This is a genomic window from candidate division Zixibacteria bacterium HGW-Zixibacteria-1 (genome assembly GCA_002838945.1).
Lineage (GTDB): Bacteria > Zixibacteria > MSB-5A5 > GN15 > PGXB01 > PGXB01.
In genome coordinates this window covers 57,672-115,342 of sequence record PGXB01000003.1, presented here as the reverse complement: position 1 = coordinate 115,342, position 57,671 = coordinate 57,672, and the positions used below count along the sequence as shown (strand labels likewise).

General features: G+C 48.2%; 48 protein-coding genes (2 of these 48 cut by a window edge). 18 read left to right on the top strand and 30 right to left on the bottom strand.

The genetic code is table 11. The features are described from left to right. The 3 genes in view from CVT49_02455 to CVT49_02445 are tightly spaced (at most 10 nt apart) and all read right to left on the bottom strand, a layout consistent with a single transcriptional unit that may run on beyond the window. Window positions 1-538 carry the 5' portion of a hypothetical protein gene (locus CVT49_02455; protein ID PKK84705.1) on the bottom strand. The gene continues 1,937 nt to the left of window position 1, outside the view, so the window shows 538 of its 2,475 coding nt (coding positions 1-538); it begins with the start codon at window positions 536-538; the stop codon falls past the left edge of the window. Window positions 539-548: 10 nt separating this feature from the next. Beyond that, window positions 549-1,277: a metallophosphoesterase gene (locus tag CVT49_02450; GenBank protein ID PKK84704.1), complete on the bottom strand. Its 729-nt coding sequence runs from the start codon at window positions 1,275-1,277 to the stop codon at window positions 549-551. 3 nt (window positions 1,278-1,280) lie between these two features. Further along, window positions 1,281-1,970 carry a hypothetical protein gene (locus tag CVT49_02445; GenBank protein PKK84703.1) on the bottom strand — a complete coding sequence of 230 codons (690 nt, stop codon included), beginning with the start codon at window positions 1,968-1,970 and terminating at the stop codon, window positions 1,281-1,283. 119 nt (window positions 1,971-2,089) lie between these two features. Between CVT49_02445 and CVT49_02440 the strand changes: the two genes are divergently transcribed. Both CVT49_02440 and CVT49_02435 read left to right on the top strand, forming a co-directional pair. After that, entirely contained in the window at window positions 2,090-3,073 is a 984-nt protein-coding gene (locus CVT49_02440; GenBank protein PKK84702.1) for a tRNA dihydrouridine synthase DusB, read from the top strand. A 136-nt stretch (window positions 3,074-3,209) separates the two neighbouring features. Continuing rightward, on the top strand, window positions 3,210-4,175 hold the full coding sequence (locus tag CVT49_02435) for an electron transfer flavoprotein subunit alpha (protein PKK84701.1): 966 nt from the start codon (window positions 3,210-3,212) through the stop codon (window positions 4,173-4,175). Between the two features lie 62 nt (window positions 4,176-4,237). Here the strand turns inward: CVT49_02435 and CVT49_02430 are convergent, their stop codons facing one another. Beyond that, entirely contained in the window at window positions 4,238-5,317 is a 1,080-nt protein-coding gene (locus tag CVT49_02430) for a hypothetical protein (protein ID PKK84700.1), read from the bottom strand. Window positions 5,318-5,736: 419 nt separating this feature from the next. On the opposite strand from CVT49_02430, the gene CVT49_02425 reads away from it, so the two are divergent. From CVT49_02425 to CVT49_02405, 5 genes are all read left to right on the top strand, one after another. Continuing rightward, window positions 5,737-8,283 (top strand): hypothetical protein, encoded by a 2,547-nt coding sequence (locus CVT49_02425; GenBank protein PKK84699.1) that lies wholly within the window; start codon window positions 5,737-5,739, stop codon window positions 8,281-8,283. Next, entirely contained in the window at window positions 8,256-9,311 is a 1,056-nt protein-coding gene (locus tag CVT49_02420) for a hypothetical protein (GenBank protein ID PKK84698.1), read from the top strand. The genes CVT49_02425 and CVT49_02420 overlap by 28 nt, the downstream gene beginning before the upstream one ends. 1 nt (window position 9,312) lies before the next feature. After that, a complete protein-coding gene (locus CVT49_02415) occupies window positions 9,313-10,191 on the top strand; it encodes a hypothetical protein (protein PKK84697.1) in 879 nt (292 codons plus the stop codon). 20 nt (window positions 10,192-10,211) lie between these two features. Continuing rightward, window positions 10,212-11,330, top strand: a complete 1,119-nt coding sequence (locus CVT49_02410) for a 3-isopropylmalate dehydrogenase (protein PKK84696.1) — start codon at window positions 10,212-10,214, stop codon at window positions 11,328-11,330. Window positions 11,331-11,595: 265 nt separating this feature from the next. Then, entirely contained in the window at window positions 11,596-12,732 is a 1,137-nt protein-coding gene (locus tag CVT49_02405; protein ID PKK84695.1) for a hypothetical protein, read from the top strand. Between the two features lie 95 nt (window positions 12,733-12,827). Here CVT49_02405 and CVT49_02400 read toward each other — a convergent pair whose 3' ends face one another. The 11 genes from CVT49_02400 to CVT49_02350 all read right to left on the bottom strand — a co-directional run bounded on the left by CVT49_02400 (window position 12,828) and on the right by CVT49_02350 (window position 24,963). Continuing rightward, the gene (locus tag CVT49_02400; GenBank protein ID PKK84694.1) at window positions 12,828-13,415 is read right to left on the bottom strand and encodes a hypothetical protein; all 588 of its coding nucleotides are present in this window, start codon (window positions 13,413-13,415) and stop codon (window positions 12,828-12,830) included. Between the two features lie 160 nt (window positions 13,416-13,575). Further along, complete coding sequence (locus CVT49_02395) at window positions 13,576-15,585, bottom strand: DNA ligase (NAD(+)) LigA (protein ID PKK84693.1); 2,010 nt, start codon at window positions 15,583-15,585, stop codon at window positions 13,576-13,578. A 37-nt stretch (window positions 15,586-15,622) separates the two neighbouring features. Then, window positions 15,623-18,715, bottom strand: coding sequence for a hypothetical protein (locus CVT49_02390; protein PKK84692.1), 3,093 nt, complete (start codon window positions 18,713-18,715; stop codon window positions 15,623-15,625). Continuing rightward, a complete protein-coding gene (locus CVT49_02385) occupies window positions 18,537-19,751 on the bottom strand; it encodes a DNA polymerase IV (protein PKK84691.1) in 1,215 nt (404 codons plus the stop codon). The genes CVT49_02390 and CVT49_02385 overlap by 179 nt, the downstream gene beginning before the upstream one ends. A gap of 56 nt (window positions 19,752-19,807) precedes the next feature. Further along, complete coding sequence (locus CVT49_02380; protein ID PKK84690.1) at window positions 19,808-20,365, bottom strand: hypothetical protein; 558 nt, start codon at window positions 20,363-20,365, stop codon at window positions 19,808-19,810. 9 nt (window positions 20,366-20,374) lie between these two features. Beyond that, on the bottom strand, window positions 20,375-21,139 hold the full coding sequence (gene ygbF, locus CVT49_02375) for a tol-pal system protein YbgF (protein ID PKK84689.1): 765 nt from the start codon (window positions 21,137-21,139) through the stop codon (window positions 20,375-20,377). 9 nt (window positions 21,140-21,148) lie between these two features. After that, a complete protein-coding gene (gene pal, locus CVT49_02370; protein PKK84688.1) occupies window positions 21,149-21,667 on the bottom strand; it encodes a peptidoglycan-associated lipoprotein in 519 nt (172 codons plus the stop codon). Between the two features lie 125 nt (window positions 21,668-21,792). Beyond that, entirely contained in the window at window positions 21,793-23,112 is a 1,320-nt protein-coding gene (gene tolB / locus CVT49_02365) for a Tol-Pal system beta propeller repeat protein TolB (protein ID PKK84687.1), read from the bottom strand. A 5-nt stretch (window positions 23,113-23,117) separates the two neighbouring features. Then, window positions 23,118-23,825, bottom strand: coding sequence for a hypothetical protein (locus tag CVT49_02360; protein PKK84686.1), 708 nt, complete (start codon window positions 23,823-23,825; stop codon window positions 23,118-23,120). Continuing rightward, window positions 23,822-24,241 (bottom strand): protein TolR, encoded by a 420-nt coding sequence (locus CVT49_02355; GenBank protein ID PKK84685.1) that lies wholly within the window; start codon window positions 24,239-24,241, stop codon window positions 23,822-23,824. The genes CVT49_02360 and CVT49_02355 overlap by 4 nt, the downstream gene beginning before the upstream one ends. Further along, window positions 24,238-24,963, bottom strand: a complete 726-nt coding sequence (locus CVT49_02350; protein PKK84684.1) for a Tol-Pal system subunit TolQ — start codon at window positions 24,961-24,963, stop codon at window positions 24,238-24,240. The genes CVT49_02355 and CVT49_02350 overlap by 4 nt, the downstream gene beginning before the upstream one ends. Before the next feature lie 220 nt (window positions 24,964-25,183). On the opposite strand from CVT49_02350, the gene CVT49_02345 reads away from it, so the two are divergent. Then, complete coding sequence (locus CVT49_02345) at window positions 25,184-25,393, top strand: hypothetical protein (GenBank protein PKK84683.1); 210 nt, start codon at window positions 25,184-25,186, stop codon at window positions 25,391-25,393. Window positions 25,394-25,522: 129 nt separating this feature from the next. Here CVT49_02345 and CVT49_02340 read toward each other — a convergent pair whose 3' ends face one another. From CVT49_02340 to CVT49_02325, 4 genes are all read right to left on the bottom strand, one after another. After that, window positions 25,523-26,650 carry a hypothetical protein gene (locus tag CVT49_02340; protein PKK84682.1) on the bottom strand — a complete coding sequence of 376 codons (1,128 nt, stop codon included), beginning with the start codon at window positions 26,648-26,650 and terminating at the stop codon, window positions 25,523-25,525. Window positions 26,651-26,679: 29 nt separating this feature from the next. Further along, on the bottom strand, window positions 26,680-27,465 hold the full coding sequence (locus CVT49_02335; protein PKK84681.1) for a hypothetical protein: 786 nt from the start codon (window positions 27,463-27,465) through the stop codon (window positions 26,680-26,682). 17 nt (window positions 27,466-27,482) lie between these two features. Further along, window positions 27,483-29,348: a methylaspartate mutase gene (locus tag CVT49_02330; GenBank protein PKK84680.1), complete on the bottom strand. Its 1,866-nt coding sequence runs from the start codon at window positions 29,346-29,348 to the stop codon at window positions 27,483-27,485. Between the two features lie 176 nt (window positions 29,349-29,524). Then, window positions 29,525-30,673 (bottom strand): FAD-binding oxidoreductase, encoded by a 1,149-nt coding sequence (locus CVT49_02325; protein ID PKK84679.1) that lies wholly within the window; start codon window positions 30,671-30,673, stop codon window positions 29,525-29,527. Window positions 30,674-31,117: 444 nt separating this feature from the next. Between CVT49_02325 and CVT49_02320 the strand changes: the two genes are divergently transcribed. The 4 genes from CVT49_02320 (at window position 31,118) to CVT49_02305 (ending at window position 38,206) form a co-directional block, all read left to right on the top strand. Continuing rightward, window positions 31,118-33,442, top strand: a complete 2,325-nt coding sequence (locus tag CVT49_02320; protein PKK84678.1) for a hypothetical protein — start codon at window positions 31,118-31,120, stop codon at window positions 33,440-33,442. A gap of 312 nt (window positions 33,443-33,754) precedes the next feature. Next, window positions 33,755-35,995, top strand: a complete 2,241-nt coding sequence (locus tag CVT49_02315; GenBank protein PKK84677.1) for a hypothetical protein — start codon at window positions 33,755-33,757, stop codon at window positions 35,993-35,995. Between the two features lie 45 nt (window positions 35,996-36,040). Further along, complete coding sequence (locus CVT49_02310; GenBank protein ID PKK84676.1) at window positions 36,041-37,858, top strand: chloride channel protein; 1,818 nt, start codon at window positions 36,041-36,043, stop codon at window positions 37,856-37,858. 48 nt (window positions 37,859-37,906) lie between these two features. After that, window positions 37,907-38,206 (top strand): hypothetical protein, encoded by a 300-nt coding sequence (locus CVT49_02305; protein ID PKK84675.1) that lies wholly within the window; start codon window positions 37,907-37,909, stop codon window positions 38,204-38,206. Window positions 38,207-38,409: 203 nt separating this feature from the next. On the opposite strand, the gene CVT49_02300 is transcribed toward CVT49_02305, so the two are convergent. The 7 genes from CVT49_02300 to CVT49_02270 form a co-directional block, all read right to left on the bottom strand. After that, on the bottom strand, window positions 38,410-41,457 hold the full coding sequence (locus CVT49_02300) for a hypothetical protein (protein ID PKK84674.1): 3,048 nt from the start codon (window positions 41,455-41,457) through the stop codon (window positions 38,410-38,412). Then, window positions 41,458-43,284 carry a hypothetical protein gene (locus CVT49_02295; protein PKK84673.1) on the bottom strand — a complete coding sequence of 609 codons (1,827 nt, stop codon included), beginning with the start codon at window positions 43,282-43,284 and terminating at the stop codon, window positions 41,458-41,460. A gap of 192 nt (window positions 43,285-43,476) precedes the next feature. Beyond that, window positions 43,477-45,222: a hypothetical protein gene (locus CVT49_02290; GenBank protein PKK84672.1), complete on the bottom strand. Its 1,746-nt coding sequence runs from the start codon at window positions 45,220-45,222 to the stop codon at window positions 43,477-43,479. 66 nt (window positions 45,223-45,288) lie between these two features. Continuing rightward, window positions 45,289-45,837 (bottom strand): NUDIX hydrolase, encoded by a 549-nt coding sequence (locus CVT49_02285; GenBank protein PKK84671.1) that lies wholly within the window; start codon window positions 45,835-45,837, stop codon window positions 45,289-45,291. Beyond that, window positions 45,830-48,097: a hypothetical protein gene (locus CVT49_02280; GenBank protein PKK84670.1), complete on the bottom strand. Its 2,268-nt coding sequence runs from the start codon at window positions 48,095-48,097 to the stop codon at window positions 45,830-45,832. Before CVT49_02280 ends, CVT49_02285 begins: the two co-directional genes overlap by 8 nt. Window positions 48,098-48,119: 22 nt before the next feature. Beyond that, on the bottom strand, window positions 48,120-48,542 hold the full coding sequence (locus tag CVT49_02275) for an ATP-binding protein (protein PKK84669.1): 423 nt from the start codon (window positions 48,540-48,542) through the stop codon (window positions 48,120-48,122). 83 nt (window positions 48,543-48,625) lie between these two features. Continuing rightward, window positions 48,626-48,961, bottom strand: a complete 336-nt coding sequence (locus CVT49_02270) for an anti-sigma factor antagonist (protein ID PKK84668.1) — start codon at window positions 48,959-48,961, stop codon at window positions 48,626-48,628. Between the two features lie 588 nt (window positions 48,962-49,549). Between CVT49_02270 and thyX the strand changes: the two genes are divergently transcribed. From thyX to CVT49_02240, 6 genes are all read left to right on the top strand, one after another. Next, on the top strand, window positions 49,550-50,242 hold the full coding sequence (thyX, locus tag CVT49_02265; GenBank protein PKK84667.1) for a thymidylate synthase (FAD): 693 nt from the start codon (window positions 49,550-49,552) through the stop codon (window positions 50,240-50,242). A gap of 2 nt (window positions 50,243-50,244) precedes the next feature. Next, complete coding sequence (locus tag CVT49_02260) at window positions 50,245-52,518, top strand: ribonucleoside-diphosphate reductase, adenosylcobalamin-dependent (protein PKK84666.1); 2,274 nt, start codon at window positions 50,245-50,247, stop codon at window positions 52,516-52,518. A 61-nt stretch (window positions 52,519-52,579) separates the two neighbouring features. Then, window positions 52,580-53,206, top strand: coding sequence for a hypothetical protein (locus tag CVT49_02255; GenBank protein ID PKK84665.1), 627 nt, complete (start codon window positions 52,580-52,582; stop codon window positions 53,204-53,206). A 334-nt stretch (window positions 53,207-53,540) separates the two neighbouring features. Further along, entirely contained in the window at window positions 53,541-53,912 is a 372-nt protein-coding gene (acpS, locus tag CVT49_02250; GenBank protein ID PKK84664.1) for a holo-[acyl-carrier-protein] synthase, read from the top strand. A 1-nt stretch (window position 53,913) separates the two neighbouring features. Next, on the top strand, window positions 53,914-54,492 hold the full coding sequence (locus tag CVT49_02245) for an orotate phosphoribosyltransferase (protein PKK84663.1): 579 nt from the start codon (window positions 53,914-53,916) through the stop codon (window positions 54,490-54,492). Between the two features lie 67 nt (window positions 54,493-54,559). After that, window positions 54,560-55,723 (top strand): hypothetical protein, encoded by a 1,164-nt coding sequence (locus tag CVT49_02240; protein PKK84662.1) that lies wholly within the window; start codon window positions 54,560-54,562, stop codon window positions 55,721-55,723. Here CVT49_02240 and CVT49_02235 read toward each other — a convergent pair. From CVT49_02235 to rfaE1, 4 genes are all read right to left on the bottom strand, one after another. Beyond that, window positions 55,714-55,917 carry a DUF1858 domain-containing protein gene (locus tag CVT49_02235; GenBank protein PKK84661.1) on the bottom strand — a complete coding sequence of 68 codons (204 nt, stop codon included), beginning with the start codon at window positions 55,915-55,917 and terminating at the stop codon, window positions 55,714-55,716. The genes CVT49_02240 and CVT49_02235 overlap by 10 nt on opposite strands. Before the next feature lie 2 nt (window positions 55,918-55,919). Continuing rightward, complete coding sequence (gene rfaE2 / locus CVT49_02230; GenBank protein ID PKK84660.1) at window positions 55,920-56,411, bottom strand: D-glycero-beta-D-manno-heptose 1-phosphate adenylyltransferase; 492 nt, start codon at window positions 56,409-56,411, stop codon at window positions 55,920-55,922. Between the two features lie 110 nt (window positions 56,412-56,521). Then, on the bottom strand, window positions 56,522-56,962 hold the full coding sequence (locus CVT49_02225) for a hypothetical protein (protein PKK84659.1): 441 nt from the start codon (window positions 56,960-56,962) through the stop codon (window positions 56,522-56,524). A gap of 5 nt (window positions 56,963-56,967) precedes the next feature. Then, a protein-coding gene (gene rfaE1, locus CVT49_02220) for a D-glycero-beta-D-manno-heptose-7-phosphate kinase (GenBank protein PKK84658.1) crosses the window boundary here: on the bottom strand, window positions 56,968-57,671 show its 3' portion. Its footprint extends 310 nt past the window's final position; 704 of the gene's 1,014 nt are visible here — the last part of the coding sequence; its start codon lies off the right edge, out of view; its stop codon occupies window positions 56,968-56,970.

Here is a 57,671-nt window from a genome sequence, read left to right as displayed (position 1 = left end):
CATATTCACATATCGGATCGGGCGGAAGAAATATCTTGTGTGTCAGGAGGCTGGCGTTTTCATCCAATATGCCCAGGTCCGAGGTGACCTGCATGGCCGAATTATATAAATACTTGGGGGTTGATATCTTATTCTTCATGATTTCCGACGGGCTCAATTCATAAGGAACTACGACATTCTTTATCCATGACATCTGGCCGGCCAGAATTTCGGTATGTCCGGAAGTGTCCTCGTTAATATCGGGGGCAAAATACATATCCAGTAAAATGGTTTTCGGCTCACCGCTTCCCACTGCTGCGAGAAGGTCGGCGATTTTATCCCTGCCCCAGGGCCAGTCGCCGTAAGCATTCAGGGTCCTGTCATCGATGTCGATGAGAACAATATTTGTAGAAAAATTGTCCTCGCCCCTGAATGTATATAGCATATCCTGTATCTTCCACTCAAGCCTTACGAGAGGGGAGAAATTATTGGTAAAAAGGGCCACAACAAATAATGACACCAGAAAACAGAGTATATATGATGAGTACTTCTTAAGCATCGTTACTCCCTCAAGCTCCTACCGCCAGCCTTTCAATTAGAAAATCGGGGAGCTTTGCCTTTCGCATCTTTTCCTGTGTTTTAAGAATATCGTATTCTATCCGCCTGTAACATATTCCCTTGTTATCGGTGTCCACAATGACGTAACATGCGCGCGGATCATTGTCGCGTGGTTGTCCGACGGACCCAATATTGATTATATATCTGTACCCTTCGTTAAACTTCATCTCCGGTTTGAAATGCTGCGTAATCTGACCCTCACGGTCCTTTTCGAAGAAGGTCGGGCTGTGTGAATGTCCGACAAAACAAAAAGCCTGGGAAAAATTCTCAAAATGGATTCGGGATTGATCAATATTAAGAATATAGCGCCATTTTTCCGGCTCTGTCGGTGACGAATGAACCAGATAATAATCCAGAAAGACAGCTTCCATTTCAAAATCAGCCAGGATACTGATTGATTTTGATTTGAGCATGGTCTGGGTCCAGTTCATCGACGCCTTCGCCAGCTGATTGAAGTTCTCGGTCGATTCCAGTCCCATGGCGGCATAATCATGGTTGCCCAGCAATCTTATATCGCAATGTCTGTCGATCAGCTTGACGCATTCATTAGGATTGCATCCGTATCCGACAGCATCGCCGAGAAAATGAATTTTCTCCGCGCCCTGTTTTTCTATGTCGCGAAGGACCATTTCCAATGCTTCCAGGTTACCGTGAACGTCCGATATTAAAGCGATTTTCATTGGTTATCGTCCTTCTACAAAAGTATAGACAGATTTCCCAACCTGAATAAGATCTCCGTTTTTAAGGCTCTGGCGGCTGATCGGTTCGCCGTTTACCTTTGTTTTTCCCTTACGGCCCAGATTTACGATCGCATACTGCTCCTGTTCCTTGACGATCTTGGCCTGAATGCCCGACAGCATAAATCCCTTGGCATGAACATGAACGAATTTCGCCTTGCCGATGGTCGTGACATTTTGATCAATCTGGTACTCGGAAAAATCAGTATTCTCTTCGCCGAGCAAGACCGACCCGCCCATCTGCTGAACAAGTTCCTTCTCGTACTGGTCGCGTTTTATCAGTTCCTTATGTTTCTTGGTCTTCAAAACCATGGTTCCGTCAAGATGCGCGCCCGTATCTTCTCTCTGGACCTGACTCTGATATGTCAGAGTGTATTTGCCGATGGTAATATCATCGCCGTCGCGAAGAATTTCCTCGCCGACCTTGCGGTTATTGACAAAGGTCCCGTTTAAAGATTCATTATCGATAATAACGGCAGCGTTGTCATTGAACTCGATTTGTGCATGTTTTCGCGAGACTCCGCGGTTGTCCAGGACAATATCATTGTCGGGGGTGCGCCCGATGCTGATCCGCTTTTTTTCCGAGACCACCCTCTCAATTATCTTGTCCTCGTACTTGACTATAATCTCCGGCATACGGGACTCCTTTCAAGAACCTATAATTTCCTTATATAAAATATCAACCTTATAGACAAATAAAACTCAATATAATCTCTCAGCTTGCCATTGCATTTTGGCTTAATTATATTGTCGGCATGCAGATTGGAAACTTGACCATAAAGGGCCGGTTGTTTTTGGCGCCTCTGGCCGGTATTTCCAACCGCCCCTTCAGGTTGCTGGCCCGGCGATATGGCGCTTCCCTGACTTATACGGAAATGATTTCCGCCGACGCAATTTATATGAACCAGGAAAAAACGTTCAATATGATTGATATCGCCCCTGATGAACACCCGGTTGGCATTCAACTTTTTGGCTCCAAACCGGAATATATGGCGGCAGCCGTTAAAAAAGTGGCCGCCTTCAAGCCGGATTTAGTCGATCTTAACCTGGGTTGCCCGGTCAAAAAAGTGGTCAGGAAAAACGGAGGGGCCGCCATATTAAAGGATATTGGCCTCGCCGGAGAGCTGATGCGGGCCGCGGTAGAAAATTCCGCTATACCGGTAACCATAAAGATGAGAACAGGTTGGGATGCCATATCGGATGTATTTCTTGAGGTCGGGCAGATGGCCGAAAAAATCGGCGTCGCCGCGATAACCCTTCACCCCCGGAGCCGGTCCCAGAATTACGGTGATCAGCCCGACTGGTCAAAAATAAAACAGCTTAAATCTGCAATTAATATTCCGGTTATTGGAAACGGCGATGTTAATATTCCTCAGGATGCCGAGCGTATGTTCGAAGAGACCGGCTGCGATGCCATTATGATCGGGCGGGCCGCCATGCGGGACCCAACCATTTTCGGCCGCATCAATAAATATCTTGAAGAGAAAGAGTTATTGCCCGATCTGACCATCGAAGAAAAAATTGTCCTGGCCCTCGAACATTCGCGAATGCTGGTGGAGAAATTCGGCGAAAGACATGGCGCCATGATGATGCGCAAACATCTGGCCTGGTACTCCAAGGGTTTTCAGGGCGGCGCCGACTTGCGACGAATGCTGAAAACGGTGAACTCACTTCATGACATTAAAACTCTGTTTGATGATTATCTGGCCGGAAACATCGGCCGGGGGCCTTATGCCTGATGCCCTTCTCACCGGTTTATGCCGTCAAAAAAAGATTGAAACAATTGACCGGCCTTATTATATTTATTGAAATTTTGATTGAGCTATTTGCTGATGTGAAAGTTGTATAATTTTATTGAATAGAAAGGGAGATGTGATGGCCATAAAAGTCCTGACCGTTGCAGAACAAAAGGATGGTAAACTATCTAATATAAGCTTTGAACTGATTTCGGTCGCCAAAAAAGTCGGTGGTGAAATTATGACCGCCTGTTTGGGCGATGCCGCCGAAACTCTGGCCGGAACTCTGGTTTCGCATGGGGGAGGGAAGGTCCTGACCGTTTCGAACCCGGCCCTGAAATATTATAATGATGAAATCTACGCCAGGGTCATTACGGCCATGATAAAGAAATATCAGCCCCAGCTTGTCATCGGACCGGCGACTTTTTACGGCAAGGCTCTGCTGGCCCGCCTGGCGGCCCTCAATGACGGCGCCATGGCTTCGGATATAACAGCTATCAGGGCCGAAGGTGACGTCATCACTGTGACCCGTCCCGCTTACGGCGGCAATGTCATTGTTGATCTGGCCAAAAATGCGGACGGTAAGGCATTTTTTATCACCGTGCGTCCGAAGGTCTTTGAAGAATCAAAAGAGGGCGACGGAGAAGTTGTCGCCGAGACAATCGACGCCGGCCTGTTTCAGTCAAAAGTTACGGTAAAGGAGATGATCGCCGAAACCGGGACATCGGTTAATCTGAATGAGGCCGATATAATTGTCTCGGTCGGTCGCGGTATCCGCGGGCATGAAAATCTTCCAATAATAAAAAAGCTGGCCGATTCACTCGGCGCGGCCGTTGGCGCTTCACGCGCCATTGTCGATGCCGGATGGATAGAGTATCGCTACCAGGTGGGGCAGACCGGTAAGACAGTCAATCCCAAACTCTATTTTGCAGTCGGTATCTCAGGGGCAATACAGCATCTGGTCGGAATGCAAACCTCAAAGACAATCGTCGCTATCAACCGGGATAAGGATGCGCCGATCTTCAATATTGCCAGTTTCGGTATTGTCGGCGACTTGTTTGAGATTATTCCGGCTCTGACGGCAAAATTCGCCGCTAATAAATAAGATATTGTTTATGGACAAAAAAAAGCCGCCGGATTCGGCGGCTTTTTTATATGGCTCATTTTTTACTTGCCCAGAGTGCCGTCAAGGAAGTTGATCGAACTTGTAAGCAAATCCCTTGCGTATTTCATATTATGCATTCCGCGGCTGCGGTCGGCGGTCAGGTAGAGGTAATTATAAAGGGCCCCCGCCGAATCGGAATTAAAAATTACGGTATAGCTGGAGGGGGGGAGAAGCGTGGTCGAATCAAGAAGACCGGCTGTAAGCAATTTGGATTGCAAGGCCCGCAGTTGGAATAGATGCAGGACGTTTTGCCCGCCGACTATTCTGCTGTCGCTGTATTCATCTCCCGAATGACATCCCAAACGATTGCATTCCTCGACCAGCGCATTGCCGTTGCCGTCGCGAATATTCAAACTGTGACCGCCCAAAGTGAATCCCTGATCATAATCCTGATGACATCCAAGGCATCCCTGAATAACATTTTCATGACTGTTCGCATACGTGTACCCGGCATATTCATAGCCGCCGGCACCCATGAGCATATCCGCTTCCTGCGCCGCATGCCGCACTTTCCTCAGCCAGTTGTCATCAATGAGGATACCAACCGCAACCTGATTAATTACATTATAGGTCAGGCGATGGCAGCGGGCACAGATATTCGAGCGCCCGTTCGCCCCATAGCTGAAGACTTCCCCGGTCGCCAGTGTCACATCGCTGGTCGTCCTTAAAGAGAAATCCCAGGTTGAATCCGGTCCCTGGGCGGTATGCGGCCGGTGACAGGTATAACACCATAACTCAAAAGGATATCCGCTGGTATCGGGATTATTGCTGAGGGCAGAAACAAAACCATCCATGGTATGACATTGAGGACCGCAATATAATCCGGTCTGGCCGTAGAGAGTGTCATCGTAAAACATCGTATCGGAATGGCCGGAATGCTCCCATTGACGCAGGGCCGCCATGACCTCAAAGTTGTTATCCGAGTGACAGTACTCCACACAACTGCTGTCCCTGACAATCAGGGTGATCGTGGTGCTGTCCCTGATCTCGTTCGTTACCAGCTCATCACAGCCGGGCATGATCCCGATAGCGGCAATCCCTGCCGCAAAGGCAATAAATATCAGCGCTTTTAATCTTTTCATATCCTGCTTTCCCCGTATTTGTCGTTTGATCTATAAGAAACGCCCTCAGCCATGTTTTGTCAAATCCTTTTACCCCGGGCCGTTGTATATGGACCAAAATAAGTGTCAGAAGAATAAATTTGACGGTAATGGTTTGGTCGGCGTCTGTAGAATATGAGGAGTTTTGCAATCAGGCTCGAGATGCGGCGATTTATGGAACCGGCCTGATGTTAAATTGTTAAAGGAATTGAGGATATAATATTTTGCATTTATACTTGACTTTGCTCAAAAATATGATATTTTTCGGGTTTTGGAGGTGTCGCGTAGAGAAAGAAAGATAAAGATAAAGTGAACTTTATACTATAATTTTTGAATGAATTTTAGTTTTATTAGTAGCCATGCTTGCCCAAGCTTAAGGCTATTTTTTTTAGGAGCGGGATGTGAAAAAAATATTGATTATTGCCTTTATTTTGACTTTGCCGGCATCCTTATCGGCCCTGATAATGATGTCGTTTGACGAGCCCAATGTTCTCCGGGGATTATCTCATAATTCCATAACAGACATCGTCGAGCACAATGGCGCGGTCTGGATGTCGACCGGGGCGGGATTGTCCTTTCTCTATTTTGACTCCACCTTCTGGAACCAGTATGACAGTTCCAACGGATTAACCAGCGATGCCGTCTCAGCTATGTATTCGGCCGGAGAAACGCTGTGGGTGGCCGGCAATTATTTTGATTCTGTCGGCAATGATGAATATACTATTGCCGATGGTTTGTTTTATACCTCTGATGATGGCCAAACCTGGGATACTTTAAAACCGGAAAATACCAAAGGGGTTTATAAAGTCCTTTATGATATTACCGGTATAGACAACCTGATATTTTGCGCTTCCTGGATCGGTGGCCTGATAGGAAGTTTCGACGGGGGGCAAACGTGGAAGAATATATACTTCAGCGCCAATGATTCCATTACTGCGACCAGTCCCAGCTACCTTGTGGAAGACACTGCTATCTGGTCGAACATGTATTTCTCGGCGGCTGCGGATACGACGCATCGGGATACATTGATTTTATGGGCCGGCTCAGTAGCCGGGCTGCGGCGCTTTGTTTACAGCGCCGCCTATTTAAAACCAAATTCCCGATATATCCTTGACTATGTAGCCGGCGATAGTTTTGTATATGTCTGCGGCGACCGCGGTCTGACCCGTATCGCTTTTGACAGCACCGAAGCCGATACCCTGGCGACCTTCTTCCACTCATCATTTGAATCCGACGGACTCCCGGGTCCGACGGTGACCACCGCTTATGAATTCGGCGGCATGCTGTTTGTGGGAACGGCCGACACCATTGATGGCAACGGCACCGGAGTGGCTGTTTCCGATGATGACGGCATATCATTCAGCGCCGGTTTAGCCGGTCTGGAGGATGTTGTCGGCCCCGGAAAATATGCGGTGGAATTTGTATCCGTCGGAAGCCATCTGTTCATGGCGGCTCTTGAGGCGGGATTATATGTCTCATCAGATACCGGCGGCAACTGGCAGAAAATATATCTCGATCCCGCGGATTCAACATTGACCAACAGCAGGAATATTATTCACTCGGTCGCGGCCGATTCCAATAATCTTTGGATCGGCACCGATTCCGGGGTGGTTCTGGCTTATATCAGCGACTTGGGCACGGTTGATTCGACCAAGTATTCTGTTTTCGATGATGCCGCCAACAGCGGCGCCCGCAGCCATAAGGTGGCAGTGCAAAAAATCGGGCCTTCGTCGGATGTCGTCGATTCGACCATCATCTGGTCGCTCAATCACCCTCTGGATACTTCTGTCGGCGATTATACAGTGTTTTATTCCAATGACAATGGGACCACCTGGAAAACAGATAATCTGAATCTGGTGGGGACCAAATATAATGATATCGCTTTCATAAATCATTTAATTTATCTGGTTGGAAAAAATGTCTTTAATCAGTCGCCCAACCGTATTTTCTGGTATCCTACACCCGGCTCGCTCATAAAAGACAGCCAGGTGGGGACCATTACGTTTTCGGGCCTTGACCTGACATCTATATATATCAGGAGTGATACTATTTTCCTTGGTTCGGAAAATGGTTTCGCCATTTCTCCTCCGGGCGGGGGCGCCAATATTGTCTGGCGCATCTATCGGGCCAATTTGAATCCGACCGCCTTTGATAAGGTCAACACTTACACGATTCCATACTTATCGGGAAATTTTGTCAATGTCCTGGATGTTCAGCCATTGAATAACGGCCAGAGTCGAATCTGGGCCTCAACCCGGCCGGCCGCTGCCGGCCAAACCAGTGCCATTTCCACTTCGACCGTCAATGGTCTTAACTGGAACATCTTGCTTGATGGCACGGAGATTTGGAATTTCGCATTCAATGGCCCCGAAGTCTTCGCGGCCACTTCCAATGGCCTCCAATATTCTCCCGACACCGGCTATACCTGGCAGACGATTACCATCGATGGCGTTCTGGCTCCACCGGCTTCTCCTGCTGGTCCAGACACAGCGGCAAATTTGGTTCCCTTTTCTTTGGATTCCAACACTTTCGTAACCGCTGTGACCATTATAGGCGATACACTCTGGGTGGGAACACTTGAAAATGGCGCCGCCCGCATTGCCCTGGCTGATTTCGGCACCGATAACTGGGAAATATTCCGATTCTATGATGATCGGCAGGATGTCTATGCCTATCCGGTTCCCTTTTCAATGAATGGGAATGAATATTTGTACTTTCATTATCCGGTCAAGAAGGAAGGTTATGTAACCATCAAGGTCTTTGATTTTAATATGGACCTGGTGGCAACTGCGATTGATAACCAATACCGAACGCCGGATATTTATTTTACCGATCGCTGGGACGGCCGGCTTGAAGCCGGGGGGCCGGTGGCGGTCGGCATTTACTATTTCAAGGTTTCAGTCTCATCGGGCGAAACATATTGGGGAAAACTGGCCATAATACCATAGGAAATATCGATATGAAAAAAATTGTACTTTTTATTTCGCTACTCATATTAATCGTACCGGCCGTGTCCAGGGCCGAGTCGCAGGGTGGTTTTGCCGGTTCCTTCCTTAATATGCCGGTCAACGCCCGGACAGCAGCCATGGGGGGCGCTTTTAACGCCGTTTCGAATGACGGAGCGGCAATGTTGTATAATCCGGCCGGACTCCAGACCATGACCGATAAGGTCTTCACCAGTTCCTATCGGGCCATGAAGCTCGATCGAATGCTCGGCTTTATTTCTTTTATTCTGCCCACTCATCGGGAATCATCGCTGGGTTTCAGCTGGGTTTATGCCGGATATGGTGATGTCGAAAGACGCAATATCAGCGGCCAGTTGACCGGCGAGACTATATCTGCCAATGAGCACGATTTCGCCGTGTCATTCGCCAAAAGATTTATGCCTTACCTGGCGGTTGGCACCAGGTTAAATTACTATACAAAAAATATGGCTGATCTCAGGGCCAGTTCGGTCGGAATTAATATCGGAAGTATATTATATATCGATTCCCTGTTCCGTTATGGCGAAATGGACAGCAAAGTCATCACGGATATTACCGCGGGTCTGGTCATAAAGAATTTTGCAGCTAAGTACCCATGGGAGTCAAAAGGTGTCGGACTTTCCGCCACTCAGACCGACAAATTTCCTCTTTCGGTCGGGATCGGATCCTCGTTCAAGGCCTTAAGAAGAAAACTGCTGGTTGCCTCCGACCTTGAGTTACAAGTCAAAACGGTTGAATGGGACGAGAGCACCGGGGACGGGACAGTAACCCAAAAGGAAACCTATACCGACAGTTATTTCCGGATCGGCGGCGAGTATAATGCCATCGATAATTTACTGCTCAGGGCCGGTTTGAATAACGGTGTCCTGACAGCCGGAGCCGGTTTTGTATTTAACTTCAATTTCGGCTCGCTGCAGTTCGATTACGCTTTCTCCGGAGACAAGGTAGATGAGGGTGAGGATCATGTTGTCACCCTCGGAATAAGATTCTAGTGTGGTATTTATGAAGAAAACAATTTTACTGGTAATGTTGCTGTCAATGATTTGCGCCGGGCAGGGCCGAGCCCAGGTTGGTCTGAAGTTGCTGACGGCCGAAGCCGGGGCCCGCGCCGTTGGTATGGGCGGCGCTTTCAGCGCCGTGCCCGCCGATCCATATTCGGCTGCTTATAATCCGGCGGCAACCTGGGGAATTAATACAGTCGAAGGTTCATTTGGCCATAATACATACTGGGAAAACATCCGAATTGAGACCGGATACATGAGTTTTTATAAGCGCGCCACTGTCGTCACGGCCGGTGTGCAATTCGCTTCGATAGACAATATCGAGGGCCGTATCGCACCGACCGAAGACTTTTATGAATTTGCGGCGCATGATGTGTCCATTAAAGTCGGGGCCGCTTTCGAATTGGAGCCGAAATATATTCTTGGTTTTTCGCTCGGCTGGATGTATGAGAAGATTGACGTCGATGCCGGGTCGGCCTTTAACTTCGATCTCGGCCTTCTCATGCAGCCTTCTCCGGATCTTAATATCGGGCTGGCGGTGCAGAATTTTGGCTCTACGATGAAGCTGAGAGACGAGTCCTATGACATACCGACCACATATCGGGGAGGCATATCCTACATTTACCATGATTTTATGCCTTCGCTCGATGTCGTCTTACTCGATAGTGATTACTATTTCCATTTTGGCGGCGAGTATAATTTAAATGATAAATTCTTCCTTCGGGCCGGTTATCGGGTCGGTTATGACACCAAGGATATTTCGGCCGGAGCCGGCTTTGTCCGGAGAAATTTCAGAATTGACTATGCTTATCTTCCGTTTAAAAGCGGATTGACAGATTCGCATCTTATCAATTTAACTTTTGAGATTTAGAAAGGAGCGGCATTTCAAAGATGGCTAAGTATAAGATTGCCTGGATGCCCGGCGATGGGGTCGGCGTCGATGTGATGGACGCGGCCAAGATTGTTCTCGACAAGATTGGACTTGATGCCGAATATATTCATGCTGACATCGGCTGGGACTTCTGGTGTAAGGAAGCCAATCCACTGCCGGATCGCACCATCACAATACTCAAAAACACCGACTGCGCCCTGTTTGGGGCCATTACTTCAAAACCTAAAGAGGAAGCGGAAGCCGAGTTGATTCCCGGGTTGCGGGGTAAGGGGCTGATCTATTCCTCGCCGATTGTCCGCCTTCGGCAGGAATTTAATTTGCGCACCAATCTGCGGCCATGCAAGGGTTACCCCGGCAATCCCTTGAATTATAAAGAAGGCATTGATATTGTCGTCTTTCGTGAAAACACCGAAGATCTTTACTCCGGCGTCGAATTTTTCCCGTTACCGGACGAGGTTCGGAATGTTATAAAAGCGCATAATCCCAAGATGAAGAAATTCGACAAGCATCCCGCGAACGAAGTCGCCGTTTCACTGCGAATTAATACCAAGACCGGCTGCCGCAATATCATAACCGATGCTTTCGAATATGCCAAAAAGACCGGTCGCAAAACGGTCACGGTGGTCGAAAAGCCCAATGTCATTCGCGAAACTTCCGGCTTGATGATTCGCACGGCGCGTGAAGTCGCCAAAAATTATCCCGGAATCCAGTTGTGGGAGACCAATATCGACGCCATGTGCATGTGGCTGATCAAAAACCCGCATGATTATTCGGTGCTGGCTACCTCTAACATGTTCGGCGATATTATCTCCGATCTTTGCGCCCAACTGGTTGGCGGGCTAGGCTTTGCTTCATCGGGCAATATTGGTGATGACTATGCCGTATTCGAGCCGACCCATGGTTCGGCGCCGAAATATGCCGGGCAATACAAGGTCAATCCGATGGCGATGCTCCTGACTGCCCGGATGATGCTGGAATATTTGAATGAAAATGAAAAGGCCGAGGCTGTCGAAAATGCTATCGCCGAGGTGATAAAAGAGGGTAAGGTAAGAACCTACGATATGGGCGGATCTTCATCCACGCTGGATGTCGCCAAAGCCGTAGCTTCGAAATTATAATTAAATATCCTTCGTTTGTTATATGTAGATAAAAAGGCCGGGCAAATGCGCCGGCCTTTGTTTTTTTGTAAGAATCATGTATCAAAAGGGAAATCTGGAGCGTCATTTATATGGGTTGATAAAATCGGGCAGAATGGCGATCAAAATGCCGGATAATATAGATGTGCATTTCTTTCAATAATTATACTTGACAGAATGTGGATATAACGCGATATTATTGTCAGGCAACGGGATTTTTAACCACGGATCAGGGAGGAGATAAAATATGAAAAGGTCATTTATTCTTTTGCTGGTGCTGTCGGTGGCCGCAAGCTTTGCCGTCGGCAATGCCTATGAATGTGGTGATCTGAACAATGACGGCAGCATCAATGTCCTGGATATTGTTTATCTGATTAATTATCTTTACAAAGGCGGACCTGCTCCGGCTTTTCCATATCTGGCCGATGTCAACGGTTCGCACACGATAAACATTCTCGATGTTACCGCTCTTATCGGGTACCTCTACCGCGGCGGTCCGGCACCGGCCTGTTCCACTGTCGTGGTTGATCCGATTATAGTCGTCGAAGGTCACTCGGGCTGTAAAAGCCCTACGCCGGAGAAAGCCGAACTGCTCACCCCTCCTGACCAGGATTGCATACAATACAGCTATGAAGGAACCACGGGTATTCTGTCCTTGGTGCATGTGAATGCCGGGTTCAACTGTTGCCCCGAGCAATTTCTTGCCGATATTACATTTGGCAATGACACCATTACCATTACCGAAAACGAAAGCTATGGAGAATGGGGCGCCTGTTTGTGTCTCTGCTTATTTGATGTCAGTTACTCGATTATCAATCTTCCTCCGGGTCAGTACACCATTAAAGTGATCGGCCTGGAATTATACGGGGATGATGAATATCTTGAGTTTACGGCCGATCTCGGGGCCGCTCCGGTCGGCGAATATTGCCTTACCAGGAATCATTATCCTTGGGGAGAAATGCTTTCGCCGGTGGGAACGATTATCGGTGAGCCGGTCTGCAAGAATTATCAACTTAAGATCGATACGACCTATGAAGATGATTGCATCATATATGATTATGACGGTGCCGGCACGCTTGATCTGACTCATGTCAATGATATGTTCAACTGCTGTCCTGAATCGCTTTATATTGTCGTAACTTTGACGGATAATGTGATCAGACTGAATGAGTACGAGACTGAAGGATTGTGCGACTGTATTTGTCTGTTCGACATGGATTATCAGATAATTAATCTGCTGCCCGCTGTTTACACCCTTATTGTTGATAATGTAAACTACTACAATGAGTACTCGGGCGGGCCGATAGAATTCGAGATTGATTTGACGGCCCCAACATCCGGTGTTTTCTGTGTTGACAGGCCGTATCTGCCTTGGGTCAAATAGTTCTTGTGGAGACAAAATAATAAATAGAAATGCCGGGACATCATGTCCCGGCATTTTGTTCAATTGGGAACTTATAAAGAAAGGAGATAATTTTATTACCAATCCAATTCGCCCAGCTCCGGAATACTTTGAGACAAATCATCAGCGATTTCTTCAAGCTCGTCAGCCATATCTTCAATTTCGTTGGCCTGTACTTCAAGCTTTTCCGCCTGAGCCTCGAGTTTTGCGGCTTCCTTTTCCAGTTCTCTTTCGAGGTCATCTGAATCGTAATCATCATCCAGAAGCTTGAATACGGAGCCTAATGCTTTAAGCCCGAGGCCGGCGCCCTTAACACCTATTTTGGCTCCCTGTATGCCGACTGATTCAGCCCGATCGACTAATACCAGTGTCTTAGCGTGGAACTTGCCCAAGAGCTTCTTCTGCTCGTCATTAGTTTTGATGCGTTTGCCGTTGACAAAAAGCTCATAATCCGCGGTAATTTCGACGACATCGGCGTCACGGTCATTTAGCGTGATAATTACCGTGCCATCTTCGACATCAATCTCATAATTGCCGTAAGCATGGCTTTCATATGAGTTGCAGTCATATTTCACTTTGGAGGAATGATTCTTATGTTCGTCATATCCCATGGCCGAGCCGACTGTAAAGACGATAAGAACCAATGTTAATACGAAATATCTCATATTGCTCTCCGGGTTTTGAAATTGCTACTCTTTACATGATTTGACGGAGAACCAAAATATAAGTTTCAGGAAATTGTTCGGCGGTTGTTAAAAAATTGCTTAAAGATAGACTGAATTGTTATAATTTCTTAAAGGATAATTGTGATTTTCGATCTGCGATTTAGATTAGTTGCCCAAGCGCCTCTTCGTCAATGACTTTGACGCCCAGCTTTTCGGCCTTTTCCAGTTTGCTGCCGGCTTTTTCGCCGGCCAGAAGGTAATCGGTTTTGGCGGAGACCGATCCGGCCACTTTACCGCCGGCCATTTCAATCAGTTTCTTGAAATGGTCGCGAGGCTGAGATAATGTTCCGGTAATCACAAATGTCTTGCCGGATAAGGGTTTGTCGCCGGAATCAGCCGTGCCGTAAGATGGAAATACAACACCGGCCGCTTTCAATTTTCGGATCATTTCCTGATTACCCGGATTGGCAAAAAAGTCAATAATCGATTGGGCGATAATCGGGCCGATACCTTCGACAGACACCAGTTCCTCAAATGAAGCACTCCGAATGGCGTCGAAATCACGAAAATGTGAGGCAAGCTGCCGGGCCGCCGTTTCGCCGACTCCGAAAATGCCGAGGGCGACAATAATATTCGGTAATTCTCTGCTCTTGGAAACTTCTACGGCATCCAGAAGATTCTGCGCCCGTTTGTCGGCCATGAGTTCCAGCGGCAAAAGTTTTTCCCTGGTGAGATAATATATATCGGATGGATCATGAACCAGCTTTTTTTCCACAAGCTGCGTGGCCAGCTTCCCGCCCAGTCCCTCTACATCCATGGCATCCTTGGAAGCAAAATGAAAGACTCTCTCGATAACCTGGGCCGGGCAGGCGGCATTGAAACATCGATGAGCCGCTTCTCCTTCGGGGCGGTGTACTTCCGAGCCGCATGACGGGCAAGTTGTCGGCATGGTGACCGCCCGCTCGGAGCCGTCGCGTCGTTCTGTGATAACCGCGACAACATCGGGGATAACATCGCCGGCCCGCTTGATTATGACCGTGTCGCCGATTCTTATATCCAGGGTCTTTATTTCATCTTCATTATGCAGGGAAGCATTGGAAACGGTTACACCCGATACCCGAACCGGTTTCAATTTGGCCACCGGCGTGATTATCCCGGTTCGGCCTACTGAAAAGATGATATCTTCGACAATTGTTTCCGCCTCTTCCGCGCTGAATTTCCAGGCTATCGCCCATCGGGGTGCGCGCGATATCTCACCCAGCCGGTCCTGGCTTTTGAAATCATTTACTTTCACCACCATACCGTCGATTTCATAATCCAGCTCCGGTCGGGCCGTCTCGAGCCTCTCGAATTTTTCCCTGACCTGCTCGATGCCGACGACCTTTTCCATATATTCATTAATGCGGAATCCTTCGCTCTTCAGAAATTGCATGGCCGTAAACTGATCCGGGAGTCCGGGCAAATTAATATCCGAGATACCATAGGCATAGAAGACCAGCGGCCGGGTCGCCGTTATTTTTGAATCAAGCTGGCGCAATGATCCGGCGGCCGCATTTCGCGGGTTGGCAAAGGGAGCCGAGCCGTTTTTCTCCATGGCCCTATTGAGCCTTTCGAAAGCTCCTTTATGAATAATAACTTCGCCTCGCACTTCCAACCGCTTGTATTTTGCCGCCGCCTCTTCCGACAACCGAAGCGGGATACTCCGAATGGTGCGTATATTGGGCGTAACATTTTCGCCTCGAGTCCCGTCGCCCCGTGTCGAACCGACCGTCAGAATACCCTTCTCATAAACCAGCTCGACCGCCAATCCATCCAGTTTCGGTTCGATCACATACTCCACCGGCTCCGCTGTCTCCAATCCTTCATGAACGCGGCGGTCGAAATCGGCGAACTCCTCAGGGGTGGTCACTTTTTGGAGCGATAACATCCTGACACGATGAGTGTGTGTCTCAAATGAGGGAAGCGGCGCGGCGCCGACCCGCTGCGACGGCGATTCCGGCGTGATCAGCCCCGGATATTCCTTTTCGATCTGAAGCAGTCGATCATAGAACCGATCATATTCGGCATCGGATATTTCCGGCCGGTCATGGACATAGTACAACCGGTTATGATATTCGATTTTTTCTACCAGTCGGGAGTATTCTTCCTTTATTTTTTCCGGTATCGGCATGGCTTAAATTAATCCTGACGTCATCCGCCTGTCAACCTTAAACATAGGGCATTTCTTTCAGTCCGGTCGGGGAGGGGTAAATCTTCTCGGCAATAACGGCCGTATTGCCCTCATCGATATTGATATAGCCGTCAACCGTCAGATAACGATATTTCCTGACAGTCTCATTACATTGATTGTATATGTCGGGGAAAAGCACCACCTCGAAAGTATCATCGAGGCTGTCGAATGTCAGAAAAACCATCGACTTTCCGTCGCGGGTCTTGATTCGTTTGCGGTCGGCCAGCCAGCCCGAAAGCGTTACCGGGCTTCTGTCCTTGAACCTGCCGATCTGTTCCATACTGACCGGCTTATAGGCGGCGAAGAGAGAAAGCGGATGGAATGACGCCGCCACATCCAGTATATTTCTTTCGGCCTTGAAAACCTCGAGGCGGCTGAAGGGAACAAGATCGGGCATCGATTTCATTTCCGGCGTCACCACTCTGCCGCCAAAGAGATCGCCGCCGCCGGATTTTTTGTTTCGGCCCAGAAGTCGATATTGCCAGAGAAGGCGTGGGCGCGACGTGTCGATCGAATCGAAAAAACCCACCCGAATGAGATTTTCCATCTCATTTTCCGACAAATCCACACCGGTCATGAAATCAGCCAGTGAGCGGAACGGCCGGTTTTGTTCTATCTGTTTGAGCGTGTTACTCGAAATATCCCGGACGCGTTCGACGCCGAGAAATATCCGGTCCAATTTCCAGCTATCTCTCGATTCCGAGAAATTAACATCGGGCGGACGAATCCCGACGCCCAGCCGCCGGGCCTCGGCCACATATACGGCCGACGGGTAATACCCGCCGCCGTTTCGAAGGACCGCCGACATAAACAGCCCCGGATAATGCGCCTTAAAATAAGCCGATTGATAGGCCAGGTAGCCATAGGTGGCGGCGTGCGCCTTGCAGAAACCAAATGATGCGAATTGCCGCAGTTGAGCGTAGATTTTCTGTGCCGTCTCGGTATCGACGCCATTCTTCCGGGCGCCGTCAAGAAAACGCCGGCCCAGTCGGTCGCGGTCGGTTTTTTTACGGCCCTTGGTGATGGCGCGGCGGAGAAGATCGGATGCGGCCAGATTGAATCCGGCGATCTTCTGCCCGGCCAGGAGGACCTGCTCCTGATAGATAAAAACCCCATAAGTTTCCTTCAGCACATCTTCGAGGTTTTTATGAGGATAGATGGTCGGTATCTTGCCGTGGAAACGGTCGAGAAAAATCCTTTTCATGCCGGATTCCGATGCCCCGGGGCGTATCAGCGATAAGGCCAGGGTGATATCATTCAGTTCCCTCGGTTTGAGATCACGAAGCATCGCCCGCATGCCCGGCGATTCGATCTGAAAGGCCCCGATGGTCCGGCCCGCCCTGAGCATCTCATAGGTGGCGGGATCATCTTCCGGAATCCGAAAATTCTCTCCTTCTGTTTCTCGCACCGCCTTATAGCAATCGGCGATGACGGCCAGGCCCCGCTGACCGAGGATGTCGATCTTGACCAGACCGATTTTCTCGGCCTGATACATATCGCACTGGGTTACATTGATTCCCTTGGTGGCCCGCTCTAGGGGGATATAATCGGTTATCGGCTCCGGCGTGATAACAATGCCGCCGGCATGTATTCCCAGATGCCGCGGCAATCCGTAAATCGAGCGGGCCGCTTCAAGAACCGGCTTATGTCGTTCCCATTCGGCGCGGTTTCTGGCCGGAGGTTTTTCCGAAAAATCATTTCGCTCAAGCGGATGAGTCGAGATTCGCCCCGCGTAGCGTTCGATCTCGTCAGGCGAAAGACCGAGCGCCTTGGCGCTCTCCCGAATCGCCAGTCTTGGCTGGAAATGAATATATGAAGCCATCATGGCCACATGTTCCGCCCCATATGTGCGATAAACAAAATCAAGGACTTCATCACGCCGGCGCCAGTCGATATCGAGATCGACATCGGGACAATCAAAACGGGCCTCATTGAGGAACCGCTCGAAATACAGTTTCTCTTTGATGGGATCGACCTCGGTAATGCCAAGGCTGTATGACACCAGCGACCCGGCGGCCGAACCGCGCCCGACCGCCGCGATACCTTCGCGGCGGCAGAAAGCGATGATTTGCCCGACAATCAGAAAATAATCGACAAATCCGGTTTTCCGTATAACCGACAACTCGTATTCAAGGCGCGCCAGGTATGGGCCCGACAAGTCGGGCCGCCGCCGATTTAAGCCCTCCAGCGTGTCGCACTTCAATCGCTCCGCATGATCGCCGTCGATAATGATATCCGGATTGCATCTTTCGATAAGCATCCGGTTGTTATTAATCGCTTCCGGGAATACCCCGAAAAAATGCTCATACCGATCAGGAGCCTGAAAATACTCATCGGGATGAGCGCAGACATTTTCAGGGAGATTGTTCAGAAGATAGCCGCCATCGATGGCCCGCAGAAGACGGTGCCGGTTGTAATCGTTTGCATCGAGAAAGGTGACCAGCGGGCAGGCAAGGGTCTTCAGATTATGCTGCCGGGCCTGCCGCTCGGTTCTTGAGGGATTATTCCGGGTTAATCCGACATAAAGGTTGTTTTCATAGATTTCTTTTAATGCTGCAGGTTCGGAAACGCTGCCGGCAATGCAAACCAGATTGTCTCGATATTGTGACAGTTCATTTACATCCGGTTTGCCATGGAGCTGATACTGAGTAATCAGGCGCGAGAGATTTTTGTACCCTTCATGATTTTCGCAGACGAGAATAATATCTCCAATGCTTGTCGTCAGTTCGACGGCGATGATCGGCCTGATACCCCGCTCGCGGGCCGCGAAATAGAAATCATAACAGCCATACAGATTGTTCCGGTCGGCCAGCATTAGGGCGGCGTAATCATACCCGGCGGCTGTTTTTATCAGGTCCTCCGGGCTGATTGTGCCGTACAACAGGGAAAAATTACTGTGACAGACTGGGAGTACGAAGCTCATAACCGGTATCACCACGTTTATATCTCGATGCCAGCGACAGTGTCCGGCCGGTTGTGACGGCAAAGAAGCCGGCCTTATCGCGGGCAAAATCCAGTCCCTGCAGCAACCGTCGGTCCTTTTCGATTCTGTCATCGAGAAAAGTCGCATTGTCGATGTAATTTTTCAGCCCGCTCAAGGTCACCCCGACCAGCCGGATACCCTGCCGCCGCGTGAAGGTCCTGACAAACATATTTTGGATTATCGGGAAAATGCTGTTTTGGTCATTGGATGCCGGGTGGATGCGGCTCGATGCTTCGACTGTCTGAAAATCGGCATAGCGGAACTTGATTCTCACCGTCCCGCTTTTTTTCGACAATTGCCGCAATTTTGATGCGGCTCGCTCCAGCAGATAATAAAAGTGTGAGAGGAGAACATTGCGGTCGGTGATATCATCGGCAAAACCGGTCTCGCGGCTGACCGATCTGATCGCCTTATAATCACGAAGCGGGATGCCGTCCTCGCCGCGGCTGTAGGCGGCTATTTTGAGGCCATTGATGCCGAAGACCGTTTTCAGGTAATGCTCCGGGACAGCCGCCAGCTGCCCGGCCGTTCGGATACCCATCTCATGAAGAATCTTTTCGGTGGTATGACCCACGCCCGGAATCTTGCGTATCGGCAGTCCGACAAAGAACTCATTTATATTCTCCGGTTCCAGGATGGTCAATCCCATCGGCTTCTTGTATTCGGAGGCGATCTTGGATGCCACCCGGCTGGGGGCGACACCGATCGAGGTGGAGAGGGCCAGTTCTCTCCATATATCATTCTGCAATTCCCCGGCCAGCTGCCGGGCGCCGCCGAAAGCGCGGATCGCGCCGGCTATATCAAGGCAGGCTTCATCCTGTGAAATGCGCTGTAATTCAGGACTATACCGGTTGAGTATTTCGTAAAAACGTTCGGAATAGTATTGATAGCGATGGAAATCGCCCCTGAGAAAGACCCCGTCGGGGATCCGTCGTGCGGCTTCATACAGCGGCGTCCCGGTCCGCACCCCACGGGCGCGCGCCTCATAGCTGGGGCAGGCGACTACGCCGCGTTCATGTTTGAGCCCGCCGACCATCACCGGCCGGCCGATCAGCGACCGGTTGATGGACTGCTCGACCGAAGCGAAAAAGGCGTCAACATCGATATATAAAAATATTCCCATTCAATTCCTCCGCCTTTAATAACGGAAGAATTCCGGGGAAAGAAATCACAAGTAAATCACATTTTGATGGAGCGAGCCAGATGCGGCGGCCAGGCCACCGGTTCGCCGTGAACTTCCTTGCGCCAGGAATAAATCTCCCGGCCGGCAACATCATCGACAATATCGGAAACCCAGAGGGCCACCAGCCGATAGGAAGTATTCAACTGGGCGATAAGGTTTTGGGCAAGAAAATAATTATTTACCGCCGGGCCGCGGCTGAACCGAATCATCAGATTCTGACGAGTGCGGTCGCAGAAAACAACCGGCCGCTCGAAAGGACTCCGAAAATCAAGAAATCTCAAATCAGCTGATTCGGCCCTTTCCGGGATTATCAAATTTTCCTTTACCAGCCACCGACGGCGGGGAAGAAGCAGTTCAATAAATATCAGCCGCCCTTCGCGATCAAGATGAAACGATAAGGTGTCGGATTCGAGATAGGAAAAAAAGCTCGGACGCTCGCCCGGATATTCCACGGCCAGATACAGCTCTTCTTCTTCGAGCTGATAAAAACCCCGACCGGAGGGTATAACACCGGTCGGGGCGCTGACATGAATCTTGGGAGCCTTTACCGGCATAACAACCAACTAAAGCTCTTTGAGTTTCTCCTTGGCCTGCTCGGCTTCAAGAGTTCCGGAGAAATTGTCAACCAGTTTCTGAAAAGTCGCCCTGGCATCGCTTTTCTGCCCCAGTTCCTCATAGGACCGCGCCATTTTGTAATAAGCGCTGGCCTGTTTTTCCGAATTGGGGTAGTCTTTCAGAAGCTTCCGGAATTCACCAATAGCGGCCTGATAATTCTCCATCGAATAATAAGCCTCGCCGATCCAGAACCGGGCATTATCGGCCATGTCCTGAGTTCCGCAATATTTGAGATACTCGGTGAATCCCTGAATCGCTCCCTCATACTGTCCGCGGCGGATATTGATAAACGACTCATCATACAGCTCCTGACAATTGATGCCCGGAGCGGTCTGGGCCGCCGCGGTCGTATCGCCTGCCTTAACCGGGGCAACCGGCTGAGTTCTGATCGGAACCCCGCCGGAACTTCGCTCCGTCATATAATTGACCTTGTCCTGCAGATCATTCATATTGGCCTGCATCATCTGAAACTGGTCTCTGATGTCGCCGAGCGAACTGCGGATCTCCGCCCGCAGTTTGACTGATTCTTCGGCGTCGGAATAGAACAGCGAATCCAGACGATTCAGCGATTCTTTCATCTGCTGCTGATCGGCGCGCATGTTGTTGATTTTGGCGTCGACAACCTGAATATCGCGCTTCATGCAACAGCCTGAAAAAACAACCGCCACCATTATGGCCAGCAGGACAATTGCTGTCTTGTTTCTTATCAGCATCACGTCTTTCTATTGTGAGACGATTCTAAACTCATCGCGGCGATTTTTGGCCCACGAGGCTTCATTGCTCTGCGGGTTAATCGGACGCGATTTACCATAGCTGATGATGGACAGTCTTTTTTCGGCAATTCCCAGTCCCTTCAGGTAATCCATCGCCGCCTTGGCCCTCTTCTCACCCAGTGAAAGGTTATATTCAACCGTGCCGCGTTCGTCGCAATGCCCTTCGATCTTGATAACTACATTCATGTTGTCTTTAAGAATCCTGGCATTGTATTCCAGAGCGGTTTTCGCCGAGTCAATCAGATTGTACTTGTCAAAATCAAAATAAACTTTTTTGAAATCGGCTTCGCTGATTTTCTTTATTTCCGGCTCTGGGGTTACCGGCGGTTCCACTTTCTTTTCTTCGACCGGCGGTTTCGGCTGCTCGATAACCGGCTGTTCCGGTTCCGGCGGCGGCGGTCCACCACAGCCGATTGCAAGAATCAATGGCAGTGACAACAGCAGCAGGGGTAGAATGAACTTCTTCATTTTTGCCTCCTAAAAATTTTTAGTTTTCAAGTTATTTGTCTTCAAGCTAAGGAAAATTAAAATTGCGGTCAACCAAAAAAATCAAAAACCACCCTTTAACACATCCCTCCTTTGGAATTAAGATATTACTTTATATACGGCGACCAGGCTGGATTGGAGCAACCCCCGCCGCTGGATATTTTACGCTGATTCTGGCCAAAAATGTCCATTGTATAAATATCTTTTACGCCCATCCGGTTCGACGCGAAAACGATATGGTTTCCATCCGGAGAAAACTCCGGGTTCTCATTATCGCCGAAATCGGCTAAAACCCGGAAATCCCGGCCCATCACATCGACCGAAACAATTTGAAACCGCCCATCCCGGCTGGTAAAAATTATCCTGTCCCCGCGCGGCGACCAGCAGGGAGAATCATTGTAATTGCCCTGATAGGATAACCTTCTGATATTCAACCCTTCCTTGTCCATAACATAAATCTGCGGCGAGCCGGTGCGGTCCGACGTGAAGGCTATCTCCTTGCCGTCCGGCGACCAGGTCGGGGCCGTCTCGATCGACCAGCTATTGGTCAGCCGTTTCTTGATTTTGCCGTTTCGTTCAAGCAGATAAATCTCCGAATTGCCGTCTTTCGTAAGAACGCAGGCAATCAATTTGCCGTCGGGAGAAACCGCCGGGGCGGTATTTAATCCGGCGTAGGAAGAAATCAAATCCACGGCATTGGTTTTGAGGTTGAGCATATAAATGCGCGCCTCATCCTCCATATAGCTGGTGAAATAAATATATTGCCCGTCAGGGCTGAATGTCGGCAGGATATTCAGGGAACCATTATTGGTTATTTGCCGCTCATTATGGCCGTCAAAATCGGCAATAAATAATTCGGTGGCGTCTCCCAGCTTTTTCGAATAGACCACCTTGGTTCGATATATGCCTTCATCGCCCAGAAGCGCCTTGATGATATCGTTGGCGACTTCATGCACCGCCGCGCGGTAATCGGACTTGGCCGTTTCAAAACGCTCTTTTCTGATTTCCCGTTCTGCTTCGGTCGAGAAAAGACGGTAACGGATCGTGATATTATTCCGGGGAAACTCCATCTCCAGCCTGACCACATACTGCGCGGCCAACTGCTTCCAGCCCAGAAGGGTCATTCGATCCAGCTCCATATGCCGCATGAAAAATGAATCGAGCGGCACATTTTCAAAATAAGGAGAGAAATCAAGATCATTTTGGAGGATAATTCCGCAATTCCGCATAATTACCGAATCGGCGGCCGTTATATAGTCTATTCCCACATAATGGGCCTCTTCAACGGCGATTTTAGTCGGTTCAAAAGTCCGTCTTTCATCCAGCCGGCCGGTGTAATCCCTGACACTCAGGCCGGATTGCCCCCATGTCGAAGCGCACATAATCAGCGTAATGGTAGTGAATACTATTCTTTTAAGACTTTTCATATTAATTATCCCGGTGAATATGGAAATTCCAGATGAATACCTATTATTTCATCGGTGAATTCATTGGGGAGCGGGGGGAGAGGCTGCGACAACTTGACCGCTCTCTCACAGGCGGAGTCAAAAGCATCGACGCCCGATGACTTCTCGACCTCGGTTTTTATAATTCGTCCCGATCGAATCACCTGAAAATATATTATACAACTTATCGGTTTATTGGCATAGACGGGGTTGGTCCAATTGCGTTCAATCTTGCTGAAAGCCTGGACAAACCAATACGGATAATCAAACGAAGCATTGTCGATGGCGGCTCCGCCGAACTTCGAACCCACCCCCAGGTTACCGCTGACATCTTTTTGACCGTTTTCCGCGCCGGCTTTGTTTTCGGTTCCGGTTTCCGCCTTGGGTTTGTAAGCATTGTCTTTCGGTTTTTCCTTCGGCTTCGGTTTGGGTTTTTCAACAGGCTTGGCTTTTGTAACCGATTTGGTCTCGGTCACCACTGCAACCGGTTCGTCGGCGACAATCGGTTTCGGGATATTTATCGGCTCCAATTTTTCCGGCTCGGTCTGCTGCTGCGCGGCCGGCATTGCGGCCAGCCGGACATTGATGACATCATTCAGGTCTATTTTGTATTTTGGCGTGAACGGTGTCAATACTACCAGCATCAGGATGGCCAAAAAATGAAGCAGAAATGATAATGCCAGATCCTGTTTCATTTTTTCTTCTTTTTAAGATCTTCTTCCTTGGCGGTGATAAGGCCGAGTTCCTCGATGCCCATCAGTTTAAGGCGACCCATAACATCAACCACCACCCCATATGGGACCAATGAATCAGCTCTCAGAAAAACCGATGATTTGTTGATTCTTCTCAACTCACGGTCCAGGTTGGTTTCAAATTTGTCCCTGGCGGCCCAGACGTCATTGATCCATATACCGCCCTTGCGGTCGATGGTCAGCACGATCCCTTCGGCGCTTTCATCAAGAGCCGCGGTTTTTGTTTTCGGAAGATCGACCTCGATCCCCGACTGCAACAACGGCGCCGAAATCATGAATATGATCAAAAGCACCAGCACGACATCAACCAGATTGGTGACATTGATTTCGGCCATGGATCTGTATTCGCGCTTTCTCATTCGGTCAAATCCTTTTTAACGCGTGCCTCGAATTCGAGCGAAAAATTATTGGCAATATCAAAATATCCTTTGATACGATTGGTCGCCCAGTTAAAGCCGACTACGGCCGGGATGGCGGCGCCGAGTCCGACGATGGTGGCCAGAAGCGCTTCGGCGATACCTGGCGCGACAACGGCCAGTGAAGCCGATCCGCGTTCGCCAATCGACCAGAAAGAATCCATCACACCGACCACTGTGCCCAGCAGGCCAAGGAACGGCGAGGCATTGGCAGTCGTGGCCAGAAAGACGACCTGCTTTTCCAGGAAAGCAATCTCCTCCGAGGCTGACCGTTCCAGCGTCATCGAGATGACTTCCACTTCTTTCCTGGTAAGCGGCTTGGCCTCTTCGCTCAGCATATTATTTTCACGTTTGAAAGCAATGATTTCACTGATCTCATTGTAAGCGTTGATAAAAATTCCCGACAGAGGAGTATTTTGCAGAGCCTTGGCCTGATTGATAATGCCGGAGAATTTGGGGGATTTGCGAAATCCCTGTATGAATGATTCATTCTCACTATCGACACGCTTGAACAAGCGCCATTTGTTGAACATGATGCTCCATGAAACGAGGGAGAAGCAGACGAGGATGATCAGAATAATTGCGCCAAAGAGACTGGTTTGTCCCAGTATCTGCCATATGCCGCCTGAAAATATGGCCGGAGGAATTTGCTCAAATACTTGCATACTTTACCTTTTTACGTTCCAACGGGATAAAAGGTCCGTCTCGTTAATGCCTTAACATTTCTTGCATACTTGCTTGTCAATTATACGCTTCAATTATTTTAGTGTCAACAAAAAGTGAACGTGAAAAAAAAATAGTCATCTTTTTCTTGACAAGGGGGTTTGAAATTCTTTATTGCCACAAAGGATTAAAGGCAAACCTTAAGGCTGGGAGTTGTTAATCATGAAAAAAATCCTAATTATTTTGTTAATGGGCCTGATGGTATCGCTGTTTTTGCTCGGCTGCGGCAAGAAAGAAGAACCAAAAACCGAGCCGGCCACGGAAAAGGCCGTTGAAACCATGGCGGAAGACACCACCATGATGCTAGACACCACAGCCGTCATGGATACGACCATGATGGAAGAGACGAAATCAGAGCCGAGCGGACATTAAGAAATCGGGATTTTGGCCGTCAGGCCCGCAAAATTTAATTGTCTGGTATAGAAAAGGCCGCCAAAAGGCGGCCTTTTTTTTGAATCCTATTCAATGACTCCGGCCGATTCCATCGGCCGTCTTTATTTTCTATGATTCCAGCATTTCCACATTGGCTCTGGGAACCATGGCTCTGGTGCCGTCGTCGAATTCGACTTCAAGAACACGAGCCGATGAGCCTGATTCCAGCACCGTAAGCTGCGGCGGAAGATTGGTCACTTTGCCCAGTTGGCCGAAATAAGGATGGCGAATAACCCGCACCGGGGTATTGATATCCAACCCCTGCTCGCGGTAGTCGGCATTGGCGGCTTTGGCGTGAATGTCCCCGGCCATAGGGATAATCAATTCCGGACGAATGACTCCGGCCCGAATCTGTGTGGCGCCATTGATACAGGCCCGCTGACCTTCTTTTGATTTAAGAAGATCGAATGTTTTCCAGGCCATATTAATCTGTCCGAAGCCTTCGGTGACAATCAAAGTAATCCCGATTTCCTCAGAGCCGGTGATGGCGACGCCGATATCATAGCCAAGAAAGGCGCGCAGATCCTTGTCGTCGAAACCGCCGACCACGATACCGGCCGCATTAACCTGGGCCGCTTTTTTGATCGCCTCGGCCGTAACCAGCGCACCGCCCACAATTACTTTGCCCTGACAGCTTTCATCAATATACTTATCCTCGAGAACGGTCGTATTATCGGGGACGACTACTTTTATCTCGCCGTGAGTCTCCCCGCCGATACCGAAAATACCTTGTACAAATGAACCCCAGGTGGATACGGCAACCCCTTCGTTTTCAAAAACCTCGATCACCTCGCCGTCGAGATAAGCCTTTACCGTAACCGGTATAGGGGCGCCCCTGAGCAGAACCTGACCCGTAACATGGGAAATGGATTCAATGGTGCCGCTTATCTTGGCCGGACACTTCGATTTGAACAAGCCGAAAAATGATTTGGCCATGGCGATTATCTCGCCCTGTTCAACCGAGTCGCCCCGTTTCTTCAGCATGGCATCTCCTATGTCCTCAGGCGGAATGCCCAGAATATTTGCGACATTTATCGGCTCGACAGGGCCGGGAAGATGTGTCCTGGCAACAACATCATCAGGCTTGACCTTATCACCTTTTTTTACAATTACTTCTCCCTTCAGAGGGAGAATGCGATTCTTGGTTACCAGTATTTTTTCCGTAACCTTTAATCCGGGAGTATATGCGTGACCCATATTTATTGCCTCATTTTCTAATATCTATATCAACCCTGTTTTTTCTTCTTGAAAACAAATATTTTTATCAGGCCGAAGACTATCACAAGCAATAACAGAATAAAAACATAGCGCTGCCAGCTTCCGCCCGATTCTTTGTCCTTTGGGCCCGGGAAATCACTTTCGTTATATCCGTCCAATTTCCGTTCCGAAAGATCCACCACTTTAACGCTGTCCTTGGTGGAGACCTTATCGAGATCTTTTGTCTCAAACGAATTCACGATACTGATAAAGACCGGCTGGGCGTCGTTATACATTTCTTTGGGTGCATAACAAAGGAAATACACAATCCCGCCATCATAGAATTTGGTGAACTCCAGCAGTACTTTGTCGACAATTTCTGAAGTCACCCGGGATTTAACCGCGATTAGTTCAAGACTGCGGTCATAGATCGGCTGATTGAGATTGAAGTTTCGGTTCGTACCCAATGAGCTTTCAACCGCCTTGCGGTCGTTTACCTTTTCGATAAGGTTTAACACCGAATCAATCTGGGCCTGATTCAGTTTATCCATTTGGATATGCGTCAGAAAAATATAAGGTCCTTCAAAGAACGGCTTCTTATCAAGACGTTTCGCCAGGACCGCATCGAAGTCGAATTCGGACATGGAAACTTCCTGCGATTCGAGGAAGATATCCACTGTCCGATACGGGACATGATACCAGTCATCGGGATGAGTTACATAATAGCCGGCACGCCAATTGACAAAAGCCTCATCCGCCATAACAGGTGAACCAAGCACCAACATAACAAGAACCGTTAAAAATAATTGTCTCATAGCAAAATCCTGCGCTTCTATCGATCGAGCGCTCCCTTGGGGTAGACCTCAAGCTCCGTCATCCACTCTTTAAGTTTTTCCACTCGTGTTTTGTTTTCGATCGGAACGACAAACGGCCGGCCTCGGCCGTCAAGAATTATGCCGACAACGCCGCCGGCCAATTCTATCTCAACTTTGTTGCCTTTGCCGCGCCCGAGATCATAGCCGCGATGAGGCTCAAGTTCCGCCTTGGCCTTTTCGGGCAACCCGTTCGCCACCACACCCAGTTTAAGCAGTTTCATTTCGCCATAGTTGAGCGTTCCCGAAACAGTTTTTCCATCGGGCAGCGTGATTTTGTAATCCATCATCGGTCCCGGTTTCTTGGTTTCTCCAACCGGCGCTACGCAGGTCCCGAGGTGAATCAGACAATCCTTGTTAAAAACTTCCGTGGCTGCCTGCGGCTGAACCGTGGTCAACACCCCAAGCTGCGGCATCATGAAGATCGAATCGACCGCCAGACGAGTTACACCCTCCGGCAGAAAGGCATCGATCAGCATCATCGCCGCCTGATTTCTGCGCGGAGCATGCGAGAGAACCCCGCCCGAACCAACCAGAATATCCAGCGACATCATATTGACCAGCGTGCCGCCCGAACCTGTTTGCTCGAAGGCATCCGCAATTGTCCGCTGCTGCTGCACACCTTTCAGGACAGTGGCGAAATTTTTATGCTGAATAAAGGCCAGCCTCAAAGCTTCCTTGGCGATGGCCTGTTCGAATATCAACTCTTCCATAGACTGGGGAATGGTAGTCGGCCGTATCATTTTGTTCTTGACGCGATTGCGAAGGTCGCGTTCATCCATATGAAACGGCACCCAGCGCATGACATTGGGCAGGGTTGCTTCGGCGAAAACGTTGGAAATCGAGTAACTCATGCCCAGGTTGGCCGAAACGGTGCGGTTGAAAATACCGTCATTATTGCCTTCGGCGGCTCCGGGACGGAAAACCGAAAAGACGTCGGTGGTGGCGCCGCCGATATCAACACCGACCGCTTCAATGCCTTCCATATCGGCGATAGTCTTGATAATCAGACCGACCGCTCCGGGCGTGGGCATAATCGGGGCATCGGTCCAGGTCATCAATTTGCGATAACCCGGGGCCTGCGCCATAACATGTTCCATGAACAGATTGTGAATTTCCTCGCGGGCCGGGCCGAGATTTTCCCGTTCCAGAACCGGGCGAAGATTTTCCACCGTCTTTAAGTCGACTTTTTTCTCAAGCGTATCTTTGACTGCCTGGGTAGCATCTTTATTGCCGGCATATATGATCGGCAGTTTATAGCCGGAGCCCAGACGAGGTTTGGGATCGGCCGCCGATATCAATTCGGCGATTTCGACCACATGCGTCGTCGTTCCGCCGTCGATTCCACCGGACAGCAATATCATGTCCGGCCGCAGATGCCTGATTCGCTCGATCTGCTGGTGAGGGAGACGCTTGTCATTGGAGGCGATAACATCCATGACAATGGCGCCGGCGCCGAGTGCCGCGCGTTCAGCCGATTCGGCCGTCATCGAACGCACCACCCCGGCCACCATCATCTGCAAGCCGCCGCCGGCCGACGATGTCGATATATAAACATCAGTTCCGACATTGCCCTGGGTAGGAGAAATAATTTTGTTGTTCTCATCGAGCAATTTACGCCCGGAGAGCTCTTCCACCTCGGCGATAGCATTCAAAACGCCCATGGTGACATCCTCAAACGGGGCCTCGACCGTGGTCGGAGCCTCGCCCCGGACAATCAAACGATATTCATTGTCGCGTTTTTCAATCAGAATCGCCTTGGTTGTGGTCGAACCGCAGTCGGTCGCCAGAATTACCTTGATATCTTCAGGTTTCATTTTTGCCATAATTACCTGCCCAAATCGTTTTAAATCTTCCGCTGTCTTTCCTGCGGATTTCAAACTCCATTATACAATACAAATAATTCCATACATATTTTACAGATTTACATAATAACACAATTAACCCATTTTGTAAACCAATATTTTTTGCCGGTCCGGTTTCGATGAATCCACGGAAGTTGTTAAATTACATTGGTTTCTTCAGTCAGCGCGCCATGTGCGAAGCGCTTCAGCGACAGGGGAGATATGTCTATGGTGGTTTTCTTGCCACAGATTTTCTCGGCCGCCACCAGTCCCGCCGCCGGGGCATGCATCAAACCATGTCCCGAAAAGCCCGAACAGACAAAGAAACCCTTAACTTCCTCGGTGAAATCTATAATGGCGTGATGATCAGGGGTAGTCTCATATAACCCGGCCCAGCTTTTGGCCATTTCCGCCGTTTCCAGCCGAGGGACCCGTTCAAGCGCCTTCATGATAATCATATCATTATAATCCGGATCGACCGACTCATCGAAACCAGGCTTGACCTCGGGATCGGCCCAGCCCAGAAGAAGGCCGGGAGATTCCTTATGAAAATACAGTCCGGAGTTGACATCGACGACCATCGGGAAAGTATGCGGGATATAGTCCAGCGGCCCGGTCGTAACGATCTGGCGGCGGACCGGTTGAACCGGCACTTCCGCGCCGGCCATCTTTCCGATAACACCGGCATATGGCCCGGCGGCGTTGATAACCAATGGAGTGGAAATATCGCCCTTGGTTGTTATGACCGACTTTATTTCTCCCGCTTCTATATTGAATCCGGTTACCTCCGTTTCGAACTCTATATTGACGCCGAGACGGCGCGCTACTGTAGAATATCCATTTATCATATCGCTGGGATCGGCGATGCCGTCATCATGGCAGAAGGTTGCTTTGATCACATCATCGGTTCTGACCGGAGGGGCGATTTCGTTAATCCGGGGAATGTCGAGCCATTCCACTTTCAGACCCAGCGAACGCTGTAATTCCACCGATTTAGTGAATTCGGCCAGTTGCCGGTCATCAAAAATAAGGAACATATACCCGTTTTGCTCGAAAACGACCGGATAATCGTTTTCTTTTTCGAAGTTGGCCAGCATTTCTTCCGATTTCATCGACATTTCTATATTAATTCTGGTGGTAAACTGAGCCCGAATGCCGCCGGCGCACTTGGCCGTGGCCCCGGTGCCGAGAAAAAGATCCTTTTCCAGCACGACGATTTTGCCATAATTATGGCGGGCCAGTTGAAAAGCGGTCGAGAGGCCGATAATTCCGCCACCGATAATAACGACATCAGCTGTTTTATTCATAATTAAATCCTTTAACCCTTTATATTTAATCGACTAAAACAACCTCGTGAAATATTTCACTTTATTGCCCACAATTTATTCCATTTCGGGTATAAGTCAAGGGAAAAGGGAACAATAAAAGTCCTCAAAAATGCTGATAATTCTCCATTGAAAAACAACATGGAGACAATGGCGTATCTTTGCCACGCCCAATCATCTGCCATATCTTCAGCGTAAAGTTAATTCCATATTTGTATCCGGTTTCTGCATAGTCCGGGTTGAAAACGGCCCAACAAGCGGCTCCGCCTTGCATATTTTTGCTTGACATGTATTGTTATGTATTATATTATTATAGGTTATGTAGTCATTGATCCGGTGTCTCAAATTACTCATCATCGATCCGACATTCGACGCCGGTTGCTGTCGAATAATATTTAAATCTAATACATAAATCTCGGGGGAGAGATGGCCGTATCAGCGAAGCTCAGGGCGGCGGGCCTGACTGCTTTATTATTCTGTCTGGCCGCTGCCGGCGCTACCGGTTCCGATACGGAACCACTCGGTTATGACAGCTTGTCGGCGCTGTCAAGAATAGTCACCTCGATCGACACCACCGAAACACAGAATTATGTTCGTATCGCCGACCGGATTTATCCGGCGCTCTGGGAGGAGGACAATAATATAAATTACACCCTCAATGACCTCTTCCAGTCCAATAATTATCAGTTGCCGACGAATAAGTCGGATTATGCCTTAACGCCGGAATATCTGGGAAGCGCCTTGTGGACATTCGCGCATGATATCCGGGTGGAGAACGATGTCGCCTACGTCTGTTTCGGGCCGGGGCTGGCTCTGTTCGATGTCAGCAATCCGGCTGATCCTCAATTGCTGTCGCGATATTATATGCAGAAGGGTACGGGGGGTATCGATATTGCCAACGGCTACCTGTTCATGGCGGATCCCGGGCGCCGCGATGAAGCCTTATGGAAGTATGATATCAGCGATCCCTATAATATCGAGTTGTTCGACAGTCTATATGCCGGCCGCAACGCCTGGACAGTAAAGATCGACGGGAACCAGGGCTATTTGTGCGCCCAGGATTCGGGCCTGTATATCTTCAATGCCTTTTATTATAATGACATGATACCGCTGGGGAATTATTTATTGCATGACTCGCGGAATATAGTAATTCGCGGGGATACCGCTTTTGCGATAGATGAAGCCTATGAGAGTATGACGACTCTCGATGTTCATTATGCCAGTTATCCTACGCGGATGGGGAGCATTGCGACGGATTGTTTTGCTACAGATGTTGGCGTTGTGGGCAATTATGCCTTTGTCAGCCGCTATAACGGCCTCGGATGCGCCGGATTATTAACGGTCGACATCTCGGATGTATATCACCCGACGGCGGTTGCCTTTTACAATCAGGATATTTACTATGATGATCCGTGGGATGTGGAAATTAAGGATAATGTAGCGTATGTGACGATGGGGGGATATCCAACAGTGCATATTATTGATATTTCTGATCCCCTTAACCCGACCAAACTTGGTTGGATTATTAATAACGGTGACTCCTGGGGTATGGATATCTCTGGCGACTATGCCTATATTACGGGCGGTTATTCGGGGGTGTGGGTGGCGGATATTGCCCAACCGGAGGATGCCTCAATCATAGATTTCATAAATTTCGGCAAGAACGATCGAAATGGTTTGGTCGGCTATTTGATAGATGTTGAGTTACAGGATAATTATGCCTATGTATCGGTGGAGGGAGCCGGTTTAACGGTTCTTGACATAAGTGATCCGGCTAATCCCGTTGTTATGGGGAATGATGGTATCTCAAATATTGTTGATCTGGCCGTTCAGGGAAATTATGCCTACGTCGCACAGACCTATAATGGTTTCAGAATTTGTGATATCACTGATCCTTCCAATCCACATATAATATCGAATTATCGCGCTCCCGGATATGTCTGGGATGTCTCTGTCAAGGGCGATTATGCCTTTGCGGCGGCGGATACTTCGGGTCTGCAGATTTGCGACATCTCCGACCCGTATAATATCACCCGGGTGGGTTATTATAACGACATTTATTTTGGCGGCCATGAGGCGTATAGTATCGATGTTGCCGGTGACTATGCTTATCTGGGCGACCGAACCGGCCTGGTTATCATAAATATCACCGACCCGGCCAATCCGGTGCCGGCGGGGGAGAAGCTCTACACCAGCGGGATGGTTCGGGAGGTGAAGGTTCGCGGTGATTATGCCTATCTGGCCGATGCCGGCTGTGGTATGCGGGTCGTCGATATCTCCGATCCGGCGCACCCGGTTTCGGTGGGTATCTTTGATGAGCTTTGCGACGTGCCGTGCGATATCGCTTTATACGGTAAATATGCCTATATTGCCAACGGGACCTGTATCGGCTGTGAGGTCAAGATTGTGGATATCTCCAACCCGTCGAATATGTCGCTGGCGGGGGTCTATGAGACGCCGGGCGAATGTGTCAACGGGATCGCGACCGATGGGCAGAATATTTATGTGGCCGACGCCTATGGCTTTTTTATTCTCAATGCCGGGATCGACTACGTTTGCGGTGATGCCACGAATGACGGCGCGGTCAATCTTTTGGATGCGGTGTATATGATCGACTATCTGTATAAGAACGGCGAGCCGATGGCGTATTCTGATGCGGGCGATACTGACGGTTCCGGCGCGATCAATCTGTTGGACATAGCGTATCTGATAAATTATCTATATAAAAACGGCCCCGCACCCTGGTGCTGAGGCTGAACTCAATCCCGGCCGAGGAAGCGATCTGGCCGGGTTCAAAGATGTAGAAATATATTCATGAGAATTTGGCCGTTGTTCGACGGCTTTCATCGTAGTCCGACATCCCCGTTTTCAAATTCTCGCAAATCATAAACCGTCATAAGAGGAACAAAGTGATGGCTATGTTTTGCCACACTCGGCTTCCGCCCGGCATATAAAAAAGCCGACAGGTTATTAATCAAAGAAAAAGGGCACATGAGTTAATTAATAATGAAAGGTCAAATTATGTCCAGGAAGTTATTTTTAATCACAGTCGCAACACTAATATTGATTATTATTGCATCTGTCAATTTAACCGCCGGTGAACCGGGTGGTGATCCGGAGCGAAGCGGGCCCGCTGATACCAGTCTCTATTTTCTGGCCGGATGGGATACTGCATTTGTCGCCGGAACCACTCAGTCTGGTGACACAATCGCTGTAATTCCCTTGAAGCTGAAGTACACCAGGCAGGATGAAGATACGATTAGTGTGATCAGGTTTACCTTTAATTATGATGCATCGCTCGAATTAATTGATGCGTACATGGATAGTTCGACATGGAACGGCACATTTGCAATTGAGGCGATTGGATATGACTCAGTCATTTATCTGGAAGCGGGCGCAATAAATGCACCGTCGGACTATGTGACCTGTGCTTACCTGAAATTCAAACTAAAATGTGCCGAAAATTTAAGCGAAAACCCGATCACATTGGTTCCCGGTGCATCAAAATGCGAGATAATTTATGGTGGATACATTAAGTTTTCCCCCGATTCTCAAGTAATTTCCGGATCAGTTGCTAATGCCAATTATACTGCCGGGATATATATTGAAAATATAGTCGCGATTGGCGGCATTGGTCAAATCAAAAGAGTCCCGGTGATCGCGGAATCCAATTTTAACATCTGGCAAGTGGAACATTTAATAATATTTAATAAATCACTGATTGAATTCATTGATTTGTGGCCGCATGATAGTTCATTGTGGGACGACATATCATTTGTGGAAAATGTTGATACGATAGAAGTGTCGCTTAGTGCATGCGATAGTTGTATTGGGAATCAGTATTCATTGCCGGACACTTTGTACTGGCTTGAATTTATGATTAACTGTAATCCAAATATAAATGGTAATTGGGCGGCTATAATATATGATACTTCATACTGCAGGGTTGCCCCTCGATCTGATATTAGCGAGGAATGTTCTGAATTAAGCAAATCATATCAACTACTAAATGGTAATATCAGCGTCCCGCAATATGAAAATACTTATAGGATGGACTTTGCTTGTGACGGATGCGATAATACGGTCTCCAAAAGTGATTCTATGGCCTATGTCATGATTCAAATGGATAATAACTTTCCGGTGGGAGATACTGCGCGATCCATAATTGTGAATTTCGATATGGGAGACAATTTTAGAGATCCGGATTTAACTGAATTACAGAATGCGGCCGTGGATTATCAAATCGATAAAACATGTGGTGCTAAATGCTATGCTTCGGTTTATCAGGTGTTTAGTCAAAATAAAGACAACTATTATTCGGAGATTGTTGATTCTGAATCTGTCAATAACATGTTTATGCTCGAACTTCAGGCTGATCCGGCAAGTATAAATCCAACGAGTTTTGAAGATAAATATATCTCATTCGACTTTTGTGACGAGGTCAATTACGGAATGTCAGCCTGCACGTCACTAACCTGGGACACGACCGGGACAGTTGTCGTTAAGAATGATGATGACAGACTTCACTTCCAAAAGGATTCCATTCAGGTTCTTATGGGGGAGTTTTCGGTGGATAAGGTGACCGGCGGGACCTGCTCGGCGACACAGAGCCTGTATGTCCGCAATACTTTCGATCTGGACACTTTCAGTATAAGGGTGCACAGTCCCGATTTGCGGGTGGAGATCAATACCATCAACAACAGTGTCAGGTCGGGGGTGTCTTTCTCGAAAATCGATGACCGTACTTTCGATGTCTATTCCACCGGCGATTTCTCGAGCATTTCGGCCAACGGCGACGACTACACCAAGGTGGCCGAAATTGAATACACTATCGACGGCGCCTGCTCGCCGTACCAATGGATATATATTGTACCGGAGCTGTCCAACAAGATGATGAAAGACGGCGCCGCCAAAGATCAATACGTTGTTCTCGATGCCGATACTCTTGCGATCTACTGCCAGGCCTGCGGTTCGGGCGGTTCGAGTAAGCTGGCATGGGATGAAGGACAGACGGGCACACTGCCGACCGAATTCAACCTGTATCCCTGCCGCCCCAATCCGTTCAATCCTTCGACTGAAGTAGCTTTCGATGTGCCTGTCACGTGCCCTGTGACAATTTGTATATACAATATTCTGGGCCAGGAAGTGGCCACGCTGGTTGACCGCGAATTGGAAGCCGGCCGCCATTCGGTGATCTGGAACAGCACCGATAATTCCGACCGGACTGTTTCGTCGGGAATATACCTTTGTGTCATGCGTGCCGGAGAATTTACCGCTTCGCAAAAAATGTCCCTTATGAAATAGCCCTTTCATTTGTAAAAAAAACCGCTCCATTCGGGGCAGTTTTTTTTGTCTCCGGGGCATAAAAACCGGCCGATATTTTCCTTGATATATATAATTTTTGTCATAAATTCAAAACCTATGAACGAACGGCTGAAAACAAAAGTCCAGTATCTTTTCCACTTTTCGGAAACGCAGATTCTGATCGGGATGTCGGTCATTGTCGGTCTCGGGACCGGCGCGGGAGCCATAGTTTTTATCAAATTAATCCAATATTTCAAGGAGCTGTTTTTCGGCAGCTCGGCCGAGGTTTTGACCTCCTTTTTGGGCAGTTTCAATTATTGGATCGCTCTTATTCCCATGGCCGGCGGCTTTCTGGTCGGTCCGATCGTCTATAAATTCGCCGCCGAGGCCAGGGGACACGGTGTTCCTGAAGTGATGCTGGCGGTGGCCAGAAAAGGCGGTATTATCCGCGCCAGGGTGGCGCTGGCCAAAGCGATCGCCTCGGCTATCTGTATCGGTTCGGGAGGATCGGCCGGACGGGAAGGGCCGATTGTCCAGATCGGCTCGGCGATCGGGTCCACGATCGGCCAGGTCTTCAAAATGTCCGCCTCCAGAACCAAAATCCTGGTCGGGTGCGGGGCGGCCGCCGGTATTTCGGCCGTCTTCAATGCCCCGATTGCCGGAGTAATTTTTTCGCTGGAGATCATCCTGGGCGACTTCGCCATCAAGACCTTTTCACCCGTTTTGCTGTCATCGGTGGTCGCATCCGTGGTCTCTCGTTCGTTTTTCGGAAATCATCCGGCCTTCGATGTCCCCAGTTACAGCCTTGTCTCGGTCTGGGAAATCCCGCTTTATATGGTTCTGGGCGGGTTTTGCGGCTCTGTCGCAGTTCTTTTTACGACTACATTGCACAAAACCGAGGAAATGTTTGATAAGCTGAAAGTCATCCCGATGCTTAAACCGGCCATCGGTGGTCTGATGCTGGGAATTATCGGTATTTATTTTCCACAGATTTTTGCTGACGGCTATGATACCATCAAACTCACGCTCTATGGAGACATGATGATCTGGCTGACTCTGGTTCTCATTTTCCTGAAAATATTGGCCACCAGCCTGACCCTCGGCTCCGGCAATTCCGGAGGCATTTTTGCGCCTTCACTGTTCATCGGGGCCGTCGCCGGAGGGACTTTTGGTTTTGTTGCTCATGCTCTTTTTCCGGCTATTACTGCTTCCGAAGGAGCCTATGCGCTGGTCGGAATGGCGGCTTTGGTGGCCGGAACCACCCATGCGCCGATAACGGCGATACTGATTATTTTTGAGATGACCAGTGACTATAGGATTATCCTGCCGCTGATGGTGGCCGTCGTGTTTTCAACTTTGGTCGCAAGGCGATTATTCGAGCCGTCCATTTATACTATAAAGCTTATCAAGCGTGGAATCTTTCTCAAGGGCGGGAAAGATACCGCCGTTCTAATAGCGTCGAATGTTGAAGAAATTATGGATCGAGAGTTTGAAACGATACCGGCCGCGATGCCTCTGGCAAAAATAGTGGAAAAGGTAGAGGCTTCCAGGGGAACAACCTTTATCGTAACCGATCGATTCGGCAAATTTGTAGGTATTCTTTCATTCCAGGATTTACTGGGTATTCTGACCCAGCATACACTTGATTATCTGGTAATAGCCAAAGACATAGCGACGCTGGATTATGTCACCGTTTTTCCCGATGATGACCTCGAAACCGCTCTGAAACGCTTGAACCTGAAAGACTCCAAAATGCTTCCGGTCGTGAATCGCACCGATCCGTCGATTATTCTGGGTGTTTTGCGGCGAGAAGACCTTATTCAATTTTACAACAAAAAGCTGATTGAAACGTTTAAGCAGTAAGATTAACGTTTCGAGGGCGCTCTGTGGTGAAAACCACGTTAAATAATTTTGATTGCCAAAATGCGCCCAATTTGCTATATTGAAATAAATATGGAATATGATCTGGTAAAGCAAATGGATTTGCTCGACATCTTTGATTTTGCCTCCGGGATAATCGCAGGAAAAGCGATTACAGATTTATTCGAGCAAACACAATTAAAAAGCGCAGGAAGTGTGGTAGATTGTGCTATATATGGTAGTATTTATCGCGAATACAACAATATACAGCATGGAACGTTAGATATTTTTGGAAAAATTAAATTAAGGTGCAAATTTTGCTTGACTTGTCCAGTTTTATTTGTTACTTAAGTTATTGCGAGGAGACTGTTCGGCTAAGGCATTTCTATTAATTTGAGTAATTGAAGTATTATAAAAAAGCCCGGATTTACCGGGAATTTGTAAACAGCAACTTCAAAGGAGGTGGGTGAATGAAACTTACCATCGAGAAACTTGAGGAGAAGATCGCCCCTGCGATAAGCCTGGGTGGACAATAAGCTCCTTTGACAGTTGAATTAGGGCAGGCTTTTTAAGCCTGCCCTTTTCGTTTGGGCCAGAATCTGGCCGAGCTTTTTGACCTCTCCTGCCATTGAGGCGATCTTCTCTCCGGACAAGAATCTTGTCCTGATATTCTCATCCTTAATATCTTCGGCAATTGCCTTTACGAGGTTAATGGCTTGACGATAATTTCGGTAACCGGCCTCATATTCCTTATTAGTTATTAATATTGCCCCAATCCGACCCAGGGCGTCGATCATCTCTGGTTTCAATGAATGACCTGACGACAGCCGCAAAGACTTCTCATAATAAGTCATAGCCTGTTTAGCATCCCCCAGGCCCTTATAATACTCTCCATATATTCCGTAAAATTCCGCAATTTCCAGATTTGATCGATCCTCGACAAAAATTGATGACAATCTATTCAGAAGCGATCCGGCCTTCTCATAATTTTTATCCGCGATCAGTAAACCGGCCAGCTTCATTTCAGCCAGATTTATGCTGGCCGTCGCTTTTATTTCGCGGGCCACGCACAGTGCCTCTTCAATGGTTCGAATGTCTTTCTCAATGCTTCCCAGCATTATTTTGTGGATTATATGCGTTCTTTTGTCACTGGCGGTTTCGGCCAGTCTCAAGAGTGCTTCCAGGCTCTCTCTGGCTTTGTCCGGCATATTTAGAGAGGAATATAAATCGGCCAGCCCCGCGCGGCAGCCGGATTCCTGATAAGCATCATCTATTCCGGAAAACAGTTCCAGCGCTTTACTGAAATTATCATGGGCCTGCCCGTAATAACCCATTCTTTTTTGAACCCGGGCCAGATGTGTCGTGAAGTAGGCGGCCAATGGTTTGTCGGACAGTTCATGGGACAGGGCGATTCCTTCTCGAATTAGTTTTATGGAATCCTTAAGATTGCCGGCCGAAAACATGACCGATGTGAGACTGTCCAGATTATATAAAATTTCTCTCTTACTGCCGATTTTGCGATTCAATTGAAGGGATTCATCAAGACAGCCCTGGGCCTCGTCGAATCTCTCTACTTCCTGATAGGCGCAGCCCAGATTGTTGAGAGTTCGCGCGATTTCGCCGGCGTTGCCGATTTCACGCTGAATTTTCAGTGCAATCTTAAAAACCCGCAGGGCCCGCATATACCGGCCCTTGAAGTAATACATTCCGCCGATATTATTTAGCGTGGATGCTACTGCAACAGCGGCCTTCAGGCGGCGCTGAATCCCCAGCGCCTTATGATAACTTACCAGAGCATCATTATATTGACTCTTAATAGCCAGAAGATTGCCGATATTGTTCAATGTATGTGATAGCTGCAGGTGATCATCGAGCCCGGTGTATAATTCCTCGGCCTGATGCAGCGCTTTCAGCCCTTTTTCATAATCCTGTTTCATGCGATAAAGATCGCCCAGATCCTTGTGGGTCTCAGCCAGAAGCTTGTCGGGGGGGCTGTCCTTATATAGTTCGATTATTTCATTGTAGCTCTTTTCGGCCCTGATTGTTTCCCCAATCATCTTTTCGATATCGGCGATTTGCATCAAAACCACCCGCAATTTCCTGATATCGCCATGCTGACGGCACAGTTCCTTTAAACGCCGCAGTATCTCAAAAGCAGTATCATACTTGTTATCATTTATCAGCTCGTTGGAAGCATCAATCGTTGCAGTATAAGCCTTTTCAAGATTGCCGGCCTTTAGATACAGTGGTGCGGCAATTTGGTAATTTTTGTACTTAAGCGAAGCCCGGTCGGCGATTTTGTCGGCGAATCTCCGCCAGGTCGCGCTTGAAATATTTTCGGCGGCATATCTCAAAAGAGGAGCCGTCAAATAATCGGCTGCTTCATCCGGATTGGTTATATCCACTGATTCCGCTTCTTTGCGCCCGCCGCAGACAGCAGCCAGAATAATCCTTTTCTTTCGGGAATAGGGGAGACCATGAAAATCGGCGCGATCCTGTCTGAACAGTCTTTTGGGAAGAAACATCTTATCGGAATCTGCCGATAATTCCATCCGTCCGTCCGTCCAGTTCAATAGACCGCGCGTGAAATATAATTCCAGAACATTTCTAAGACGAATATGATCGTCACCCGCCAGTTCGGTTAATCTTTTGATTACGGGTGAGGCGAAAGCGAAAATTTCATTCCCCGGAAGATTTTCGGCATAAGAATCCGGCATCAATTCCAGAATATTTTTTGGGCGAATCGCTTTACGATAGGGATATTGGCAGTCGATTGATTCCAGTTTCCTGCATATTTCGAAACCATCCGATGGGCGCCCGCCCGGGTCCTTTTCAAGCATCGCCATTATTAGATCGGACAGCGGTTTGGGAATGGCCCTGATTATTTCCGAGGGAGAAGGCGGACAGCTTTCTTTTACAGCGCCGTTAATCCTCACCGGATCGGATTCGTTTTCCATAAAGGGGTGCTGTCCGGTAGCAAGCCTGTAAGCGATTACGCCAAAGGCGAAAATATCGGACCTGTGATCCAGCGCACCCGAATCGATTGTCTCCGGCGCCATGTAGCCGACGGTGCCGAGACCAAGCCGGTCGGATCTATTCTCACCGGCCTTGAGGGCCAGTGAAAAATCGGATATTTTTGAATATATCAGCCTGTCTCCGGAATATTCCGAAAGATCATGTGTAAGGAAAATATTATGCGGTTTGAGGTCGCCGTGAAACAGTCTCGCCTTATACAGAAAGTGCAGATTAATGGCAATGGATGACAGCAGGTTTTTTAAGCAATCAATTGATTCAATGCGGGGCAGGGTATCCAGTGTTGCTTCCGGGCAGTACTCGAGTTTCAGATATGGATAATCCGGGTCATCCCGGAAGTCAAATACTCTAACGATGCCATGATATTTGAGATTGCCGATTAATTGGAGCTCCCGGCGGGCCAGTTTGCGGAATTGTTCAAGATTCGCGGAGTCCGAGGTTATGACGGTCTTTAATGCAGTCAGGCGGTTATCGTGAGTGCCGCGGGCGAGGTACACCCGGGCGGTTCCCCCGGTTCCCAGCAAGCGTTCAATTTTGTATCCACCCGGTGCGAATCTGTTTTCCAACATTTACTTGACTGCTCTTAGCTGCTTTTCCGGCAGGGTAATATTAAATGTGGTGCCCGACCCTTCTTTGGAGGACAGTGTTATTTCCCCGTTGTGATTGTTTATAATCTTTTTGCAATTGGCCAGGCCGAGTCCGTGTCCCGATTTCTTCGTCGTGAAGTGCAGTTGGAATATCTTTGACATATACTGCTGTGAGATGCCGCAACCATTATCGGACAGCGAAATATTAATAGTAGAAGTCCCGGGGTCGTGCGAGACTTTAATATCTATTTCCTGCTTGAACTTGTTGTTACCTTTGGCCTTTTCCTGATTATATTTTTGATCCAGGGCATCGGCCGCATTGTTCAAAAGATTCATCAATACCTGCTGTAATTGACCGACATCCATTTCGACACTGGGTATTTCCCCGTCGAAGTCGACATTAATCGCGATATTTTTGAATCGTGCCTGCGCTTTCAATGAGAATAAAAGTTCCTCGATCAGTCGCCGAATCTCGTAGCTGATTATTTCCGTCTCCATTTTGGAGAAGTCCATCAAGCCGTCGGTGAAGCGTTTCATCTTGGAAATATTTTCAACGATCTGCTTCGAGTTCTCGTGCGCCTTCTCATCGCGGCCCTTTTCAAGGTTGTATGACAGGAGTTCCGCATTGTTGGCAATGATGGCCAGGTAATTGTTAAGTTCGTGGCCGATTGACGCCGCCATCTCACCCCGGGCGACAAGTTTTTCCGACAGGATGACATATTTTTCCATGATAATCTTTTCGGTAATGTCTTCGATCACCAGAATCAAACCGTCTCCGCCGTTCGGAATCTTGCTGATTGGCGAAATCTTAATCGAAAGAACCTTCTCACTGTAGCCGGTATTGTGGAAGTACCGTGCTTCCTCGATGGTCTGCTTGGTCTCCAGCGCAGTGTTGATCATTTTCTGGAGCTTGGAGACTTCCTCTTTGGGAACCAGCTCAATAAATTTGGTCGGCAGATCGTTGGCATTGAACAGCCGGATACACTCTTTGTTCTTGTCGAGTACCGCGAGGGCGGCATCGTTAATCGACACCAGTTCATATCTTGCATTTATAACAATAACTCCGACCGGGGAGTTGTTTACGACCTTTTCATTGAATTTCTTCAAATCCAGAAGCTGATAATACAAAGTGGCGTTATGAATGGCATGGGCCGCCTGTTGAGCCAGCATTTCAAACAGGTATAAATCCGATTTAAGAAACAGCTTTGCCTGGGATGAGTTGTCGAGATAAATGATGCCGATGACTTTATTCTTGATTTTCAGCGGGACACACATGATCGACCGCAGATGAAGCTCTACGACCGATTTCTGGTTGGCATACCGCTCGTCTGAAAGCGCATCGGAAGTATAAACCGATTTACCGGATTGCGCCACATCATTGGCAATCGAATTGGATATTTTGAAATCATTGTCGGTCATCTCTTCCTTGCATAAATTATAGGCTGTTTTGAATTGCAGCCTGCCGCCATCATCAAGCAGCATAATAAAGCCTCTCTCCGCTGAGAGAAGTTCGATGGCCTTTTTCATAACGATTTGCAGGATATCTTCCAGAACCAGCGAAGAGTTTATCGCGAGGGAAACCTGCAGGACCGCTCTCAAATCGTCATTTGACCCGGATCCGGTCTCGTCAGCGGCACCGATGCGCGGGTTGTCATCCGCGATTTCGTCGAGCGCCGCTTCCATCTCGGCCAGAACATCATTGGCCTGGGATAATTTTATCTTCTCGGTGTCGGCGTCGTAATCATCCTGGGCTTCTTCAAAGAATAAACTGGCTGTTAAATCAACCTGTTTTTCATCATTACTTGCCATATTAACTCATTCCATATAATTTTTCTTATCTTGCTCATGTATCGGCACATATATGGCGTGACTTTATGCCGGATCAGGTTATTGAAGGTGGGGAATGGATAGAATTTGGCAGGCTAATACGACTGTAATTGTCTAAATTCGTGGGTTGAGCCAGCCGCGAAATTACTCCCGGCTCGGCTCTATTTGTGAAGTCTAGAAGTTAATTCCAAGCCGGACATATATTTGAAATGAAGAATCAGAGCGGTCCAGGCGCCGGGAAAGATCCAGTCGGAGACTTTCCTCGAACGAAACCCCGATGCCGATCGACTGCTTGACCTCCGCGTCTCCAAGCTTTCCGGCCTCTTCCGAAATTTGGCCCGCATTGTAAAGAAGCAACCCGGTAATATCGGTTTTTGGAAAAGTAAGTCTGTATTCGACATTGCCCAGCCAGAATTCCTGCCCGCTATATTCCTTATGCCTGTATCCCAGAAGCGTCTCAAGGCCGCCCAGAAAATAGCGCCGGTGCAGGGGCAGCAGGCCGTCCGACCCGCCATAGCCCGCTTTAATATAAAAGCCGCTGTATTCATTCAGGCTTTGAAACCGGCCGGCCCGGACGAAATAGCGAGTGAAATCGAAATCATCATTCCAGCCGTCCGGAAGCCATTCGAGCTCCGCCGTTCCCATCCAGAAAGACTGCCCGAATCGCGCTTCCCGGTCGCTGTTATCGAGATCACTTTTCAATATGATGGAGGCCATTTCGGCTCCATCCAGGGCCTCGATCCCGCTCGCGCGCTCTGCCGCCGGAACACTGCCAAAATTACTTCCGAATGCCTTCGAACCGCCGAACATTGACCAGAGATCGGTATGTGCATCCAGCCAGGTGTATTTTTCCACCAACGTGCCAATTTCCACATTGAAATAACTCAGGGGAGTAAAACGCCCAAAAATATAACCACCTTCGGCCTCATAGTAATCGCGGTAATCCTCGGTGGCCAGCAGCGCAAAAACCGTATTATCATTTCGTTGCATCAGCCAGTCATCCTGGGTCGCCAGCTTCCGGTAAAAAGACCCGCCAAGGGTAATCGGGTGCTTCAGCCAGAACGATTGCTCCAAACCGACATAATACCGCCATTCTTCCGACGAAAACGCATACCCGGAGTATATTTCCACATTAGGCAGGAGCGAATCCTCATCGGTAAATTGCACTCCCAATAGCGGCGTGGCCCCGTCCACCCGATCGTAATAAAATCTTATGATTGTGGAAAAATCCTTTTCCTTATTGTGCCAGCGGGTCCAGCGGTCAAACTGAAATTTCTTTTTTCCGCCGGATGCCTGCACCCGGCCGTAAACAGTAGCGCCCTTGGCAATATCGACCTTACCGTCTATGGAGATCACGTCTCCGCGGATGACTGCCTGCTGACCGACGGAAATATCTCCGTAAACAGCGATGACATCCTCGTTCACTTCGCCGTTGATCACGATATCGGCCCAGAATGAGACTACCGAGCCCCGGATGAAATCGCCGCCGGCAATATTGATGTCATTGAAAATCGAGATATTGTTCTTCTTCCTGCTGCGGAATTTGACATCCGACTCCGGGTCCTTTTGATAAAAGAGTATGCGTGTTTTTTTGTTGTCAAAAACAACATCCGTTTTATCGATTAAATCAAACGGGTAACCGGCGCCCGACGACATAAAACCCTCGTTGTTGAGTACGACCGATCCCTGATAGCTGATTTCGTGATAGGATCGGTTGTCTTCCAGCGATTCCATCCTGAATGATTGTGATGAATCACCGGCAAAAACAGTCATGACGGCGGTCTTGCCTTCCAATGAAATCTCCATATAATTTATCAGATCGAGCGGCAGGTCGAACTTCTTATAATTCTCCGCGGCCTGCAGATTAAGGGATAACAATATCAATGATATTATGATAATTGGATATTTATTTATAGTCATCATATCCTCCGCTGTTCATCTCAGTCCGCATATATAGTAATCGTTATATGTGCAAGAAGAAACCTTTTATTTTAAAAATCTTTCCCGGTAATCGGCAAGGGCCTGATGATGTGAAATAAAGGCGATTTTCTCAGGCAATTCATCGAATCCAAAAAACCTGACATCCTGTGCGTCATCGGCCGGCGCCAGTCGGCCTCCGATTTTTCTGCCCAGATACAAAATCAGGACGGCGTTCATTCTCGGATCGTCGTTTCCGGAATATACTTCGAATAACGATTCCAGCCGGATTTCAAGCCCGGTTTCTTCCTGAACCTCCCGCACGGCCGTCTGTGAAGGATGCTCCGACCACTCCATAAAGCCGGCCGGAATGCACCACCACCCGACGCGCGGCATGACCGCCCGTTTCACCAGAAGAATTTTTCCTTCCTCGACCACAATGGCTCCGGCGGCCGGTATCGGATTATGATAGTAAATGAAATCGCATTTATCATTTAAACATCTTAATCGGTCCCTGCCATCAATCATCTCCATATTGAGGTCGCCGCTGCAACGGGGGCAGAATCTATACCCGAGAAATTTCCCCTTTCTCTCAAACAGTGCTTTTTCATCAAGCATTATTCGATCCAATTAAAGCTCCCTTCCCGACCTTGAGCACGATCAAAGTAGTGTCGTCACTCGGCGGATCGGTATTGTCGAATTTTTTCTTATCCTTCAAAATGCCGTCCGCGATTTCATCCGGCGTGAGATTACGGTTTCGTGTCACATAATCTATTATACGTCGTTCGCCGTATTCCTCTCCGCTTTCGTTCATTGCCTCCGAAAGGCCGTCAGTATAGAAAAATAGAAGATCGTTATCATTCATGCGTACCAATCCATCCTCGTAGAGTACGCCGGTAAAGGCCCCGATCAAAAGCCCGCCCCGGGACAAGAATTCATGGGTCCCGTCCGCCCGGACAAGAATGGGATAATTATGTCCTGCATTGGAATACTTGAAATCACAACTGATTGGGTCAAATTCGCCATAGAACAGAGTTGCGAATTTCTCCGATGACGTCATCTGCGTCACATAATGGTTGATATTTTTCATTATCCTGGTAATATCATTATTATTTCCTATTTCCGAACGAAGCATGGCTTGTATCTGTGTCACCATCAGGGCGGCCGGCAGCCCTTTGCCGGAAGCATCCGCGATTACCATCCCGAAGGTGCCGTCTTCCCGGTGGATGAAATCATAAAAGTCGCCCCCGATTGTTTTCGAGGGAAAAGAGCAGGCGCATATCTGAAAGTTGTCCGCCGCCGGCGGGCATTTCGGCAGAAGTTCCACCTGAATCTGGCGGGCCATATTTAATTCTTCCGACAACCGCTGTTTTTCAAGCGAATCCTGGTAAAGCCTCGAGTTGGTCAGCGCCGTAACAAGCTGATTGGTAATCACGCCCAGCATGGTAATATCTTCAGCATTGTATTTAAACCCGGATCGCTTATCGGTAAGCGCCAGAAAACCCAGGAGATTATCGGCGTCCTTCAACGGAAGGATCAGCCTGACCTGGCGCTTCTGCATTTCGGTATAGAGCTGACTGTTTTTATTGTACAGGGTCAGGCGGTCGATAAATGTCAGATTTTCCAGTTGGTTGACACCGCCCAGGAAATAATCCTCACGGTTGATAATAACCCGCTTGGCATAATCTTCCGAGGGCTGCAACACATACTCGGCCAGTTTATCATCATAAAGCACGAAATAAACCCGTTCGGTCATGAGACTGCTTCTTAATGTCCGCTCGATCAAGCTTTTTAACTGCTCCGGATCAAGAACCGAAATCAGGCTTTTGGAAAGCTGCTCCATCACATGCCGATAATCGGAGCGCCCCTTAATAAAAATCCGCTTGATGATATTATCCAGCTGGACGTTGATGGGCTGGAATAATATCAGCGCCATGACGATAAAGGCAATATTGACAATGGTGGTCTTTTCGCCCAGAAATGAAGTAATAAGTTTGTCCGCCTGCCCGACCAGAAGAATGTAAACTCCGACCAGTATCGCCGAGGACAGGGTATAGACCAGCGACTGCCTGACAAGGACGGTGATGTCAAGGAACCGATGAGTCACTACCGACCAGACCACCGACCCGGCCCCTGCCAGCAAAGTGATCAGAAGCAGCGGCCTTTGGTATGACAATGATATCTCTATTGACAAAACCTGGGGAACAAGGAAAGCAATCGAGTAACATATAACCGCCGCCGTAATCCCCCAGACCATCATGTTCGATTGTTTTTTAATATCGGGATTGGCCACCAGTGATCTGCCTTTGATAAGAAAATATATACCCATGGCGGCATAGATGAGATTTATCAGTGAAAACAGTGTAATTTCGGAACTGAGCAATAATGTGAAACCAAGAACTACCCACTTAAGCAGAGAAGACAGCGGTTCCAGAATAAGAGAGAGAAATCCGTCACCCGATTCTATATCCAGAATCGTCAGGATTCTTTCGGGATTATTGAAGAATATCACCAGTATCAAATGGAAAATATGCGGCAGAAATATCAGATATCTCAGCTTTGCTCTTTTCATGGCCGAAAGGCGGTCGATCGGGAAAACCCATGAGAAAAGCAGGAATGCCGGGAAGAACAGCTCCCAAAGATATAGTAGATTATAAATAATCGATTCTTCAAAGGGCGCCTCGGCGGAGACAGTCGGCTTGACAATTTCACCGAAGGCAAGGAAGACCGGCCCGAGAGCGGCAAAAAAGAGCATCATCCCGGTTATCCGATTCAACCGGGCCGAGAAATTGTCGCGGGTAATACTGAAGGCGAGGAAAAGGAAAACCCCGCCGAATACGAAGTACACCGCCGTTAATATAATCTGCGTAATATCCATTTACTCATTAGACCGTTTAGATCTATATATGTTTTACTAAAGTAACCCGTGTCGGTCGTCCCGGAACGGCGTCGATTAGAACTTCATCCATCAGGGCCCTTGTAATAAAGACACCTCTCCCGACTTCTTTGAGAAGATTTCCATCCTCGATCGGGTTTTCGATTTTCTCGGGATCAAAGCCGTCACCTTCATCGGCCACAACAATCACTATCTCAGAATTTCTGGCAGCCACTTCGATCATAACCGCTTTTTCAAAAACTGATTTGTTGCCGTGGACAATGGCATTATTGACAATTTCGGTAACGGAGATGGCAATGTCCGCGATTGTCGGTTTGTCAACTCCGAATTTACCAAGCCTGTCTTCGAGAAAACTGTCAACATCGACCAGAAACTCCTGAGAAGAAGGGATCCTGATGCTGTTTTCCGTTAAAATTGGTTTTTCCATATTTGAATTTCCGTTTAACTAAAAAGGGCAGGCTGGGTCCCAACCTACCCACATTATCATTTTACAATTACCGGCATGTATGCCTAAAAAGATTTTATGGCGTCATCAACAGTATCGTAAGCTTCAAAAACAGTCGCCAGTTTGGTTATGATTAAAAGAGATTTTATCTTCTCTGTGACATTGGCAATTTTCAACTCACCCTTATTATTGCGCAGGGTTGTGAGGCCGGAAATCAGAATGCCCAGCCCGGTGGAATTCATCCATTCCACGCGCGACAGGTCGATAACGAATTTCTTCCTGCCTTGCTCTATCATCTCATGGAGCCTCTCGTGCAGGATGGTCGCGTCCGGCCCACCCATAATTTTACCCTTGGGCTCAAGGACGATGACACCCTCCTGTTCAAAATCGCTTAAGTTCATTAATTATATGCCTCCGATTAAGTTATCTTCAAACCTAAATCGTTTTTTCAGGACCGTCCCCCGAAAGTATAACCGGGGCAATAGCCTGTATTTTCAAAAATCCATAAATTATACGCCGGTGTCAAGGTATTTTTGCCCGTTTAACTGTTGTCCAATACAGGGCTTAATCTGACTATTTGACGTGCCGACAGAACGGTGGTTTAATTTATTTTTTAATTCATTTTTTCGGCGTCAATGACTCAAAAAGTCCATTTTAATATCGGATAGTTAGAGCAAATTAACCATATTTTCAACAGGCTTGATTTTATACAATATAACGGTATATTAAAATATTGAGGCACAATATATTGTTATATTTTTTAAAGAAATTGCTTTTTTTTGTTGACTTACCGCGTATTTTTAATTAGTCTGCAAGCCGCTTTGAAGAAGGGTCGGGAAATAGGGTCCAACTTGGGACCGTACTGCGTAAATTGTTAATATGTAATTACTTATGCCGAATTTGTGATTTCTGGCAAGGGAAGTTTATGCGTTCTTTCGAAAAAAGCGAAAAATGTGATAATATCTTGAGATATATGAGGCTAAATTAATATGGAAAGCACCATAACCGGTCAGGGAAGAAGTATGATTGATATTATTGCCGGGCCATCGGTGGAATTGATGGCCATTACCCCCGGTGCAGAACAGGTCATAGAATCGGCTTGTCGGACCTGCTATTTGTCGTTTCACAGGTATAATCCGCCCGATTCGACCGCGGAGCTGATCAGGAAAGTTATTAGGAAAAAACACCATTCGGTTCTGGAACATGCCATGGCAACCTTTCGGATTAAGGGCGGTTCAAGAACCTTCACCCATGAGCTGGTCAGGCATCGACTAATGTCCCCATCCCAGGAATCGCAACGGTATGTCGAATACGGCAAGACGCGAAATTTTGATGTCGTTCTTCCGCCGACGATTGAAAATTCGGTGTTTAAAGACCGATATCTAGAAATGGCCTCTCAGTGTGAGAAGTTTTATACCGAGATGGTCAAGGCCGACATTCCCCAGGAAGATGCCCGATATATTCTTCCGGGCGGAACCACATCGGAAATCGTGATTTCGGCAAATTTCAGGGAATATCGTCATATATTCGAGGTCCGCTGCAGTCCCAGGGCGCATTGGGAGATCCGGGGTATCTGCCTGCAAATGCTCGATGTTTTGCAGGCCGAGGCGCCGATTGTGTTCGGCGATTTTGTCATCGATCGTGAAAATCAGTCGGCCAGTCTTATTGAAAGTCAGGAGTAGTCATGGAAGAAAATAAAGATTTTGAACTTACGGAAAATTCCATCAAGGTTCTTGAGCGGCGCTATTTGAAGAAGGATGACCAGGGACAGGTCGTGGAAACCCCGGATGAGTTATTTCGCCGCGTCGCCGGGGCCATTGCCGAGCCGGAAAAGAAATACGGTGCGTCGGCCGATGAGGTTCGCGCAATAGATGGAAAATTTTATGATATGATGCGCCGGCTGGAATTCATGCCGAATTCGCCGACTTTGATGAATGCCGGACGGCCTCTGGGGCAGTTGTCGGCCTGTTTCGTTCTTCCCATCGGTGATTCCATGGAATCGATTTTCGACGCCGTCAAACATACCGCCCTGATTCATAAATCGGGCGGCGGAACCGGCTTTTCCTTCGCGCGGCTGCGGCCGCGTAATGCCGTCGTCGCTTCGACTTCCGGGGTCGCCTCGGGGCCGATTTCGTTTATGCGGGTCATCAATTCGGCCACTGAAGCGGTCAAACAGGGAGGAACCAGGCGCGGGGCCAATATGGGAATTTTACGCGTTGATCACCCTGATATTATGGAGTTTATTTCCTGCAAAGATGACCTTAAGGAACTGACCAATTTCAACATCTCGGTTGCCATGACCGATGCCTTCATGCGGGCCGTTGAGGGGAACGGCCAGTATGAATTGATCGATCCGCGGACCGGGTCCGTTTATGTCAGAGATGGTCAGTCGGCGCATTTGAATGCGCGTAAAGTGTTCAACAAGATTGTCGAACATGCTCACCGGACAGGCGAACCGGGGTTGATGTTTATCGACCGCATGAACGACGGCAACCCGGTCACCAAAGTGGGGCTTTATGAATCCACCAATCCCTGCGGGGAACAGCCGCTCCTTCCGTATGAAAGCTGCAATCTCGGTTCACTCAATCTCAGCAAGATGGTTCGGGCCGTGGTGGATCTTAATTCGCCCCATGAGCTCTCGCGCTATGAGGTCGATTGGGAAAAGCTTGACCGCACCGTGCGAACCTGCGTCCATTTTCTTGATAATGTCATTGAAGCCAACAAATACCCGCTTCCTGAAATCGACTTCCACACCAAGGAAAATCGTAAAATCGGTCTCGGGGTCATGGGCTGGGCCGACATGCTGATCCTTCTTGGTATCCCGTACAATACCCAGGAGGCGCTTAACCTGGCCGAAAAAGTGATGTCAAGAATAAATAAGGTCGGTCATGATGAATCTCAAAAAGCAGCCGAGCGCCGCGGTGTTTTTCCCAATTGGTCCAAATCCTTCTTTTACAAAGACGGCAATGGCCCGAAAATGCGCAATTCGACCGTGACCACCATCGCTCCCACCGGAACCATTTCTATCATTGCCGGCTGCTCTTCCGGAATCGAGCCGTTGTTCGCCGTTTCCTATGTACGAACGGTCATGGACAAAACCCGTATGCTTGAAGTCAATCCGATTTTCGAGCGGGTCGCAAAGGCGCGCGGATTCTATTCGCAGGAACTGATGGAAGAAATCTCGAAAAATAATTCCATCGCCAATATCGAGGAAATTCCGGAAGATGTCCGGAAGGTATTCGTGACCACGCATGACGTTACGCCGGAGTGGCATGTCCGCATGCAGGCGGCCTTCCAGAAACACACCGATAATGCCGTTTCCAAAACCATCAATCTGCCCGGTGAAGCCAATTTAAAGAATGTCGAGGATGCTTACTTGCTGGCGTACAAACTTGGCTGCAAAGGAATCACTATCTATCGGGATGGCAGCCGCGCCGAACAGGTTCTTTCGACGGGAGCCACGACCGATCCGGGCAGCGCCCAAGCCGACCTTAAAATCGGTCTGCAGAAAAATGTCAAGGATCGCCCGCAGACCTTGCCCGGCATAACCGAAAAAATCAAAACCGGTTACGGTAATCTATATGTGACCGTCAATATTCTTGAGGGCAAACCGTTTGAAGTGTTTGCCCAGATCGGAAAGTCGGGATATTCCACCATGGCGGATACCGAAGCCATCTGTCGCCTGATCTCACTGGCCTTCCGCTCCGGGGTGCCGGTTGAAATGGTTATCAAGCAATTGAAAGGCATCGGAGGTTCGACACCCGTTTTCGGAAACGGCGCTCTGATTTCTTCAATTCCTGATGCTATTGCGCATGTTTTGCACACTCATTTCGGTGATGGAAAAGAAATTAAGCGCGACTTGGACATCTCTTCGGAATTCTGTCCCGATTGCGGCGGCCGAATAGAGCACGAAGCGGGATGCATTCTTTGTCGATCCTGTGGTTATTCAAAATGCTGATTGTGCCGATATAATTTCGGAGGAGGTATAACTATTGCCTCCTCCGGAGTTATTTTGATTTATGGCACAAGCAGATTATATACCGGCCGGAAGAACCTCTCGTATTGTCAAGAGTACGAAGGAAATACAGATACAGACGGAATATGCTTACCGGCCCAATCCGAGGCTGACCACGTCGGTTATTTCCGGCGGCCAGGTGATCCACAAGATTCAGCAGGACCTTCATTCACCCATCGATACTTTTGAGCAAAAAACCAAAGTCGAATCGATGCTTCGCAAACAGCACCTTGAGGTGATTAAGGTTATTCAAAGTAAAGATTATTCGGATGATATTACTTTCAAGGCGACCAAAGCCGCGCCTCCGACGACGGCATCAGTTTATGAATCCCTGGCCGGCATCAACGGCGTCGAGCGGGTTTTTCGGATTGATAATGAAGGATGTTTTCTTGACCCGCAGGTATCCGAAGCATTCAATAAAAGATTCTCAGCCGTGCTTAAAAATCTGCATGAAGTTCTGAATATTTTCTCTGAGCTTCCCGGAGGCAAACGGGAAAGCGGGTTGGTCGAAATCGAACCGCGCCGGTTGTATTTTATTTCAAGCGGGTATGAATGTTATTTCATGCTGACGCGCCGGTCGATCACCGATGCCGAGGTCCAGCCGATTCTTCAGTCCGCCCCCCGGATCTGATTCGATTTTTTTCAGTACATAAAAATTGGAGAGAGTAAATTGTTTGAAAAAACTCCTCATTCCCTTACGGTAAAGGGTTTTTACAGCCACTTCCGTCATTTTGCCTTCGCTACCATCCATTAAGGTGGGTCACGGCGTCGGCGCAGCCGAGAAGAGACGACCTTCATTAATGAGTTGTTAGAGATTTTTCAAATCTTCCTCTCTCCAACAATACTAACATATAGTATACGAAAATTAATCTTACCGCAATCTATTTTTTCATTCAGTTGCTAAAAAAAATATAATTGATTATTATCTATTAACTGAATCGGAAATTAGGGAGTGTTTCTTGACTATGATCTACTCGGTTGGAATTGACTTGATTGAAATCGACCGCGTCCGGAAGGCGCTTGGCCAATGGGGGGAAAGGTTCGCCAGACGCGTCCTGGGAGAAGAAGAACGTATTCTCTATCGGGAAAAGCAAAATAAAGTACAGTTCCTGGCTGGACGTTTTGCCGCCAAGGAAGCCGTCATGAAGGCGCTGGGTACTTTTCTGGACTCCGGCGTGCATCTTCGCGATATCCAGATTTTAAATGACCTGTATGGTAAACCATATGTGCATCTTGAAGATAACGTCCGTGAAAGAATTCTTGATAAAGAAGTAAAAGTATCTATTACTCATGAAAGAAAAATGGCCGCCGCCGTGGCTATCATTACCGGAGACTAAAATGAGCCAGACCAATATTCTCGATATCTTCAGAGAATCAAACGCCCTGCTGGAAGGACATTTCAAACTTACCTCCGGCAAACACAGCGATGTTTATTATGAAAAATTTAATATCCTCAGACAGCCGCGCATGTGCGAAAAAGTATGCATCGAAATGGCCAAAAGTTTCGAGAAGGATAATGTCGAATTAGTGGTCGGCCCGACCACCGGCGGAATTATCATCGCCTATGAAGTTGCCAAGCATCTTGGTGTCGATTCCATCTATGCCGAAGCAGCCGAGGACGGCAAGGGGAGAGTCTTCAAGCGCGGTTTCTTTATCGAGGAGGGAACCAGGGTTTTGATTGTCGATGATGTCCTGACCACCGGCACATCGATTTTCGAAGTTATCGAGCTGGTCAATAAATACAAGGCAAATATTGTCGGTATTGGCGAATTTCTCGACCGTTCCGGCGGCAAGGTTAAATTCGATTATCCTTTCAAGCCGCTGGCCACGGTCTCGGCCGATGCCTGGGAACCGGATGACTGCCCGTTGTGTAAAAAGGGCGTGCCTATCACTCAAAGGGGAAGCCGGAAATTTTAGATAGGAGGTCGTCGTATCGATTATTCTTAGAAAGAATTTTACATTTTATAAAACAGTGGTGGCAGCGATGAAATATTTGCCCGGTTTACTTTTTATTTTCTTTTCCTTTATTATTTCCGTAAATGCTCAAATCAAAGATGACTCTGCACAAAATCGCGACAATAAACCTCCCTGCATCCTGATTGAATTTAATTCTTTCGATAAATTTATCAAGTATTATGATTCCGGGAACTTCGATTCGATTTATGCCATGGTCGATTTTGTGACCGGTTTTTGTAACGCAGCAGAACCGGTTTATCGGATGAAAATCCTGTCAGATATTGTTCAGAATCAATTCGATGAAAATAATTATGACAGCACCCTGCTGGATTATTTATTGTATAATTCCAACAAGAGATATCAATTCTGGCCGCCGGTTTCTTCCTCGCTATATTTTTCTGAATATACCATCACGCAGGAAGACATTGATAAATATACCAGATTTGACAGCCTTACGCATCGAATCGCCGATTCATGTGTCATGAATATCGACAGCACCAATATAGAATATCTTATTTGCCGGTTATATACCGGCGATACCGCGTATTTTTTTGATGCCCTCAGAAACCGGAAATACCCCGAATCAAAAATAACCCGCGAATATCATACACGGGCCAAAAATATTCTGACCAGCCCGCTCGGGAGCCTGTACGGCCTGGCCGGTGTCTGGCAGGGCGTCGGCAATTATGATTTCTTCGGGACCCATCCGCAGGTGGGAATCGGAATGAGTGTAAAGAAAGTGCGGGCATTTTGCGATCTGGCCATATTATTCGGATTCGTCAATTCAAAAGAATCCTATCTGGTCGATTTCGGCGGCGCGGTTGCAGGGTCGAATTCATTTTATGATTTTTATATCGGCCTCGAGCCGGGATATGGGCTTGTTAAAAAAAACCGGTATCAATTTGATCTTCTGGGCGGCATCGGCTATGAGACTCTTCAGGCCCGCAAACTTTCCAACAAAAACTCCAGCACCTGGCTGAGAGCCATAAATATCAACGGCGGTATCGGGTTAAAGTATTTTTATGATCCTTTTGAAACCAGATATCTTTCGGTGCAATTGAGAATCATTCATACCAATTTTGAAAACGGCGCGGGCGATGCGCTGGCGGGAGAGGCGATTTCTCTAAGATTTATCTGGGCCTTTTTGGGAAATCAAAAAAGAGCTGAGGTTGAAAGATTGCATTATTTTTGATCGCCGGCGAATTTATCATTCAGTTCCGATATCATTTCGTCAACATCAAGCCCCTTGTTCTCGATCAACTCGCCGATCGTACTCCAGACCGGCTCGCCGCAGACGACACAGCGAATACCCCGGCGAATCAAATAGGCATCTATTTCGGGATATATTTTAAGAAGATCCTCCACGGTATCGGATGCCTGAATCATAATCAGATATTCTTCATCTGCTTTATTTTTTTAATTATCGCGGTCGTTGAGCGCCCTCTGGCCAGCTTAATTCTTTTGACTTTGCCGCCGTATGATTTCACGAAAGCGGCCCCGACAATTTCCGATATTTTATAGTCGGCGCCTTTCACCAGCACATCCGGCCTGACCATCTGTATCAGTTTCTCCGGGGTTTCTTCGGAAAACATGATGACATAATCGACTGCTTCGAGAGCCGTCAAAATCGCGGCCCGGTCACTTTGATTCTGCACCGGCCGCTCTTTGGATTTGAACTTTTTGACCGAGCTGTCGGTGTTGAGCCCGACTATAAGAATATCACCGAGCGCCTTCGCCTTCCTGAGATAATCGATATGCCCGAAATGCATGATATCGAAGACCCCGTTGGTGAAGACTATTTTCTTCTTCGAGCGCCGGAGATTTTTGATTAATTTTTTCGTATCCGGTGAAGATGCGGTTTTAAATATTTTTTTCGACATAGTAAAGTGTCCATCTAATTGAATACTCACTTAAAATGTCGAAACCTCCCTCGCTATGCTCGGGACCTTCGACCCTTCGGGTCTCAGGCAAGGGATTTCGACCTACCAGCCTAATACTTCCCGAACAGCTTCCATAACCAGCGATGGAAGGCATGCACCCCCGCGACCGGCTCGGCATACATCATGATACATTTCCCGCTGACTACATCCAATCCGGCTGTCTTCGCCTTTTCGACCAATCGGCTGAAATCGGCGCCCTGCTGGAACCACACCTTTTTAATTCCGCTATTAATAATATCATCCATTATCGATTCAGCCTTGTCCGGCTTCAGGCAAATAAAGGCGGCTTCTGCCTTGTTGGGAAGCGTGGATATTCCGGTAAAAACTTTGTCGCCCTCAATTGTTTCGGCGGTCGGATGCACCGCCATGACTTTGTAGCCATTGGTTCGAAGGGTCTTATATACGGCGTTGCCGAACTTCTTGCCCGACGGCGAAACGCCAAAAATTGCAATATTTTTTGATGCGACGAAATTTTTGACTGAATCATTCATATAATTTATCCCGCGAAATCATCGCCATTGGCAAAATTGTGTTTTAATTCTCTGGTCAGAACAACATTCGAGACAGTGGCCGTGCCGACCTCACCGACCACGATTCCGGCGGCACAATTAGCTATTTCGGTCGCTTCATTCAGACTGGCTCCGGCGGCGACTGCCGCGACAAAGGCGGCCACAACCGTATCTCCCGCCCCGGTGACATCATAAACTTTTTTCGCCACCGTCGGGAAATAATCAATATCCCCGCCTTTGCTGAACAGGGCCATGCCTTTTTCGCCACGTGTGATCAGGACGGAATCGGAATCCAGCTTTTCGAGAAGATATTTACCGACCTGCCGCAAATCGGCATCGTTTTTTATTCTTCGTCCGGCCACGAATCCGGCCTCATGATGATTCGGCGTCACGACCGAGACCTTTTTATATCTGAAAAAATGACTCTCTTTCGGATCGACGCCGATAAATATATTTTTCTCACGACAGATTGGAATTACCTTTTCCAATAGTGAAGCGGTTAATACCCCCTTGCCATAGTCTGAAATTATCACGCCGTTCATTTCGTCGATAATCGAGTTAAATTTGTTGAATATACGCTCCTCGACTTCGGCCGAAACTTCGACCGCGTCCTCGCGATCGGCCCTCACCACTTGCTGCGAATGTGCAATGATTCGGGTTTTAATGGTTGTCCGGCGATTCTCGTCATTGA

What these genes read in the sequence shown, in the direction of transcription:
- CVT49_02450 (PKK84704.1), bottom strand. Translation starts at nt 1,277, where the DNA reads ATGAAAATCGCTTTAATATCGGACGTTCACGGTAACCTGGAAGCATTG.
- CVT49_02445 (PKK84703.1), bottom strand. Translation starts at nt 1,970, where the DNA reads ATGCCGGAGATTATAGTCAAGTACGAGGACAAGATAATTGAGAGGGTG.
- CVT49_02440 (PKK84702.1), top strand. Translation starts at nt 2,090, where the DNA reads ATGCAGATTGGAAACTTGACCATAAAGGGCCGGTTGTTTTTGGCGCCT.
- CVT49_02435 (PKK84701.1), top strand. Translation starts at nt 3,210, where the DNA reads ATGGCCATAAAAGTCCTGACCGTTGCAGAACAAAAGGATGGTAAACTA.
- CVT49_02430 (PKK84700.1), bottom strand. Translation starts at nt 5,317, where the DNA reads ATGAAAAGATTAAAAGCGCTGATATTTATTGCCTTTGCGGCAGGGATT.
- CVT49_02410 (PKK84696.1), top strand. Translation starts at nt 10,212, where the DNA reads ATGGCTAAGTATAAGATTGCCTGGATGCCCGGCGATGGGGTCGGCGTC.
- CVT49_02405 (PKK84695.1), top strand. Translation starts at nt 11,596, where the DNA reads ATGAAAAGGTCATTTATTCTTTTGCTGGTGCTGTCGGTGGCCGCAAGC.
- CVT49_02400 (PKK84694.1), bottom strand. Translation starts at nt 13,415, where the DNA reads ATGAGATATTTCGTATTAACATTGGTTCTTATCGTCTTTACAGTCGGC.
- CVT49_02395 (PKK84693.1), bottom strand. Translation starts at nt 15,585, where the DNA reads ATGCCGATACCGGAAAAAATAAAGGAAGAATACTCCCGACTGGTAGAA.
- CVT49_02390 (PKK84692.1), bottom strand. Translation starts at nt 18,715, where the DNA reads ATGCGACTTTTCTCGATGACAGAATCGAAAAGGACCGACGGTTGCTGC.
- CVT49_02385 (PKK84691.1), bottom strand. Translation starts at nt 19,751, where the DNA reads ATGGGAATATTTTTATATATCGATGTTGACGCCTTTTTCGCTTCGGTC.
- CVT49_02380 (PKK84690.1), bottom strand. Translation starts at nt 20,365, where the DNA reads ATGCCGGTAAAGGCTCCCAAGATTCATGTCAGCGCCCCGACCGGTGTT.
- ygbF (PKK84689.1), bottom strand. Translation starts at nt 21,139, where the DNA reads ATGCTGATAAGAAACAAGACAGCAATTGTCCTGCTGGCCATAATGGTG.
- pal (PKK84688.1), bottom strand. Translation starts at nt 21,667, where the DNA reads ATGAAGAAGTTCATTCTACCCCTGCTGCTGTTGTCACTGCCATTGATT.
- tolB (PKK84687.1), bottom strand. Translation starts at nt 23,112, where the DNA reads ATGAAAAGTCTTAAAAGAATAGTATTCACTACCATTACGCTGATTATG.
- CVT49_02360 (PKK84686.1), bottom strand. Translation starts at nt 23,825, where the DNA reads ATGAAACAGGATCTGGCATTATCATTTCTGCTTCATTTTTTGGCCATC.
- CVT49_02355 (PKK84685.1), bottom strand. Translation starts at nt 24,241, where the DNA reads ATGAGAAAGCGCGAATACAGATCCATGGCCGAAATCAATGTCACCAAT.
- CVT49_02350 (PKK84684.1), bottom strand. Translation starts at nt 24,963, where the DNA reads ATGCAAGTATTTGAGCAAATTCCTCCGGCCATATTTTCAGGCGGCATA.
- CVT49_02345 (PKK84683.1), top strand. Translation starts at nt 25,184, where the DNA reads ATGAAAAAAATCCTAATTATTTTGTTAATGGGCCTGATGGTATCGCTG.
- CVT49_02340 (PKK84682.1), bottom strand. Translation starts at nt 26,650, where the DNA reads ATGGGTCACGCATATACTCCCGGATTAAAGGTTACGGAAAAAATACTG.
- CVT49_02335 (PKK84681.1), bottom strand. Translation starts at nt 27,465, where the DNA reads ATGAGACAATTATTTTTAACGGTTCTTGTTATGTTGGTGCTTGGTTCA.
- CVT49_02330 (PKK84680.1), bottom strand. Translation starts at nt 29,348, where the DNA reads ATGGCAAAAATGAAACCTGAAGATATCAAGGTAATTCTGGCGACCGAC.
- CVT49_02325 (PKK84679.1), bottom strand. Translation starts at nt 30,673, where the DNA reads ATGAATAAAACAGCTGATGTCGTTATTATCGGTGGCGGAATTATCGGC.
- CVT49_02320 (PKK84678.1), top strand. Translation starts at nt 31,118, where the DNA reads ATGGCCGTATCAGCGAAGCTCAGGGCGGCGGGCCTGACTGCTTTATTA.
- CVT49_02300 (PKK84674.1), bottom strand. Translation starts at nt 41,457, where the DNA reads ATGTTGGAAAACAGATTCGCACCGGGTGGATACAAAATTGAACGCTTG.
- CVT49_02295 (PKK84673.1), bottom strand. Translation starts at nt 43,284, where the DNA reads ATGGCAAGTAATGATGAAAAACAGGTTGATTTAACAGCCAGTTTATTC.
- CVT49_02290 (PKK84672.1), bottom strand. Translation starts at nt 45,222, where the DNA reads ATGACTATAAATAAATATCCAATTATCATAATATCATTGATATTGTTA.
- CVT49_02285 (PKK84671.1), bottom strand. Translation starts at nt 45,837, where the DNA reads ATGCTTGATGAAAAAGCACTGTTTGAGAGAAAGGGGAAATTTCTCGGG.
- CVT49_02280 (PKK84670.1), bottom strand. Translation starts at nt 48,097, where the DNA reads ATGGATATTACGCAGATTATATTAACGGCGGTGTACTTCGTATTCGGC.
- CVT49_02275 (PKK84669.1), bottom strand. Translation starts at nt 48,542, where the DNA reads ATGGAAAAACCAATTTTAACGGAAAACAGCATCAGGATCCCTTCTTCT.
- CVT49_02270 (PKK84668.1), bottom strand. Translation starts at nt 48,961, where the DNA reads ATGAACTTAAGCGATTTTGAACAGGAGGGTGTCATCGTCCTTGAGCCC.
- thyX (PKK84667.1), top strand. Translation starts at nt 49,550, where the DNA reads ATGGAAAGCACCATAACCGGTCAGGGAAGAAGTATGATTGATATTATT.
- CVT49_02260 (PKK84666.1), top strand. Translation starts at nt 50,245, where the DNA reads ATGGAAGAAAATAAAGATTTTGAACTTACGGAAAATTCCATCAAGGTT.
- CVT49_02255 (PKK84665.1), top strand. Translation starts at nt 52,580, where the DNA reads ATGGCACAAGCAGATTATATACCGGCCGGAAGAACCTCTCGTATTGTC.
- acpS (PKK84664.1), top strand. Translation starts at nt 53,541, where the DNA reads ATGATCTACTCGGTTGGAATTGACTTGATTGAAATCGACCGCGTCCGG.
- CVT49_02245 (PKK84663.1), top strand. Translation starts at nt 53,914, where the DNA reads ATGAGCCAGACCAATATTCTCGATATCTTCAGAGAATCAAACGCCCTG.
- CVT49_02240 (PKK84662.1), top strand. Translation starts at nt 54,560, where the DNA reads ATGAAATATTTGCCCGGTTTACTTTTTATTTTCTTTTCCTTTATTATT.
- CVT49_02235 (PKK84661.1), bottom strand. Translation starts at nt 55,917, where the DNA reads ATGATTCAGGCATCCGATACCGTGGAGGATCTTCTTAAAATATATCCC.
- rfaE2 (PKK84660.1), bottom strand. Translation starts at nt 56,411, where the DNA reads ATGTCGAAAAAAATATTTAAAACCGCATCTTCACCGGATACGAAAAAA.
- CVT49_02225 (PKK84659.1), bottom strand. Translation starts at nt 56,962, where the DNA reads ATGAATGATTCAGTCAAAAATTTCGTCGCATCAAAAAATATTGCAATT.